The following is a 56986-nucleotide window of genomic DNA, read 5'->3' as shown; positions in this document are numbered from 1 at the left end:
TGACACCCTCGAAAGTGGCAGCTTTGACGATGCGGTTGCGCAAGGTCAGAGGGCCGAGACGTGCGGGTTCGAATATCGACGGTGTGGGCGCTGTGGTCATTTTCTGCTTCCTGCGGCGGCCTGATCATTACGATGCCAGTGGACTCGTATATATGACGATATAGCGCCTTCTCCCAATCTGTCCGACAATTCGACACGATGAATGCCACAGGATCAGGTCGCCCACGAGACCCACGCATCGACGACACAGTTCTCGAGGTCACCCGAGCGATGCTCCTCGAGGTCGGTTGGGAGCAACTCAGCCTCCGGGCGATCGCGGCACGGGCAGGGGTCAGTCGGGCCTCGATGTCGCGGCGATGGCCGTCGAAGGCACATCTTGTTCTCGGGTCGATCCTGGGCGCAACACCGGACCTGACGCCGTTCGAGGGCACCGATCGAGACGGCTGGATCCGTTGGGTGGTGGAGGGAAGTGCCCAACTCTTCTCACGGCCCGAGGTTCGCGCCGCGTCGCCGGGGCTGTTGGCAGCATTGCGCGACCATGACGACCTGCGCAACGAATTGTGGCGCGGGTTCAGTGGGCCGAGTACACAACTCTTCCTTCAGAACGCCGAAGATCCCGAATCGGCGCTGCTCGACGCCAAGGCCGTGCTGGTTTTAGCGGCCGGAGCAGCGATGTTCTCGAGTCTGATAGCGGTCGAGGACGATACGGATGCATTGCGCGGGAGAATTCTCGAACTCCTGCTACCCGCAGCCGCGCCGCGCTGACCGTCGAACTCAGCCGATGTTCTTGACCGACAACGTATTCGGATTGCCCTCGCTGCAGTCGGTGCCGACAGTCAAAGCAGTGATCTGACGCGGTTGCGATCCTGTGAAGAGCAGGACTATCGCGGGTGCGTCGTTGATGCGTACCTCGCCCGAACCGAGCAGAGGCCTGCCCTCGTCGACGCCGTTGGCGCGTAGGCAGCTGGCTAGTTTGGACGGATCTGCCAGTGGTCCAAGGTCTTTGGATCCGACGAGTGAGAGCAGTGACGCCGAATCCGGATCGTCGACAGCAGACGTCGCCGGTGTGCTCGGTTGAGCGACAACGCTTTCGGCAGGTTCGGAATCTCGGGTTCCGATCACAACGATCACGAAAGCCACCGCTACGGCTGCTGCGGCACCGAGAACCCACGCTTGTGGTCGCCGCCGGAACGGCACGACGGTTGTCTCTGCCGGCGGCTCGACGTGGCTGGACTGTAAATCGAGTGCCGAATTGATCTGCTCGGCAAGCGAATTCGGAATCCGGTCGTGAGAGGCCTCGCGTAAGTTCAGTGCTGCAAGTGATGCTGTGACGTCGTCGAGAGTTCTGACAAATGCATGGGCGGCGGGGTCGGCGTGTACCAGCGGCCACAGAGATGCACTGGTTTCGGGATCGAGAACCCCGGCGTGAAGATCTGCCAAGAGGTCCTCCGAAAACGGAGGAGACGGAACGCGGACAGACGGATCTGTCATGAACCCTCCCTCGGCAGTCGGTGTTGACGCTTACAAGATTTGCAGGACGCTTACAAGATAGGACGCGGCCGGTTCACGAATGGTTCCCGCCTTCGCGAAAGTCCTCCAACTGGGCGGCGAGGCGCTTTCGGGCGCGGGCGCAGCGACTCTTCACCGTCCCTACGGGCACTCCCAATCTCTCGGCGGCCTCGGCTACCGGATACCCCTCGACATCGACGGCGACGACGGCAGCACGCTGCTCAGGGGGCAGCGATGCCAGTGCCTGTTCGACGGTCAGGCTCATGTCCACTGTCGCCGCATAGTCGCGGTGATCTCGAGGTTCCTCCGCATTCTCGGAAGACAGAGAGAACGCGGCCCGTGATTTGTTGCGTCGGATCCGGTCAAGGCAAGCATTGACCACGATGGTGTGGAGCCAGCTTCGCACCGCCGCGTCGCCGCGGAACTTCGCCGCCTTGCGGTGCGCGGACAGCAGACCCTCCTGGAGCGCGTCTGCCGCGTCCTCGTCCGAGTAGCTCGTACGCCGGGCAACGTGCCATAGATGATCCTGATGCCGGGTCAGAAGCTCACGGAACGCATGCCGATCGCCTGCCACATGAGCAGTCAACAATTCGAAATCCGTCGTCTCGAGATTTGTGTTCTCGAAACTCCTGGATTCGAATTTTCCGGCTCCGCCCCCGGTGCCCCCCCGATAACTGTGCACGGGCGGATATTAGCCCAGTCGGTAGGTTTCAGACGGGCCAAGGGCGATCACTTTGCAGCAGTGAATGCAATCTCCGAGATGGATGTCTGGTTTTGTCCGGATTCGGTGCTGAGCTGCGTAATCCAAACCAGGACATACTGACCCGAGCCGTCCGACGAGAGCGGAATGTCGGTCACACCGTTCTTCAGTACACCGGATCCGATTTCCTTGGTCTGATCCAACGAAGTATTCGCAGAAGGGGCAGAACGGATTTCAACGACGGTTCCGGGCGAATCAGACGTGATCGCAATGTTCTTCAGGTTTGCCGCATCGGCGAGCGTCACCATCAGGCCGACGCCGTTCTTCAGGGACGGGAAGGGCTGGAAGTACGAGTCCGACGACCATGCGGTGGCTGGATTGCCGTCGATGGCGTTCTTCGCCGTCGCCGGCTGGTCCGGCGTGCCCTGGGGTGAGAACACCGTTACGGCCGAGGCGGTTACCGGCACGGTTGCCGCCGCCGGTGCGGGCGCGGGTGAATTGTTCTCGGGCGCAGTGGCTTCGGTGGTCAATCCGAAACTCTGCTCGCTGAGCGGGGTGTCGTTACTGCCGCCCGAGAGGAAGCTCGCAACCCAGACCACAAGGAGAATCAGGACGATCACGGTGAAGACGCCGAGAGCCGTCAGTGCCGCGAGCATCCGCGTCGACTTCTTCTTCTCGGCCTCGATGGCTTCCGGGTCGTTCAGTGCATGACCCGACGCTCCCTGCTCGCGGTGGCCGAGACGAAGTGCCGGAATCATTTCCGTTTTGTCGTTGACGACGGACGCCTGATCGAGAATGTGCTGCACGGTGGCAGCAGTGCGGATTCCACTCTCCGACTGCAACGCTCGAACTGCCACGGCCGATATGTCGAAAGGAACCTCCGGACGGACGACCCGAGGCTCGACGATGTTGCCGTCGGCGCCGCGGCCGGCGGGAAGCAGACCACCGACGGGACCGGCGGACGGTTCGGCGAGCGGCCAGCGCGCCGTGATGAGCGAGTACAGCATGGCGCCGAGGCCGCGGACGTCGCTGGTGGAATCGGCGTCGGCGAGCGTCGCGGGGAACGCCAGTACGGCGTCACCGTTGATGCTGATGCGAACGCGGTCAGGGTGATCGATGGACAGCGCACCGCCGGTGCGGTGAGCAGCTTCGGCGGCGGCCGCCAGGGCGCGGATGGCGCGCGCTGCACCGATCGGCGACGGCGTCGTCTCGGCCATTTCACGCAGCGAGCGGCCGGGAGTCCATTCGGCGACGACGATGCCGCCCGAGCTTCCGCGGACGACGTCGAGGACGCGAGCCAGACCAGGCGAGTTGATTCGTCCCAGGCGCAGAGTGCGGGAGAGAACTGCCTGCGGTCCGGACTGGCTGTCGTCGTCACCGCGCTGATCGGCGTCGACGAACGTCAGGGCTACTTCACGGTCGAGCTTGACGTCGAGAGCTTCCCAGAACTGCAGCCCGCGGGTTCCGCCGTGCGGGGCAAGCAGACGGTAGCGTCCGCCGGCGACAGATGCGCCGGGGATGAGCTTGGGTCCACGGGGCATCGGTCGCTGTGCCGGTCGTGATGCGGATCCGGCAGCAGATGTACGAGGCGCAGCGGGCGGTGGTGTCTGAGCGGCAGCCGTCTTCTGAGATTCGGGTGCCTTCTTGTCCGGAGCAGGCGTCTTCGGTGCGGGTGCCTTCGACACAGGTGCTGAAGGTGCCTTCGACACGGGCGCCGAAGGTGTCTTGGACACACTGACCGGAGGCACCGGCGGAGCGGCCTTCTGGACCGGCCGCTGGGCAGGCTGCTGTGGCTTCTGGCCCTGCTGTGGCTTCTGGCCCTGCTGTGGCTTCTGGCCCTGCTGTGGCTTCTGGCCCTGCTGCGGCTTCTGGCCGACAGATGCGGAGGAACTCGTGGATGCAGGTGTGCCCGACGATGCCGTTGACTTCTGTTCGGACGCTTTCACGGCAGAAGTCCCGGCACTCTTGTTGCCGGAAACGTTGTCGTCGCTCACCCTCGCTCCTTCTCCATCGATAGCCCGTCCCCGAATACGCGCGGGTTGCGATCCTGTACGCCCATGACCAGGGTACGGGAGCGCACCCGGTCGTTCTTGCTCGTTTGATTCCGTTCTGATTGCAGGAATCAGCTCGGTGACGTCGTCGTCGGTGTTGTTACGTGTGTCCGGTTCGGCGCGACCTGTCAGTGAACGAATCTTGCGAGAGACCGCAACCGTTACCGACAGAACTTCCGGAACCTTCTTGAAGTAGAGAATCGTGAAGGTGATCGCGAGCATCAGGATGCCGCCGACGGCGACGCGAACCATTGAGCCAGGTCCGCCGAAACGCTCGGTGAGTTGATCGAATCCGAGCACCCGGTCGACCGCGAGCATGGTCAGCGAACCGGCCAGCGAGGCGAGTACGACGGACCAGACTGTCTTGCCCACGTTGGCCATCTGCAGGTTTCCGAGGCTGCGGTGCAGGAGGTACCCGCCGATGACGGCGCCGGTGATGTATCCGAGACCGTTGGCCGCACCGAGCAGGATCACGACCTGATCGCTGTTGGATGCGAAGACCGGAGCGAGCGCCGAGAAAGCGATTTTCACTGCAGTGATGCCGAGAACGATCCACGTCGGCGTCCAGGCTTGTTCGCGGGCGTAGAACACTCGAAGTTGGATCAGGACGAGCGCATACGGAATCAACGTGAATGCCGACCAGCTCACGGCGGTGCCGAGACGTTCGGCCTGTTCGGGTCCGAAGCGGCCGTAACCGTAGAGCGCTTCACCGACCTGCGGACCCATGAAGGTCAGGAACATGATGATCGGAACCAGCGTGATCATGGTCAGACGCGTCGCGACCGACAGATCGTCCACGACGGCCGGGGTGTCGTCGGCCGCAGCGTTGCGGCTCAGGCGCGGCATGATCGCGGTCAGAACCGTCACTCCGAGCACGCCGTACGGGAGCTGCAGGAGCAACCAGGCCTGGCTGTAGATGGCGGGGCCGGCTTCGTCGGCATGTGAGGAAATCTTGGTCGCGAAGATCATGCCCATCTGGCTGATCAGGACGTACAAGACGATGGCGACGGCCATGCCGCCGAACTGACGCAGGCGATCGTCGAGACCCCACAGCGGCTTGAGCGAGATCTTCTCGCGGCGAAGGGCGGGGATCAGGCTGGCGGCCTGCACGATGACGCCGATGGTGATGCCGATACCGAGGGTGAGCAGTTTTGCATCGCCCATCGAGACCGGATTCAGCGAGATCTCACCCGGAGTCAGGCGATAGACCACGAGCACCACGAGGACGACGACATTGTTGAGTACGGGAGCCCAGGCTCCGGGCTTGAAGATCTGTCTGGTGTTCAGAAACGCTGTGAACAGCGCCGACAGCCCGTAGAACAGGATGGCCGGCAGAAGCAGATACGACAGCGCCGTGGTCAGGTCGGTGCTGACCTTGCCGTCTTCGGACAGGAAGACGTATTTGGTGAGTACGGGTGCTGCCAGGGTCGCGAGCAGCGCGGCCATACCGAGTAGGACGAGCGACGCGGTGAAGAGGCGTCGGACAAACGCTTCGCCGTGATCGGTGTCCTCCCGTTCGGCGCGAACCAGCACGGGAACGACGATCGCGGTCAGCACTGCGCCCAGAACCAGTTCCGCGATCATGTTCGGGATCTGGCTGGCGACGGTGAACGAACTGGCGATGGCGGGGCCGAGAACCATCAGGATCATCAACTGCTTGGCGAACCCAGTGATGCGGCTCGTCAGCGTCGCGATCGCGATGGAACCGGTTGCCGCGAGGAGTCGAGAGTTGGTCTCCTTGCGTTCCCCGACCTGAACATGAGCGTCGGTGTCGAACTCGTCCGACTTGATCGTCTGCCGATCGGCGAATTCCATCTCGGCTTCGCGGTACCGGGGGTAGTCGCGAATTACCGGGATGGTCATGGTGGGTGCGTCGTCGAAACGTGCGTCCGGGTTGACCGGCTGAATCGGGTAGCCGCGCTCCCACGGTGGCATCCGAGGATGCGAGCGGGTCGTGGCACTCTTGCGGGTGATCGCCGAGCGGCGACCCTCCTCGGGTGGATTCCCGGTCATGAGCGTTCGTACCCTTCATCTGCTGGGTCCGGCTGACCCTTGAATCGATGCCACAGCCGTCGCCCTGCCAGGAACAGCAGCAACCCTCCCGCTGTCGCCGTCACGGCGGCCAGGGGACGACCGTACGCATTCGACCGTACGGTCACGCTGGTCGGCGTACCCAATTGGCGGCCATCTGTCGTGGTCAGCGAGAAGTTGACTTCCAGCTTGCGAGAATCGTTCATTTCCGCGGGCACAGTCAACTGTCGGCTACCTCGCGGCGGCAGCTGTTTGGGACCGATGTCACTGATCTGCATCTCGGGTGGGGCTTCCACACGCAGGTCGACGTTGATGGCGATGGGCAGCTCGTTGCGCGCCACCAGCAGGAGCGGACTCTGCCCCGACGCGAGGGTGTAGACGCCGCCCGGAGACACCACACTGACGGCCCGGTACATCCCGTCGACGGCTTCGGTGACGTTGTCGGCGCGGATGGTCGCGGCCCGCTCCGCCCGATTGACCGAAGCGGAGTCGACGTTGCGGCGATCGGCCAAGGTCATCGAACGGAGTAGATCTTCGCGGAGCGGCGCCGTGAATCCCCGGGGGGTGAGCGAAGCCGCCGGATCGTCCACGAGCGATGCTTCGAGCCCGTCGATACGCGGAAGTTGGGTGGTTGCGGTCTCGACGACGGACGTTTGCGGACCGTCCTGGGTAGCCCGGTCCGGGTAGTCGAGAGTGGCGGCGTCCGTCGCGCCCGGTTGCCGGCCGAGCAGTGCGGGCAAGGCCTGAGGTGAGGCGAGCCCGGACCGGATGAGGGTCGCGAGCATCGAGAGCACCGCCGTGGCGTCGTTGCTGTCGGCGGTCCACAGTTGCGGCGGCGCGAAGATCTGATTGCGCGGCAGCGACGTCGGCGTCAGCGCGGCCCAGGCCATCGCCCCCAGCGCGTCCTGACGCCGGGCGCTGCGCGATTCGATGTCGATGGTCGGCGCGGTGTTGTCGGGGATGTACGAAGGGACCTGCGGTTCCGAGCCGGTGGCGGCCAACGCTGCTGCCGCCGAGGTGTCGAAGGCAAGCGCGTCGAGTGAGCCGGTTATCCGCGACGACAGCTGCGGAGCTGCCGAGTCGACGGAAGTGTCAGCCACCATCGCTGTGGTGGGATTCACGCTCAGCACCTCTGCGGTGGCCGAGTCGAGGACACCCGAATCCGGCCAGACGAAATCTCGCAGTGAGGTCACGCCGAGGATGTTGTCGACGATGTCCGCCGGCCGTGTGAGCGCGGTAGCCGTCAACTCGGGATTGGCCACCGAGGTGACCGCGGCGAGATCGGACTGCGCGAACGGAACCGCCGTCGTGCACATCGAGGACGCGAGCGTCTTCACCCGGCCGAGCCACTGGTTGGCGGCGTCGCTGCCGCGGCCTTCGTGCGACGGCCCGGTGGGGTCGGACGAGTTGTCGGCCACGAGGTATCCGCGAGTCATGTTCTCGACGGTGATCAGAAGGTCGGGGTCGATTGCCAGACAGAGCGCATCCGTGACGCGGCGATCGGTGTCGCTCTCGGGCTTGGTGGCGTTCTCCACCGCATCGACCAACGCGTCCAGGCGCCCGCCGTCGGAAAGTTCGGTAGCGAGTTCGTCGTCGATCAGGCGCACGGGCTCGTTGACCGCGCCCGGGATTCCGCCGACGAGTCGTGGCGCGTCGGCCAGCGGCCACATGAGCGTGACGCCGATCGGGGCGGACGTGTCGGGGGGAACGACGGCCGTGGCCGACGAACTGGGGGTTCCGGCTGTGGCGTTCGATTCGGCCGCGGCCGGCACACCGAGGACGGGGAGCAGGAAGCGTGCGTCGTCGAGTCGGGCGGCACCGCCGTACTCCGGGGTGCCGTTCACGTTGACGAGCATCGGGTAGACGCCCGGTTCGGTGATGTCGAGAGACAACCCGGTAGTGCTCCGCAGCGGCAAGGTGAGCGTGAACTGCTTGGACTGGCCGGTGTCGAGGGTGGTGGCAACGGTGTCGAATTCGCCGACCGTGTCGAAAACGGCCTGGTCGAAGTCGAGTGCGGCGCGCACGTCCGAACTGGAGTCGATCGCGGTAGCACGTTGCAACCTCACGCCGACGTCCTCGACGGGACGATCACCGACGTTCTTCACCGTGCCCTTGACCACGACGTTGCGGTCGCTGGTGGTCGTCACCGTGGTCGGTGCGGTGGAGTCGATGGTCAGCTGCAGAAATTTGGCATCGTTGGTGTTTCGCGCCGGGGCGCGCTCACTGGGCTGGCTGGACGGAGCGGCCCAGGAGACGGCCGTCGTTGCAGGCCCGAAACCGACAGCGGCCATCACCAGAGCGGCCACACCGGCCCGCCGCAGAGCCATTCTCATCCGGCGTCCGGTTCCTTCGGGTGCTGTGTTCGCAGAATCTCAGGTCGCTGCATTTCAGGTCTCGGCATCTCGGCGATCATCTGGGACGCGAGTTCTGCGAGTTTGCGCTCGTCGGCGTAAGCGAGTCGCGAGTGCAGTTCCGTCAGCGGCACCCAGGCGACTTCGGTGACCTCGATGTCCTCGTCGGAGAGTTCACCGCCGAGAAAGCGGAGGAGATAGTGGTGCACGGTCTTGTGGACGCGTCGACCTTCGGTCACGAACCAGTAGTCGATGCTGCCCAGCGGTGCCAGGACGGTTCCCTGGATACCGGTTTCTTCTTCGACCTCACGCATCGCGGTCTGCTCGGCGGTCTCACCCTGCTCGATATGGCCCTTCGGTAGCGACCAGAGCAGGCGTCCGCGCCGGTCGGTTCGGCCGATCAGTGCAGCGCAGAGGCGTTCGGGAGGTCCGCCCCAGCCGTCGACGACCAAGCCGCCCGCAGAAGTTTCACGGACGGTTCGCATCAAAGGTTTATCGGGGTTGCCGACGGCAGGTCGACGCCGCGGGTTGCGGCGACTCCTGTTTGTTCGTTCGGCACCAGACACCTCATCGATACTAGTTGGCCTTGCAGCGTTGCCCGGTAACCCGCGCAAAGCGGTCTATCGCGTTCGTATGCGCGTTCTGCTATTTGCGCACCTTAAGTAAGCTCCTTTCACGTGACTGTCCCTACCTCCGACGCTGATCGCCGCCTACGACTGCTTGCCGACGCCACTGCAACGCTCGGCACGTTGTCCGACGTGTTGAACCCGCTCGGTGAGCGTTTTGCTGCGGCCGGCCACGAGCTGTTCCTGGTGGGTGGCAGTGTTCGCGACGCGATTCTCGGCCGCTTCAGTGGCGATCTGGACTTCACGACGGACGCCAGGCCGGAGAAGGTGCAGGCCCTGCTCAAGGGCTGGGTGGACAAGCAGTGGGACACCGGCATCGAGTTCGGGACCATCAGCGCCATCAAGCACGGCCAGGAGATCGAGATCACGACCTTCCGGGCCGACGCTTACGACCGTGTCTCGCGTAACCCGATAGTCGAGTACGGCACGACGTTGGCCGACGATCTGGTGCGCCGCGATTTCACCGTCAACGCGATGGCGATGAAGATCGGCGCGGACGGTTCCTACACGTTTGTCGATCCGCTGAACGGCATGGACGCTCTGCTGGCCGGGGAACTCGATACGCCGTCGGCGCCGGAAAACTCGTTCAACGACGATCCGTTGCGGATGCTGCGCGCAGCCCGGTTCGTCTCGCAGCTTGGTTTCACGTTGAACAATCGCGTTTTCGAGGCCATCAAGGAGATGGCGTCGCAGATCGAGCGAATCACCGCCGAGCGCGTGCAGGTGGAACTGAACAAACTGATGCTGGGCATGTACCCGGTGGACGGCATCAACATGATGGTCGACTCCGGGCTGGCCGCGTACGTGCTGCCCGAGGTTCCGCAGATGAAGCTCGAGATCGACGAGCATCACCAGCACAAGGACGTCTACCAGCACTCCCTCACGGTGCTCCAGCAGGCGATCGATCTCGAAGAAGGCGATCCGGACCTCGTATTGCGTTGGGCCGCACTGCTTCACGACATCGGAAAGCCGGATACCAAGCGCAACGAGCCAGGCGGTGGCGTCAGCTTCCACCACCACGAGGTGGTCGGTGCCAAGCTGGTGCGCAAGCGCATGCGTGCCTTGAAGTTCTCGAAGCAGATGGTCGACGATGTTTCTCAGCTCGTGTTCCTGCACTTGCGTTTTCACGGCTACGGCAAGGGGCAGTGGACCGACTCGGCCGTGCGGCGGTACGTCACCGACGCGGGCGAGCTGCTCCCCCGGCTGCACAAGCTCGTCCGGGCGGACTGCACCACGCGTAACAAGCGCCGCGCCGCGCAGTTGCAGGCCACGTACGACGACATCGAAGAGCGGATCGCGCGCATCGCGGAGCAGGAAGACCTTGCTCGGGTGCGTCCGGACCTCGACGGTAACGCGATCATGGAACTGCTGAACATCCCGGCGGGCCCGCAGGTGGGCAAGGCATGGACGTTCCTCAAGGAACTGCGTCTGGATCGCGGCCCGCTCGATCGTGACGAGGCCGAAGCCGAACTGCTGAAGTGGTGGGCTACCCAGCAGGGGTAGTTTCTCGTTTCTTGCGGTTGATCAGCACCGCTGACAAGCCGGCGGCATAGACACCCGCACCGGCAATGGCCAGGCCGGCGCTCTTGCCGTCGGGTGCGATCACTGTCGACGCGGCCGCAATAGCACCGATGAACGCCACGTTGAACACGGTGTCCTGCAAGGCGAATACCTGGCCACGACGGTCGTCGTCGATGTCGATCTGCATGGCCGCGTCGCCGCTGAGTTTCACGGACTGCCCGGCGATGCCGAGCAGGAACGCAGCGATCAGCAGCGATCCCTGCGTCAGGGTGGTCACGAAGGCGAGCTGGACGAGAACCGCGCACACCAGGGCGTAGGTGATCGTCCGTGAGCGGCCGATCCGCGGGATCAGGAACGGTGTGATCAACGCCGCGATCAGCATTCCGATTGCCGTGGCGCCGACGGCGACGCCGAATCCGGCCATCCCTCCAGGCAATTGGGAGCCGTTCGAGGTGTCGCGTAGGACCAGCACCATGATGAGGGTGTTGATGCCGAAGCAGATGCGGTGCGCTCCGATTCCGATCATTGCCGTGGTGACGCCGGGCGCCTCCCAGACAGCGGTTGCACCGGTTCGCAGTCCGGCTGTTACCGAACGAACGGCGCTGGCACGGACCACTTCGTCGGCCACCGGACCAAGTGAGCGGGCGGTGAACCTGGCGGCGGCGAGGGCAGCGAGTACCGATCCCAGTGCTGCGACGGCCACGGCTGCGCCTGACGCTCGATCGCCCGCGCCGATCACACCGATGATCGCCACCGCTGCCGAAGCGCCCAGGGCGGCTACCACCGAACCAGCCGTTGTGAGAACGGAATTGGTGGCCACCAACCACGATTGTCGGACGACCTTCGGTAGGGCTGCAGATACGCCTGCCCCGACAAAGCGGCTGACTCCGATGGCAGCCAGTGCGCACGTCAACAAAAGTGTGTCGCCACCACCGGCGACCAGCAGCACCGCGGTGGTCAGGATGAAGAGCCCGCGGAGCACGCTCGCCCACAGGAGCACCAGTCGGCGGTCCCAGCGATCCAGCAGAGCGCCGGCAAAGGGCCCGATCACCGAATAGGGAAGGAGCAGTACGGCAAAGCCGGCCGCTATGGCCACCGGATCGGTTTCGCGTTCCGGGTTGAAGAGGATTGCGCCACCGAGCGCGGCCTGGAACATTCCGTCGCCGAACTGGCTGGAAAAGCGGACGAGCGCCAGCCTTCCGAGGCCTGGTGATTCACGCAGTGTGTGCAGTACGCGCTGCCAGGCCTCGCGGCGGTTCGAGGCTCGGTTCATAAGCGGTCACTGTAGTGGGTGGGTCAGGCGCCGACCTTGACGGTGGCCCGCTCGAGGATCGGCGCGACGTCGACGCCCCTCGGCAGCGTTCCGAACACGCTCCCCCAGCTGTTTCCGAGCCGACTCGCGCAGAACGCGTCGGCCACCGCAGGGTGCCCGTAGCGGAGCAGCAGCGAGGCTTGCAGCGCGAGTGCCATGTCACCGACGATCTTTCGCGCCCGATATTCGATGTCGCCGAAATCGCCGAATGCCGCTTCAAGATCTCGCACTGCCTGATCGAAGTGGCTGTCCAGTCCACTCGCTTGTTTCAGTTCGTCGAAGAACACCTGCAGCGTTTCGGGTTGTTTCGCCATCGCCCGCAGTGTGTCGAGCGCCGCGACGTTGCCGGACCCTTCCCACACCGAGAGCAGCGGAGCCTCGCGATAGAGGCGCGGCATCCGGGATTCCTCCACGTATCCGTTTCCGCCCAGACACTCGAGTGCCTCGGCAGCGTGGATCGGTCCGCGCTTGCAGACGAAGTACTTGCTCACGGCCAACGAAATGCGTCGTAGTGCGGTGGCGTGGGCATCGCCTGCGGTTGCGCGGTCGGTCAGAGCAGCCAGCCACATCGCGACCGTGGTGGACGCTTCCGATTCCACCGCCAGATCTGCCAGAACGTTGCGCATCAAAGGTTGGTCGATCAAGTTGGCGCCGAACGCACTTCGATGATTCGCGTGGTGAACTGCCTGCTGGGCGCCGACGCGCATGCCGGTGGCCGTGCCGATCGTGCAGTCCAACCGGGTCATGTTGACCATCTCGATGATGGTGCGCACGCCCCGGCCTTCTTCGCCGACCATCCATGCGAGAGCGTCGCGGTACTCGACCTCACTGCTCGCGTTGGAGTGATTTCCCAACTTGTCCTTCAGGCGCTGCAGGTACATGTTGTTGAGCGAGCCGTCCGGCAGGACCCGAGGAAGGAAGAAGCACGACAGACCGCCCGGCGCTTGGGCGAGGACGAGGAACACGTCCGACATCGGCGCGGAGGTGAACCACTTGTGACCCGTCAAGAGGTAGCTGCCGTCGGATTGTGTTACTGCCCTTGTGGTTCCGGCACGAACATCCGAACCGCCCTGCTTCTCCGTCATCGACATACCGGCGATCAATCCGGGTTTGGTGAGGGGAGCTTTCAGCGCCGAATCGTAGTGCCGCGTGGTCAGGAGGGGTTCGTACTGCGCGGCCAGATCCGTGTTGTGCCGCAGCGCGGGAATCACGGCGTACGTCATGGAGATGGGGCAGCCGTGACCGGCGTCGGTTTGACCCCACACGGCCATCTTCGCGGCGCGGACGAGGTGTGCGTGTGGATTCGGGTCAACCCACGGAGCGCCGTGCAGTCCCAATTCCACTGCGGTGCTCATGAGTTGGTGATAGGCGGGGTCGTAGCGAACCTCGTCGATGCGGTTGCCGTAGCGGTCGTGGGTTCTCAGTACGGGTGGGTGCTCCTCGGCCAGATCGCCCCACTCCTGAGCTTGTGCGCTGCCGGCGCGGATCCCGACGCGATGAACCTCCTCGAGTGCGTCCGATGCGCCTTCACGGTGTAGTGCCTCGAGGATCGGCGCGTATTCGGCTGCGTTGTAATCGATCAGGGGCGGAACCTGATTGGTGACTTCATGCGTGGGTGTCATCGAAGCTCCCTAACGATCGAAGGGTGAAGGCGAGAATGGCGTCGATCGCAGCGGGATCGGTGGTGCCGCCACGCAGTGGAAGGATCAGGGCCTCGCCGATTGCCCCGACGATGCACGCTGCCGTCAGAGTGGCGTCCTGTGGCGGTATCTCACCGGTGTCGACTGCAGAGCGAATTGCGGTGGCCAGGCAATCTCGGAACGATTCGCGAAACATGAGACGCTGTTCGTCGACGAGTGGATCCACCGGTTCCACCAGCAGTGCATAGGCGAGAACCGGTGCACGCATGGCACGTTCGGCGAAGGTGCGAACCGACGCCGATACCGCGGAGCGGTGATTGCCTGCCAGGCTTCGGGCATTATCTCCGGCGTCCCGGGCCGCGGATACCTCACGGCTGCAGACTGATTGGAACACTTCTGCGAACAATTCGCCCTTGCCGTCGAAATGTCGATATAGCGTCCCGGTGCCGACGCCGGCGTTTTTGGCCACCGCGGCGATGGAACATCCCGCATAGCCGTGGGTTGCCACTGCCGTCGTGGCGGCCTCGAGCAGTCGGGCGCGTTGGGCGTCCAATCTTTCCTGTACTGCCGGAGTGCGGCGATAGGCCATGTGAAGAAGCGAACACCCGTTCCGTTCTTGCGTCAAGGCTGACTGTTGGAGAATGACGACATGGCTACCACGGCGAAGGTCGATTTCGAAGTTCCGGTTCTGGTTCTCGGTCCGCGACCTCGTGAACCGTATGTGCACACTTACGGCAAGGTCATCGGTTTGAGTCCCGTTGTCGCTCGCTTGGCGTTGAGCTCGACCGCCGGCCCGGTCCGGATCACCGTCGACACGCTGGATGTGGACCCGGGAATTTCCGCTCTCGATGATTGGGAGACGATCGAAGAAGGCACGCTCGAGAGCGTTGTCGCCGGTCTACCGCCACTTCGATTGACAGGCGAACGGGTCCACGAGTTCGGATTTCTCGAGCGCCTACCGATTGGCCGCTACCGCATCCGAGCCTCGGTGCGCGGCAGGGACTTTGATCGAACCGACCCTGAAGCTTTCATCCAGATCTGGCCTGTCGCGGAATTCGAGCCGATTCATCTCTTCAAGTCAGGCGACAAGGTCGAAGTACGCGACGTCTACAGCGACGACAGGCACCTCACGATCCCCCCACGACCAGGAGGCGTGCAACAGAAAGCGACTGAGGGTATCCACGCTCACAGCGTGACCGAACCAACATCGGTGCGTCGGCAATGGGAACGGGTCGCCGCCTGGTTTTCCGAAAACGGATTTCCGCACGCACTGGATGCGTTCGCGCCCGGAGCCTCGCAATCAGAAATCGACCGGGCCGAGGCACTGAGCGGAATCGCATGGCCAACCGAATTGAAAGACCTATACTCGGTCCAGAACGGCTTCGCCCACGGCGCCTGGATGCAGTTCCTTCCCCAACACGACATGCTCAATCTGGACGAGCTGTTGGCCAATCACCGCAGAGCCCCGGCAGTGTACGAGCTGCCAGATGTCCCGGAGAGTGTTCCCTCATTGTCGGACCGTGCTCAGCCGGCTGGAACCCCGATCGGAAAGTTTCTTCCGGACTACATAACCTTCGCCTACCGCGACGGATACGAATTATTCTGCGACACAAGGCAAGGGGAGCTATCGGGCTGCGTGACCGAGTATGCCCGTGAGAATGCGGACACCGCCGAACCTCAGTGGACTTCGATCAGCGCGATGCTCGCGGATCTCGTAGATTCCCTTGAAACGGGTCGGCCTTTCGGCGGTGGCTGGATAGCGGAACTCGGTGACGGCGGACTTTCCTGGCGGTACGCACCCGCGTAGCGTGTGCGACCACTTCAGGCGGCAGCGGCGCGAGCCTGTTCCTCGCGCCACCAGGCGACGGTCTCTTCGGCCGCCTGATCGAGCGGCGTCGGCGAGAGTCCGAGCAGCACTTCGCTGGCGCTCGAATCCATGACGAACGGCTTGGTGAACTGGTAGTTCATCTCCGCGAGTTCACGGCTGTCGGTGTTGATCTTGCCGACGGCGTCGAGCACCCAGGCGGGCAGGACGCCCACCTTGGCGGGGGACGCCCCGGCGGCGCGGGCGAAGGCCTCGGCGATCTTGCGTTGGGTGAGCGCGGGGCCAGTGGGCGCGTGGAGGACGGAGTTCCAGAGTTCGGGGTTGTGTGCTGCCGCGATCATGGCTGCTGCGAGATCGGGAATGTAGGTGAACGAGTGTGGCTGATCTGCGGAACCGATGACTCGAATCTTCTTACCTGCCATGACCTTCGGAACCATGCGCTCACCGGCGTGGGCGGTGCGGACGCGGGGGCCGAAGAAGTCCGAGGCCACGACGCTGACGGTGGGTGTTGCCGAGGCCTCGCGAGCACGCAGCAGTGCGGTGCGCACTCCGCGCTTGCCGCCAGTGGCATTGCGCGGGTCGGATTCGGTCATCAGGGTGTCGGAGTTGTAGGCGTAGAGGCTTTCGGGAAAGACAACGACGGCGCCGATGGATGCGGCCGTGTCGAGCACAACCTTCTCGGCCGCCGGGAGTTCCCTCTCCCAATCGGCTGCGTTGTAGGCGGCGTGGATGCAGTGGTAGATCGCCGTGGCGCCCTCGCTGACCGAGCGCAGGGCCTCGGAATCCGAGACGTCGACGCGTCGACGTTCGATCAGCGGGTGTTCGGGTCCGCTGCCGGACCTGGTCAGGATGCGGACGTTGATTCCCTGCTCGGCGAGCTGTAGCGCGACGGCTGATCCGACGGGTCCTGCTCCGGTGACGATTTCGAGGTTCGACATGGTGTGCTCCTTCTCGTTTCGGATGAACTGAGAGCACTGCTCTCGTTTTCAAGAATGCACCCGCGCTCCAGTGCTGTCAAGAGCAGTGCTCTCTTTTGTTGATACTGCTCTCGGGAATGGGGCAAGATGGACTCATGGTTGGAACTCCCCGTGAGCGGGCGCGCGAACAGACCCTGCAGGACATCACCCGGATCGGGCGCGAGCATCTTGCTGCCGTCGGCGCTGCAGCCTTGTCTCTGCGGGCCGTCGCACGTGATCTGGGAGTCGTGTCATCAGCGGTGTACCGCTATGTCGCCAGTCGCGACGAACTGCTGACCTTGTTGGTGGTGGACGGGTACACGGAACTGGGCGCGGAGGTAGACGCCGCCGTGGATGCCGTTGCAGCAGAGGACTTTCGCGGGCAGTTCATTGCGCTCGGGCGCGCCGTCCGGAGCTGGGCGATCCGGGAACCGGCCCGCTACGGTTTGCTGTTCGGAAGCCCCGTCCCCGGTTACGACGCTCCGGGCGAGCAGACCACCGGCCCTGGCACCCTCGTCGTGACCCGGCTGATCGGGATCATCGACGCCGCCCATCGCGCGGGTGCACTCACGGTGCGAGAGGGCCCGGACCTGAGTGACACGCTGGCAACGGACCTCGAGGGAGTGCGGAGAGAACTGGGTACCGACCTGCCGCCGGATGCCGCGGTACGCGCAACTCTCGTCTGGGTATCGCTGTTCGGTTCGGTGAACTTCGAGGTGTTCGGGCAGTACGGAAGCGATACCTTCACCGATGCGAGTGAGATTTTCGAGCGGCATCTGGCACTCCTTGCCGATGTGGCGGGTCTGACCTGAACACGCCTGTGTCTGCGTTCCACTGCATGCAGTCGTCGGTGAGATGATGTCTTTGTGGCGCACGCAGAAGAACCCGAGGATCGAATGGCCTGGATAGAACCGGAGGTTCGTCCGGGCAGTTTGTTGGTGTCGTCGACCGATCTCACGGAACCTGCATTTCGCCGCACCGTCATCTACATGATCGAGCACAACGACGCCGGGAGCTTGGGCGTCGTCGTCAATCGGCCGAGTGAGACGGCCGTGCAGAACGTGCTGCCGCAGTGGTCGCCGCTGACCGCGCATCCTTCGGCGCTGTACATCGGTGGACCCGTCAAGCGTGACTCGGCGTTGTGCCTGGGCATTGCTCGAAACGGTGCACGGATCGACGGCGTCGCCGGCCTGCGGCGGGTGGACGGCAAAGTTGTCATGGTGGACCTTGACTCGGATCCGGCGGTCATCGCGCCCCTGGTCGAAGGGATCCGCATTTTTGCCGGTTACTCGGGTTGGACTCTGGGGCAGCTTGATTCGGAGCTCGAGCGTGAGGATTGGATGGTGATCAGCTCACTGCCGTCGGATGTGCTGACGCCGCCGCGTGTCGACGTCTGGGCACGGGTGCTACGACGCCAACCGCTCCCCGTGGCAATGCTGGCCAGCCACCCCATCGAGGTTGAACGGAACTGACCTGTCGGAGGTCGATGATATTCCTGTGTCATCGTTTTCGAGAGAGGTGGCAGCAATGATCGTTGAGCGTCAGATCCAGTGCGCAGATTGTGTTTCGGATGTCGATCACTGCCACGATTCTTTGCTGCGACATGCCGACGGATCACTCGAATGCACCGGCGTGAACTGCGTCGACTTGGCATCGGTCCGCCACGCGTTGTTCATCGATTGTGCTCAACTGCAGGGTGGTTGTGGCTGTGTCGATGCGACCCGAGACGAGTTGCTCGCTAGCTGACGCTGACCGGATCCCGATTCGCGAAGCGTTGCGCCATCGCAGCACAGACGATCAGTTGGATCTGATGGAAGATCATCAGCGGCAACACGATCAGGCCGACGGGCTGGCCGGCGAACAGCACAGCCGCCATCGGTAGGCCCGTTGCCAAGGACTTCTTCGACCCGCAGAAGATGATGACGATCTGATCGGGAAGATCGAACCCGAGCTTGCGCCCCGCGAGAGTGGTCACGCCGAGAACCAGCGCGAGAATCAGGCAGCACACGATTGTGAGGATCACGATCTGCCAGATCGTGATGGTGCTCCAGATTCCCTCCTTCATGCTTTCGCTGAAGGCGGCGAAGACAACGAGGAGGATAGATCCGCGATCGACGTACTTGGTGGGTTCTGCGTACTTCTGCAGCCATCCGATCACCAGCGGGCGGATCAGCTGACCGACGATAAACGGGATCAGCAACTGCACGACGATGTCGAGGATCGACGAGAAGTCGACTGTCGCCTGGCCGGTGGTGTTCATCAGCAGAACCACCAGCAGCGGTGTGACGAAGACGCCGATCAGGTTGGAGAACGACGCACTGACGATCGCGCCTGCGACGTTCCCCTTGGCGATCGAGGTGAACGCGATCGAAGACTGAACCGTCGACGGAACCAGGCACATGTAGAGGATGCCCGTGTAGAGCTCGTCGCTGATCAGGGTCGGCGACAGGAATCGCAGTGCTAGGCCGATCAGTGGGAACAGCACGAACGTCGCCGCGAGGACGACGGTGTGCAGTCGCCAGTGCTTGACGCCCTTCCACGCCTCCTGCGGCGAGAGTCGTGCGCCGTAGAGCAGGAACAGGAAGCCGATGGCGATCTTGGTGGCCCAGTTCAGAATGCTCTCCGCGGTACCCGATACCGGGAACACACTTCCGAGCACGCCGGCGATGATGATGCCGAGGATGAACCCGTCGATGTAGAACCTGCTGAGAAACTTCACCTGGTTAAGGATAACGGCGTGCTCGGGCGGGCTCTCGAGCCCCACGAAGGTTGAAGCCCATCACGGCCAGGCACAGCAGCGTTCCGATGATCGACAGCTCGATGATGGCCGTCTGCATTCCCTGGATCGTGATGGCGATACCCGCGATGATCGACGGGATCGCCAGTCCCGCGTAGCTGACGGTGAAGAACGCGGCCAGAACTCCGCCGTGGCTCTCGCGGGCGTGGGTTCGGGCGGCGGCGTTGACGCGCTTCATTCCGCCGGCAAAGGCCAGACCGTGTCCGGCACCGACCACGACGGTGATGACGCTCAGCAGTGCCAGGCTCGGGACGAGGTCGACCACGAGCAAACCGATCATTCCGAGGGCGAGGATTCCCAGGCCGACGGTGACGGACGTGCGCGGGTCCATGCGACTTCCGCCGAGTTGCGCGATCACCGAACAGATCATCACCAGCGCAGCCGCCCCACCGCCGAGTAGAAGGTTGTCGATGGTCAGCAGGTCGGTCATCCATGACGGGACCACCGACTGGAAGAGCCCGACTGCGCCCCACGACAGCGCGACGGCGAGCGAGCTCAGCCAGAACGTCTCTCGGATGGCGGCGGGAACATGTGGCATCTGGAAGAACCGCTTCGGGCGTGTGATGTCCCCGATCCGCGGCAGCAGCAGCAACACGATCAGTGCCGGGATGAACGCGACGAGGAAGATCAGATACGGCAACCGCAGAGGTTGCGGAAGATACTGGGCGATCGCACCGGACACGAGTGGTCCGAGTGCACCGCCCAACGCGCCCGTCACCGTCGAGACGAGCGCGGCCCGTCGGTGATCGAACTTCGGTTCCTGCTCCACCAGCGCGGCACTGCCTGCGGCACTGGCCGCGCCCACCGCGATTCCCTGAGCGACACGGCCGACGAACAACCACACCGTCGCGTCGGCGAATGCCAGAACGAGCGTGCCGACGACGCTCAGTGCGAGTGCAGTAAGGAGCACGGTGCGCCGGCCGAGGGCGTCGGACAGCGGTCCGAAGAACAGCAACGCCGGAACTAGGCCGGCGACGTAGACGCCGTAGATCAGCGTCTGGATGGTGGGCGTGAATCCGAACTCGGTCCGGTACAGCCCGTAGACGGAGGTGGGCATGTTCGCGCCCAAGAGGATCACGGTGAGGACGTAGCCCACGCCGTAGAAGTGTCGATTGGTGCGGCGTGTGCGTTCTTCGTTGGCGACAGCTGTGGCGGACGTGGGAAGCCCCTCCTGAAGACAGAGTGCGAAAATACATGGGTCGTCCTACGTATCGTAGGTGAGTGGAATGATCGCCGCGAATGCTGTGAGGATGAGTAGATGACCGTTGTTCGCAAAGAGTCCGCGTATGAGCAATCCCTCGACTGGATGCGCACGCAGATCTCAGATGGCGTCTGGACAGTGGGCAATCGTGTTCCGACCGAGCCGGAGCTGATGAGTGTTCTCGGCGTCGGCCGGAACACCGTGCGCGAAGCGATCAAGACATTGACCTCGACGGGAGTTCTCGAGATCCGTCGCGGATCAGGGACCTTCGTGCGCGCTCGGACCGACATCGGCGGACTGCTCGGCAAGCATGCGTCCGTGGACGAGATGAAATACGTCTTCGAAGTGCGTCGTGCGCTCGAGATGGAAGCAGTCCGCTTGGCGTGTGAGCGTCGCAACGACGACGACGTCCGGATACTTCGTGAGCTGGCCGCCAAGCGTGACCTCCCGGCCGAGAACTTCGTCGACGTCGATCTCGCGTTTCACATTGCCGTCGTCGATGCCGCCCACAATCCCGTGCTGAAAGATCTGTTTGCCGGAATCCTCGAAACCGTCCGCGCCACGTACGAGGTGACCGAAGGGGTGCATCCGCCGTCGCTGACGTCGGCACATCATCAGGGAGTCGCCGAAGCCATTGCCGAACGCGATGTCACCAAAGCCAGAGCGGCGGCATGCGGGTATCTCGAGAAGACTCAGGAAGCGATCGGTTCGGGCTCGGCGGCTACCGAGACCGGGCGTCGGCCAGTCGGTTGAGGGACCCGGCGATGTCTTCGGCTTTCGGCGTCGTGATCGTGAGTCGGTCGCCACTGGCGAACGTGATGACCACCGCGGGTCCGGTGCGGGTGACGACGCCGTAGTTGCGACGACCCTTGGTCTTGACTCCCCAGCCGCCGAAGTCCGCGAACGGTTTGATCTCCGCGACGTCGGCGCCGACAACTTCGTCGATGTCGTAGGTCATCGCAGCCATCCCCATGTTGATCACCCGGATCTCCCGGTCGTCGACGATCACCCGGAAGCGAACCAGGCTGACGACGAGCAGGCCGAGTGCCCCGAAGATGAACAGCGGCCAGAGTGACCGTGTCCCCAGCGCCATGACAACTCCGGGCGACAGAGTGATCGCCGTGAGGATCACCGACCCCTTGGCGCTGAATCCGACGTCGTCGGAGATAGGAAGAGGGCCGCTGCTTCGCGGCAACCCAGCCGAGGGTGTGGTCGTGGCAACCGTGCGGACGCGGTAGTCACGCAGGAACGAGGCGCCCATCCACCCCAGCACCCCGCCCACGCCAAAGCCGACACCGATAGACCACAGCGGGAGTGACGTCGTGGACGGATCGGCGACATCGAGTTGGTTGTAGAGCAATGCGAAGTTCACGCTCGTGATGAGCCCGACCACGCTCAGCCCGACGACCAACATGAATCGACGCATCATCAACATCGCGGGTGCAAGAGCGGCAATCGCGCTGAGACCCCCACCGAAAAGCAGGGTCAGAAGTGCAATCGTCCATGCGTTGGCCGACGGGGTGGAGAAGCCGTCCGGCGAGGTGGTGGTCCAGTGAGTTGCGATCTGTTCCGGGAGGCGAGGCTCCCAAATCTTTGTCAGGACGAAGCCGAAGACCGCACACAGCAGCGGAACCACTAGCCCGAATACGACCCCGGCCGGGTCGATCACGCGATGTTTCACGTGAATCAATGAGCCGGCTGGCAAGCATCCTTGAGCGCGCAGGCACCGCAGGAAGCGGTACCGCAAGCGGCAGCGTTCGCCTTGGCATCGGGGGTCTCTGCCACCGGCTCGTCTGCGGCGGGCTCGGAGTGGCCGCCGCAGTTGCAGTCGTTACCGCATCCGCTCTGCTGCGGGAGTGCGGCGGCTGCGCGCGCGCCGATGCCTCCACCGAAACCGGCAGTGAGGACGGCGACGACGACGGCGATGATCGCGACTGCGACACCGAAGACTCCGCCGATGGTCAGTGCTGCGACTCCGCCGATGACCAACATTCCGGCGGCCGCGAGCATGGTCGGACCGGCCACCTTGTTGGCGAGAGCGAACGACTCATCGCTCCGCAGGGAATCCTCGGTGCGGACACCGGCCCAGCGGTTGCGCGGGAGTTTGCCGATCAGTCCGGCGACAGCAACTCCACCGACGGCGACAGCGAGCACGAATAGCACCACAGCGACAACGATCACCCATACAGGATAGGCGCGGGTGGAGTTGATGGTATGCCCGGGTCGCACAGGCTCTACCCTGGTTATCGGTATTTCCGTCAGCCAAGTAGATAGCGACCACAGTGACCGAGTCTCCGCAGTCCCCCGATTCACCAGCCGACGCAACTCCGCAGCACCGCTACACCGCGGAGCTCGCCGGCCAGATCGAGCAGCACTGGCAGGACCGCTGGAGTGAGGACGGCACGTTCAACGCGCCCAATCCGGTCGGTCCGCTCTCCTCGCCCGACGGTGTTCCCGCCGACAAGCTCTTCGTTCAGGACATGTTCCCGTACCCCTCGGGTTCGGGCCTGCACGTCGGTCACCCGCTCGGATACATCGCTACGGACGTCTTCGCGCGCTTCCATCGCATGCAGGGCCGCAATGTCCTGCACACCCTCGGCTACGACGCCTTCGGGCTTCCGGCCGAGCAGTACGCGGTGCAGACGGGTACCCACCCGCGGACCACCACCGAGTCCAACATCGCCAACATGAAGCGCCAGCTGCGACGCCTGGGTCTGGGTCACGACGAGCGTCGTAGTCTCGCGACGACGGATGTCGACTTCTACCACTGGACGCAGTGGATCTTCCTGCAGATCCATGGCGCCTGGTACGACAAGGAAGCCGGCAAGGCGCGTCGTATCTCCGAGTTGGAAGCCGAGTTCGATTCCGGTGAGCGCGCTCTGGAAGACGGACGCGAGTGGGCTTCGTTGGACGTGGCCGCGAAGGCCAAGGTTCTGGACTCGTACCGCCTTGTCTACCAGTCGGATTCGATGGTCAACTGGTGCCCCGGTTTGGGCACCGTGCTGGCCAACGAGGAAGTCACCGCCGACGGTCGTAGTGACCGCGGAAACTTCCCCGTGTTCCGTAAGCACCTCCAGCAGTGGATGATGCGCATCACCGCGTACTCCGATCGCCTGGTCGACGATCTCGAGTACCTGGATTGGCCGGACAAGGTCAAGGCCATGCAGCGTAACTGGATCGGACGCTCCTACGGTGCCGAAGTTACCTTTGCCGCAGGCGAGTACGGCGTCGATGTGTTCACTACCCGTCCGGACACGCTGTTCGGCGCCACCTACGTGACGCTGGCTCCTGAGCACTACTTGGTGGACAAGCTCGTCGCGGATGAGTGGCCCGAAGGTGTCGACGCACGCTGGACTGGCGGTGCCACGACTCCGGCGGAAGCTGTTGCTGCATACCGTAAGTCGATTGCCGCCAAGACCGACCTGGAGCGCCAGGAAAACAAGGAGAAGACGGGCGTCTTCCTCGGTTCCTACGCGGTCAATCCGGTTAACGGACACAAGGTTCCGATCTTCATCGCCGACTACGTTCTGACGGGCTACGGCACCGGCGCGATCATGGCAGTTCCGGGACACGATCACCGTGACTGGGAGTTCGCGAACGCATTCGGTCTGGATATTCTCGAAGTTATTGCCGGTGGGGATGTTTCGGAGGCTGCGTATTCCGGTGACGGTCCGCTGGTGAACTCCGACTACCTCGACGGTCTGGACGTGGCCGAGGCCAAGGCGACCGTCATCAGCCGCCTCGAGGAGAGCGGGCAGGGCAAGGGCACCATCCAGTACAAGCTGCGCGACTGGCTCTTCGCGCGTCAGCGTTACTGGGGCGAGCCTTTCCCGATCGTCTACGACGCGGACGGCAACGCACACGCTCTGCCGGATTCGGCTCTGCCCGTGGTACTTCCCGAGGTCGAGGACTACGCACCGGTGTCCTTCGATCCGGACGACGCCAACTCCGAGCCCTCTCCCCCGCTGAACAAGGCGACCGAGTGGGTCAACGTCGAGCTCGATCTCGGCGATGGTCTGCAGACGTACCACCGCGACACCAACGTCATGCCGCAGTGGGCTGGCAGCTCGTGGTACCAGTTGCGCTACATCGACCCCACCAACCAGGACGCCTTCTGCGACCCGCAGAACGAGGCGTACTGGACGGGCCCGCGTCCGGAACTGCACGGCCCCAACGATCCCGGTGGAGTCGACCTCTACGTCGGCGGCGTCGAGCATGCGGTGCTGCACCTGCTGTACTCGCGCTTCTGGCACAAGGTTCTGTTCGACCTGGGCTACGTGTCCTCGAGCGAGCCGTACCGCCGCCTGTACAACCAGGGCTACATCCAGGCATTCGCGTACACCGATGCCCGCGGCGTCTACGTGCCCGCAGAAGAGGTCGTCGAGCGTGACGGCAAGTTCTTCTACGAGGGCGCCGAAGTCAACCGCGAGTACGGCAAGATGGGCAAGAGCCTGAAGAATGCCGTTGCGCCGGACGAGATCTGCGCCGAGTTCGGCGCAGACACCCTACGTGTGTACGAGATGTCGATGGGTCCGCTGGACACCTCGCGCCCGTGGGCGACCAAGGACGTCGTCGGTGCTGCGCGATTCCTGCAGCGAGTGTGGCGCGTCGTCATCGACGAGGAGACCGGCAAGCCCCGTGTCACCGACGAAGCACCCGGTGAAGAGACTCTGCGAGCGCTCAACAAGGCGATTTCCGGTGTCATCGAGGATTACACGGCCCTACGCGACAACACGGCGGCCGCGAAGCTGATCGAGTACAACAACCACCTCACCAAGGCGTTCCCCGGCGGTGCGCCGCGTGCCGCTGTCGAACCGTTGGTGCTGATGCTCGCTCCCCTGGCGCCGCACCTCGCGGAAGAGCTTTGGTCGCGTCTGGGTCACACGGAATCCCTTGCACACGGACCCTTCCCGGCAGTCGAGGAGAAGTGGCTCGTGGAGGACACCGTCGAGTACCCGATCCAGGTCAACGGCAAGGTCCGCAGCCGCATCAGCGTCCCGGCGGATGCCGATCGCAAGGCTGTCGAAGAGATCGCGCTGGCCGACGAGAAGATCGTCGCTCTGCTCGAGGGCAAAGCGCCGCGCAAGGTGATCGTTGTGCCGGGCAAGATGGTGAACATAGTTCTGTAGGGCCTTCGGCCCCTGTGCGCCGTTTTGGTAGCTACCGCTACCGAAACGGCGCACAGTCGTATCTGGAGCCAATCAGTCGTTGTCCTGATTATCCCGCTCCGCGGAACATTCCGTAGCGCGCGTTCGAAGCGAGGGCTGTGATGCAGGTAACACGTTACCGAGATCGGTAGCTGTCGTTCCATCGCACTTCCCGGCAAGGCCCCCGTCGACGGTATTCGACAGGGGGTCAATCGAATTCGTAGGTGTCCCGAAAGGATCTTCCAGCCATGGCGTCTCATGTCCACAGCGACGGTTCGTCTCCCAGTTTGCCCGAACCGACATCGATGCCGGAGCGGTGGACTCCGCGACTGGTGTTCTCCCTGGCGTCGATTGTTCTACTTCTCGAGATGCTCGCAGTGAGCTACATGATGATCTCCACTGCTCTCCCTGCCATCTCGGTGCACTATCAAACGACGCAGGGAGCCTGGCTGCTCACGTCGTTCCTGCTGCTGGGCGCGGTCGCGTCTCCGCTGCTCGGCAAGCTCGCCGACATGTACGGCAAAAGAAAAGTCCTGCTCTTTGCGGTCGCCGGCGCGGCGGTCGGATCGTTCATTTCGGCGATAGCGCCGAGCTATGCCGTCTTGATTCTGGGCCGGTCCCTGACTGGTCTGCTCGTTCCCTGCCTGTTCCTGAGCTACTCCCTCATACGAGATGTTTTCCCGCCGAAAACTGTTGCCTTGGCCGTCAGTATCGCGACTTCCGGTATGGGTTTGATCGCGATCCCGGCGCCGTTCCTCACCGGTTGGCTGATCGACAATCACGGTTTCCGGAGCATCTTCTGGTTCTTCGTCATCGGGTTGGTTCTCCTTGGCGGCATGATCTTCGCTTCGACGGCGGAATCAGCTGTGCGACTGCGCTCTTCGCTGGACCTGATCGGCGCGGTATTGCTCGGATCGGGCATCGCCGGAATTCTGATCGGCGTCAGCTTCGGACCGACGTGGGGCTGGAAGAACGGTTCGACACTGGCCTATCTGATCGGCGGCGTCGCACTGCTGGCGGCTTGGGTTGCCTCTGCTCGAGCCATCCGTGAGCCTTTGATCGACCTGCGCTACTTCGGTAAGCGTTCGGTGATGCTCACCGCCGTCGGTGCCGGGTTCTGCTACGGCGCATCGGGAGTCTTCACGATTTTGCTGCCGATGATGGTGATGACCCCCGCAGTTCTCGGCCTGGGATACGGATTCGGCGTCACGGCAGAAGGATTCGCGATCTTCCAGGCACCGCTTGGTGGCATGGTGGTGGTCGGTGGCTTGATTGTGGGCTTCCTCGTGGGACGCAACATCCGACCGCGTCTGCTGATGATCACCGGAATGATCCTCATGGCAGTCGGATTCACCTTGACGGCCACCATTCACGACAACAAGCCGCTGCTCATCATCTTTGCCGGAATCTTCGGTGTCGGTATGGGTATGGGCTACGCCTCCATCCCGAACCTGCTCATCGAAGCAGTGCCGCCGCAGTTGCAGGCAACCACGGCGAGCATGGTTGCGGTCTTCCAGAGCATCTTCCCCGCAGTGCTTCCCGTCATCGCCTTCACGGTCTTGAACTCGCACATCGCAATGGCGATGGAGGGCGCTGTGTTCTACACCGACGAGGGCATGCGCATCGCGTTCCTGATCGGCGCTGCTGCAGCAGTTCTCGGCGCGATCGCGGCTGTGTTCCTGCCGCGAAACATCGTTCAGATCGGTGTAGAAGACGGCGCGGCTCAGGAGACGTCCCTCCTACCGGCTCACTGATCGGAAATGCTGCGCGTGTAGATCCGGGCTGACAGGATTGGGTGTACCGACGAAAGGACTCCCATGACGTTCGCGGATCTGGCCGGCGATGAACTGTGGAGTTACCTGATGGAGCGTTCAGGACTGCCCGGCCCGCGCGCGAACCTTGGGCTCATGCTCGAGTTCGCGCGCGGCGCCGATGACGACGACATCCTGCAGGCGGCGGAGTCCGAAGACGAATACATCCGCTGCTGTGGGATCGTCGGGCTCGGATTCATCCTCGTTCGTTCGCGCGACAAAACTGTTCTGGACAGTCTGACGGAGGCAACCACCAGTGCGTCGTGGCGAGCACGTGAAGCTGCCGCGATGGCCGTTCAAGCGGTAGGTGACTCGGATCCGGAGTTGTTGCGGACGATCATCGAGAAGTGGGCACGCTCCACCCATCCATTGACGCTGCGCGCAGCCGCTGCCGGGATCTGCGAGCCGCGGTTGCTCAAGGACAAGGCCAACGCTGCGCTGGCCGTTCAGGTGTGCCGAGACGCTACCGAGTGGATCGTCTCGCAACCAGCTGATGCCCGTCGTGAAGCCGACACACGCACTCTCCGGCAGGCGCTCGGATACTGCTGGAGCGTCGCGGTCGCAGCGGATCCGAAGAATGCACTGCCGACGTTTGTCTCCCTGGAGGCGTCGGACGACACAGATGTCGTCTGGATCGTGCGGGAGAACCGGAAGAAGGCTCGCCTGCGCAAGGTGCTCGAAACCTGACCCGTGGATCAGGGCCGTAGGTTATCCTCAGAATTAGAACCTGTTCTAACTACGAGGGGTAGACCATGGCACCGTCCGCAGAGGTAATCCGCAAGACCGTCGACGCCTACATCGAGACAGTTGCCACGGGCACTGCTGCCCAGGTTGTGGCCCTGTATGCCGAGGGTGCAACAGTCGAAGATCCGGTGGGCACCGACGTGCGTACCACCCGCGAGTCCATTCTCGAGTTCTACTCCGTGATCGAGAACTTCGACCAGGAAGCTCACCTTCAGACCCTCCGCATCGCCGGAAACGAAGCGGCATTCCACTTCTCGCTGATCACCAAGCTCGGCGAGCAGACCCTGACCATCGCACCCATCGACGTCATGACCTTCGACGACGACGGCAAGATCCTGTCGATGCGCGCATTCTGGAACCAGGAAGACATGATCACCTCCTGATATGACGGTGAAGACGATTGATGTCGACGGATTCCGTTGGCAGATTGACGATTCCGGTTCTGGGACGGCTGTGGTCATGTGTCACGGCTTTCCCGGCCTCGGGTACAGCTATCGGCATCAGTCGACAGCGTTGGCGGAGGCGGGCTTTCGAGCGATTGCGCTCGACATGCCCGGTTACGGCGGCACGACCCGCCCGGAGGCCGTCGACGCCTACACCAACGACGCTGTCGCGAACCGGATGATCGGCCTACTCGACGCCCTCGGAATCGACAAGGCGGTGTTCGTCGGTCACGATTTCGGCGCTCCGGTCGCGTGGACCACCGCTCTGCGCCACCCGGATCGTGTTGCGGGGCTGGTCTCGTTGGCAGTCCCGTATGCGCCGGACAGGTTCCCGGCCAAGCCCTCGACGATCTACGCCGCCATGGCGCGCAAGCACTTTCTGCACATTCATTATTTCCAGGAACCGGGTGTCGCGGAGCGCGAACTCGACGCCCGCCCACGTGAATTCCTTCAGCGGCTCTTTCACGCTTTGTCCGGGGCTTACCGGTACCTCGACGTCTGGAAGAACCCGTCCGAAGGCAACGGCTACCTCGACGTACTTCCCGAGGCGCCTGCGCTGCCCTGGTCGTGGCTCACCGAGGACGACCTGGACGTTTATGTAAAGACCTTTACTGCAACAGGTTTCACCGGAGGGTTGAACTGGTACCGAGCGTACGACGCCAATTGGGAACGCAGCGCGGATCTGGACGGCGCGCACGTCAACGTCCCGACGCTCTTCGTCGCGGGTGCCGAAGACCCGGTCATCGCGATGAGCGGTCCCAAGGCACTGGACCGAATGAAGGACACCGTCCCCGACCTGCGGGGTGTACATCTCCTCGGCGGTGCGGGGCACTTCGTACAACAGGAACGCGCCGGCGAGGTCAATGAACTTTTGATCTCTTTCCTTCGGACTCTCTAGGCGAAATCGGGCAGAGGGTCTAGCGTTGCGCAGATGCGCACCCAGATCTTCGATCGCGGTATTCGTGTTGGTATCACCGGTGCTCTTGTTGCCGGTTCGCTTCTGGCTCTGGGCGTGTCCGGTGCCGCGGCCGCTCCACTCTGTCCGGGATCGTCGCCCGCGATACTCAGCGCTCAGATTCCGGGCGCGGCTCTCGAGGGTGTCACGGTGGACGGACAGGGCCGCCTGTACACGACGGACCTGGTGAGCGGGCAGATCTTCCGCGTCGATGCGCCTGGTCAGGCTGCAGTTCCGATCGCGACGGTTCCCGGCGGTGCGGGCGCACTCGCGTGGAGCCCGGACGGTTCACTGCTGGTGGGTACCGGAGCAAACGCAAGTGTTCTGATCGGCGATCTGACGCGGGCTGCGTCGGTCGCCCGGGTCGACGTGAACTCGGGTGCAGTGACGCCGATAGCCGGTGGTCTGAGCGCTGCAAACGGCCTCGCCGTCGCGCACGACGGAACAATCTACGCCACCAACGATTTCGGCGCGCTGATCGGAAAGGTCAGCCCAGGCGGTGCCGTCGACCCGGCGTGGGCAACCTTCCCGAGTGCAAACGGCGCTGCCCTGAGTGCCGATAATCGCTGGCTCTACGTCTCGCGCACGTTCGCAAACCCGGGTGTCAGCCGCATCTCCGTCGACAATCCGGGATACTCGGAGTCGTTGGTCGACCTCGGTGGTTTCGAAACCTTCTCTGCCCCAGATGGTTTGACCTTGGACTCGCGAGATCGCGCCATTGTCCCCACGGACATCAGTGGTGAGGTGTGGCGTATCGACGGCCCCGGCCAGTACTGCTCGCTCACCAGCGGACTGCAGGCGTCGAGCGTGTTGACCTACGGGCGCGGCAATTCCGGTTTCGCGGCCGGGCATCTCTACCGGGCCGGGTTCGACGGAAAGATCTTCGAGATTCCGGCGGGCTTCGACTCGGGCGCCCAGGCCGCAACACCGTAACGCGACACCCTGTCTCTACTTACCCACTACTGATGCCGGGACTGCCGGAATCGTCCATACTGGTCTGCATGGCGGAAACGAGTGAGATCGACGAGGCCGAAGTGGCCCTTCCCGCGATACCGCAGCCGTTGCTGACCCCGCTCACGGAAGCTGCGATCTTCCTGGTTTTCACCATCGACGAGGGTGGTGAGCAGGCAGTTCACGACGTTCTGGCGGATATTTCCGGGCTGCAGCGCTCAATCGGATTCCGGGTTCCTGCAGGTGGCTTGGCCGCCGTCGTCGGCATCGGTTCGGATGCGTGGGACCGGCTTTTCGACGGCCCACGTCCCGCGGAATTGCATCCCTTTGTCGAGTTGACCGGTGACAAACACCACGCCCCGCGCACGCCGGGTGATCTGTTGTTTCACATCCGGGCCCGTCAGATGGACCTGTGCTTCGAGTTCGCCACGGTCGTGACCAACAGGTTGGCCGGGGCCGCGTCGGTGATCGACGAGGTCCACGGGTTCAAGTATTTCGAGCAACGCGACCTCATGGGTTTTGTCGACGGTACCGAGAACCCGTCCGGGCAGGCCGCTTACGTCGCGGTCACCGTCGGTGACGAGGATCCGGATTTCGCAGGCAGCAGTTACGTCATCGTCCAGAAGTACCTCCACGACATGTCGGAGTGGAACTCCCTGCCCGTCGAGGAGCAGGAGAACGTCATCGGACGCTCCAAGCTCGAAGATCTCGAGATGGACGACGACACCAAGCCGGCCAACTCCCACACCGCACTCACCGTCATCGAAGACGAATCCGGTGAGCAGATCCAGATTCTGCGCGACAACATGCCGTTCGGCCACGTCGGCTCCGCTGAGATGGGTACCTATTTCATCGGTTACTCGGCGTCGCCGACGGTCACCGAGCAGATGCTCACCAACATGTTCATCGGGAATCCCGTCGGCAATTACGACCGCATTCTCGATTTCTCCACCGCCGTCACCGGAATCAATTTCTTCGTTCCGACGGCGGACTTTCTCGACGATCCCCCGGACTTGCCGACCAGGCTCGTTCCCGAAGCGACGTTCACAGCGCCCATCTCTGACGGTTCTCTCGGAATCGGCAGCCTCAAAAGGAGTGCCCAGCAATGACAAACCTGCACCGCGACCTAGCACCCATTTCGGCAGCAGCCTGGGCCGAGATCGAAGAAGAGGCGAGCCGTACCTTCAAGCGTCACGTCGCCGGTCGTCGTGTCGTGGATGTGGAGGGACCGTCGGGTGACGATCTCGCGGCCATCCCACTCGGGCATCAGGTGCCGATCAATCCCTTGGCCGACGGCGTCATCGCACATGCTCGTCAGTCCCAGCCGATCATCGAACTGCGGGTCCCTTTCACCGTCAGCCGTCAGGCCATCGACGACGTCGAGCGCGGCGCCAAGGACTCCGACTGGCAGCCCGTCAAGGACGCAGCCAAGCAGATCGCTTTCGCCGAGGACCGCGCCATCTTCGAGGGATACCCCGCAGCCAGCATCACCGGCGTGCGGGCCAGCGGTTCCAACCCGGAACTCAAGCTCCCCATCGACGCCAAGGACTACCCGGAGGCCATCAGCCAGGCGATCACGTCGCTGCGACTGGCCGGTGTCAACGGACCGTACTCACTGCTCCTGAATGCAGATGCGTTCACCGCGATCAACGAGACCTCCGATCACGGCTACCCCATCCGCGAGCACCTGCGACGCGTCCTCGACGGCGAGATCATCTGGGCCCCGGCCATCGACGGCGCTTTCCTGCTGTCGACGCGTGGCGGTGACTACGAATTGCACCTCGGCCAGGACCTGTCCATCGGCTATCTCTCGCACGATGCGAACTCCGTCGAGCTGTACTTCCAGGAATCGATGACGTTCCTCATGTACACCAGCGAAGCTGTTGTCTCACTTGCGTGAGACCTTTCGAAACCTCTGATACCAGGGTGGGCGAGGCAGTTCGCCGATGTCCTGGAGATGGGCGACAAAGGCCTGGGCATCCGCATGCGAAGACGACTTCGGCCGTCCGTCCGCCCACGCTGTGAACAACTGAAGATAACGATCGCCGAGAGTGTGGCGCACGACCGGAAGGTGGTGCGCCACTTCTCCTGCGCGCTTTCGGAGCAGTGCCGCCGAGACAACGGCGGCATCGTCTTTGTCGAAGCCTTCGGGTAGTTCGCCGCCCGCCACCAGAGCCCGAATCAGCGCCTCTTGACGCTCACCGAGCGTGCTCATGTGCGTGACCAATCGGTGCCCGCGGTGATGCGATCCAGACCAGCTGCGTCGGCGATGGCGTCGAGCTCGTCGAGCAATTCCAGTGCCGGCGGATAGTTTCCGTCGCGCTCGAGCATGATCGCGGGATGGTGACCGGCAGCGGTGAACTGCGCAAGGAGTTCCAGCACGGCTTCGGGCACCGGGTCGGTGTGCGTGTCGTGGTATTTTCCGTCGCCGAGACTGCCACCGGCGATGTGGCAGTAGGCGATTCGTTCGAGTGGCAGCCGGCTCAGCTCGGTCCACGGATCACGCCCGCGATTGAGAGCGTTGGCGTAGACGTTCGCGATGTCGAGAACCAGCAGGGCTCCGGTGCGCTCGACGATCTCCGCGAGAAACTCCCCTTCGGTCAACTCGTCGTCCGGCCAGTCGAACAGAGCGGCAACGTTTTCGACGGCAAACGGCACCGGTAGACCGTCCTGAGTCCGGGTGATGTTGCGTACCAAGGCGTCGACGGCTTCGTAGGTGCGGGGCAGTGGGAGCAGGTGCCCGGCCTCGATGCCGCCCGCCCGCACGAATGCGATGTGCTCGCTCGCCAAGGGGGCGTCCAGTAGCTGGGCTGTATGCGCAAGGTGATCGACCCGAGCCTGATCTACCGCCTCGGCCCCACCAAGCGATAGCGAGATGCCGTGCGGGATCACCGGAACTCCCAACGAGCCGAGGTGCTGAGGTATCTCGTTCCCGATGGATTCGGCAATGACTTCGCAGAATGCCAGGCCGTCGAGTTGCGCGATGATTCCGGAGACCTCGGGGCGCCAACCGATTCCCAGGCCGTGCAGGGTCATTCGAGTCACCTCCCGTGTGCAACTGCTAACGGCGACTATAGACGGATCAGGCGGGCAGCCAGTTGGGTCCCGGTCCGTTGCCTTCTTCGAAGATCAACCACGTTTTGGTCGAGAGAACCCCGTCGAGTCCCTGCAGTTGTTCCAGAACGGTGTGGCGTAGTTCCTGGTTGTCCGGGGCACGGACCAGCACCAGAACGTCGAAGTCGCCGCCGAGGAGGGAGAAGTGCTCGACAAACGGCAGGGCCTTCAAGGACGCCGCCAGACCCCGCCACGAGTGCTGCCTGATCGAGAGTGCCACGTACGCCGAGGAGCCGAGTCCGGCTTTCTCGTGGGCGATCCGCGTCGTGAATCCGGTGATGATTCCGGCGTCCTCGAGCCTTTCGATGCGGACGTAGGCGTGAGCGCGGGATATGTGCGCCTTCTCGGCCAGTGCACGCATGGAGATGCGGCTGTCTGCGACCAGTTCGGCGATGATGCGACGGTCGATCGCATCGAGAGCGTGCGGTTCGGTGGCCATCTGTCCATTCCTGGTTCGGTAGTCGAGTCGGTTGATGGACATATTGCTGCCCGAATCCTCATGTTAGGCCGTTTGTCTTGAATCCTCGACGCTTGCTGCCATTACGTCGCCGAAGTGCGAATACTGATGGACACAACGTCTTCTGGAGGTAGAAGTGACACTTGTCGAACCCTTGGGGGAACTGCGGTATCAGAAGTTCCTGCCGGCCGATTCCGCGGTGCAGTACCTCGACCCTGCCGGAGAACTGACGCGCAGCGAGGCCCGCTACGCAAAACCGAGCGACGATCGCCTGATCGCGATGTATCGAAAGATGTTCCTGGGCAGGCGTTTCGACCAGCAGGCGACGGCACTGACCAAACAGGGGCGCCTGGCCGTGTATCCGTCCTCGCGAGGGCAGGAGGCATGTCAGATCGCGGCAGCGATGAGTCTGGAACCGCGTGACTGGCTCGTCCCCACCTACCGGGATTCGATGGCGTTGGCCGCCAGAGGTGTCGATCCGGTGCAGATTCTGAGCATGCTCGCCGGCGACTGGCACTGCGGATACGACCCGGCCGCACTTCGCAGTGCGCCGCAGTGCACCCCGCTGGCGACGCAATTGCTGCACGCAGCGGGAGTGGCCTACGGGGAGTCCCGCCGGGGCTTGAACACCGTCGCGCTGGCGCTCTGCGGTGACGGCGCCACCAGTGAGGGCGATTTCCACGAAGCACTGAACTTTGCCGCCGTCTTCAAGGCACCGGTGATCTTTCTGGTGCAGAACAACGGATTTGCGATCAGCGTGCCACTGTCGCGCCAAAGCGCAGCACCGACGTTGGCGCACAAGGGCGTCGGCTACGGGATCGGCAGCGAGCAGGTCGACGGCAACGATCCCGTCGCGATGATGGCCGTCATGGACGAGGCAGCGCGCTTCGTCCGCAGTGGAAATGGACCGGTCATCGTCGAGGCACACACTTATCGCATCGACGCACATACCAATGCCGACGACGCCACCCGCTACCGCGACAGCGCGGAGGTCGAAGCCTGGCTCGGGCGAGACCCCTTGCCGCGACTCGAAAAGTATCTGCGCGCACACGATCTGATCGACGACGCATTCGTAGAATCGCTGTCTGCAGAGGCCGAGGCAGAGGCCGCCACGCTGCGCGCCGGCATGAATGTCGACCGCCCGCACGATCCGCTCGATCTGTTCCGGTACGTCTTCGCCGAGCAGACACCGCAGCTGCGTGAGCAACAAGCGCAACTCGAGACCGAACTTGCCGCCGAAGCCGCTGACACAGGGGGAAACTGACAATGCCCATGCTCACGATGGCTCAGGCTCTCAACACCGCACTACGGGACTCTCTGGCCGCGGACGACAACGTTGTCGTCTTCGGTGAGGACGTCGGCACGCTCGGTGGCGTCTTCCGCGTCACCGACGGCCTCACCCGCGACTTCGGCGACGACCGATGCTTCGACACTCCACTCGCCGAGTCCGGCATCATCGGATTCGCAATCGGTATGGCAATGGCCGGTTTTCGTCCGGTCGTGGAAATGCAGTTCGACGCGTTTGCCTACCCGGCATTCGAGCAGATCGCCTCCCACGTCGCGAAGATCCGCAACCGCACCAAGGGTGCGCTGTCGATCCCGATCGTCATCCGCGTTCCTTTTGCCGGCGGTATCGGCGGGGTAGAGCATCACTGTGATTCCAGCGAGGGTTACTACGCGCACACACCCGGACTGAAGGTTGTGGCGCCGTCCACGGTGGAAGATGCGTACTCGCTGCTACGTTCGGCAATCGAGGACCCCGACCCCGTGATCTTCCTCGAGCCCAAGAAGCTGTACTTCGCGCGAGCAGATGTCGAACTGACCGCACGTGAGCCGATCGGGCGCGCCGTCGTCCGTCGCCCCGGTCGTGACGCGACGCTCATTGCCTACGGTCCGTCCGTGGACGTTGCACTGAAGTCCGCCGATGCCGCCGCGGCCGAGGGCCGCGACATCGAGGTGATCGACATCCGCTCGATAGTGCCGTTCGACGACGAGACCGTCACCGCATCGGTGCGAAAGACCGGACGCTGCATCGTCATCCAGGAAGCGCAAGGTTTTGCCGGTGTGGGTGCGGAAATTGCTGCCCGAGTGCAGGAGCGGTGCTTCCACCATCTCCACGCCCCGGTACTCCGCGTCAGCGGATTCGACATCCCCTACCCCGCGCCCAAGCTCGAGCGTCACCACCTGCCCAGCGTCGACCGAGTCCTCGATACCGTCGACCGCCTGCAGTGGAACGACTCTCCCGACACCCGTTGGGCGGTGACGGCGTGACCAATCAGGTATTCATGCTCCCTGACCTGGGTGAAGGTCTGGCCGAGGCGGACATCGCGGAGTGGCATGTCAAGGTCGGCGACGTGGTCACCATCGATCAGATCGTCGTCGAGGTCGAGACTGCGAAAGCTGCTGTGGACGTGCCCATCCCGTTCGCCGGAACCGTGATCGAACTCCATGGCAAAGACGGCGACACCCTGAAGGTGGGTACGCCGCTGATCACTGTGAGTGGCAGCGAGAGTGCGGACGTGGTCGTCTCGGCCAATCACGAGCGCTACCGCGAGGAGGAACGCGCCGGTTCGGGCAACGTCCTGATTGGGTACGGCACGAGCGAGGATGCACCTCTGCGCCGCCGCAGAGCTGCTCCGTCGGTACGTGTGATCTCGCCGATCGTTCGTAAACTGGCCTCTGGCAACAGTATCGACCTGGCTACGATTTCCGGATCGGGCGCTGGCGGAGTCATCACGCGCGCCGACGTCGAGGCCGGGGCAAACTTCGGCCCGGAAACGGAAACGTCACACGCGAGCGACCAAAGAATCCCGATCAAGGGACTACGCAAGGTGGTTGCCGACAAGCTGTCCACCAGCCGCCGCGAGATCCCGGACGCAACAACCTGGGTCGACGTCGACGCCACCGAACTGTTGGCGGCGCGTGCCGAGATCAACAAAGCACTGCCCGATTCCGACAAGATCAGCCTGATGGCGCTGCTGGCTCGGCTGACCACCGCGGCGTTGGCGCAGTACCCCGAACTGAACTCGTCGGTCGACACTGCTCGAGGCGAGATCGTCCGACACCCCCACATTAACCTCGGAATCGCTGCACAGACGCCGAAGGGATTGATGGTCCCGGTTATTCGCAATGCTGATTCTTTGAGTACCGTCGCACTCGCACAAGCACTTCGGACGTCCACCGAACTCGCTCGCGACGGCAAACTCGAACCCGCCCGCCTGACCGGCGGTACCTTCACACTCAACAACTACGGAGTATTCGGCGTCGACGGATCGACTCCGATCATCAACCATCCCGAGGCGGCGATCCTCGGCATCGGACGCATCATCGACAAGCCGTGGGTGGTGAACGGCGAGTTGACCGTCCGTAAGGTTGCACAGATCTCGTTGAGCTTCGACCACCGCGTCTGTGACGGGGGCGAAGCCGGCGGATTCCTGAGGCTCTTCGGTGACTACATCGAGAACCCGATCCGCGTCCTGGGAAGGCTCTGATGACAACTGCAGAACAGCACAGTGATGTCGCGATCCTCGGTGGAGGATCGGGCGGCTACGCCTGTGCCATCCGCGCCGCCCAACTCGGGTTGTCGGTCACGCTGATCGAGGCAGACAAGGTCGGCGGAACGTGCCTGCACCGCGGATGCATCCCGACCAAGGCACTGCTGCATTCCGCCGAGGTTGCCGACTCTGCACGCACCAGTGAGCAATTTGGTGTCCGGGCAACATTTGACGGCATCGACGTCGCGCAGGTGCACGACTACAAGAACGGGACAGTCGAGCGGCTGTACGGCGGCTTGAAAGGATTGCTTGCGCAACACAAGATCACCATCGTCAACGGATCCGGGACGTATGTCGGTGGGCGAAGTATCGACGTCGACGGAACCCGCTACACCGGAACGTCACTCGTTCTGGCTACCGGCTCGTATCCGCGGCGGCTCCCCGGCATCGAACTTGGCCGACGGATCCTCACCAGTGACCAGGCACTCGAACTCGACCAGGTGCCCACCAGCGCAACAGTGCTGGGCGGCGGTGTCATCGGCGTCGAGTTCGCAAGCCTCTGGCGCTCCTTCGGTGCCGAAGTGACCATCGTCGAGGCACTCCCCCGACTGATCGCCGCTGAGGATCTGTGGTCGTCGAAGCAACTCGAACGGGCCTATCGCAAACGCGGAATCGTCTGCAAGACAGGCACAAAGATGGTTTCCGCGAAAGAAGCAGCTGATTCGGTCCGCATCGAACTAGGCGACGGAACAATACTCGATACCGACGTATTGCTGGTCGCCGTCGGCCGCGGACCCCGCACGAGCGGTATCGGTTTCGCAGAAAACGGAATCAGTCTCGAGAATGAATTTGTCGTCGCCGACGAACGACTCCGTACGGCCGTGGACGGTGTGTACGCGGTCGGGGACATCGTGCCCGGTCTTGCATTGGCGCACCGCGGCTTCCAGCAGGGAATCTTTGTGGCCGAACAGATTGCCGGCAAGGATCCGATACCGGTCGCCGAACATCTGATTCCTCGCGTGACGTACTCACATCCGGAAGTTGCATCAGTCGGACTCGGCGAAGAGGCGGCGCGCACGCAGTACGGCGACATCTGCACCGTCGTCTACGACCTGGCGGGTAACGGCAAGAGTCAGATCCTGCGGACTACCGGAGGAATCAAGGTGATTCGCAGCGGAACGAAAGGCCCTGTCGTCGGGGTCCACTTGGTAGGAGATCGCGTCGGCGAACTGATCGGTGAGGCGCAGTTGGCCGTTGCCTGGGAGGCACTTCCCGACGAAGTGGGGCGATTCATCCACGCACACCCCAGCCAGAACGAAGCGTTGGGCGAGGCCATGCTCGCACTCGCGGGAACACCACTGCACGCGCACAACTGACCCCGAGACTGGAAGAGGATTTGTTATGAGTATCGACGACGAACTGCGCTGGGACGGTGAACTGACCGTCACACGCCATGATCGGGAGACCGGCACGACTTTCGTGATTCGAATCGACTCCACTCGCCTGGGACCGGCGTCGGGTGGCACGCGGGCCGCTCACTATCCCTCCATCGGTCACGCTTTGGCGGACGCCGGGAAGCTCGCCGGCGCAATGACTTTGAAGATGGCGGTCTCCGATCTACCGATGGGAGGCGGGAAGTCGGTGATAGCACTACCTGCACCGCGCAATCAGATCGCCCCCGCAACCTGGTCCCGTATCCTCGACATCCACGCCGAGAACATCGACAAGCTCGAAGGAAACTACTGGACCGGTCCTGACGTCAACACCAACTCTGCCGACATGGATCAGCTCAGCCGCACCACCAAATACGTCTTCGGGCGTTCGGTCGGCAACGGTGGGGCCGGTTCCAGTGCGCACGCCACCGCTCTGGGCGTGTTCGAAGCGATGAAGGCCACGGCGCGCCGCCGAGGACTCGGAACACTCGACGGCCGAACGGTACTCGTGCAGGGACTCGGCGCCGTCGGCGGCGATGTTGCCCGCCTCGCGGCGCAGGCTGGGGCACGTCTGCTCGTTGCCGATACGGACCCGCAGCGCCTCGAGGCGGCGTCGCTCGTGGGGCACACGGTCGTTCCTGCGGGCGAGGTACTCCGAACTCCGTGTGACCTCTTTGCTCCCTGCGCGATGGGAGGCATTATCGATTCCGCTGCTGCTGCGTCGATTCCGGCTCTCGCAGTGGCCGGCGCAGCGAACAACATCTTGGCCGATGCGGCTGCCGGCGAGGTTCTGCGAAGCCGCGGGGTTCTCTGTGCCCCTGATTTTGTGGCCAATGCGGGCGGAGCCTTTCACCTCGTGGGGCGAGAAGTCCTGGGGTGGAACGAAGACGACGTCGTGGAGCGAACCCGAGGGATCGGCCGGACGTTGGACGAGGTGTATTCATTGAGCGAGGAACGTGGCATCACTACCGAGGACGCCGCGCTCCTGCTCGCGCGTGCGCGGCTATCCCCCACACCCACCGCCGCCGCAACTGCTACCGCTGCCGCCACCGCCGTCCGAGCCGGATGAGCCGGAAGAGGAGCCGCAACTGTAGTAGCTCGAACTGGCACCGCCCGGGCTGTACGCAGCGCCCGCAGCCACGGCCCCCGCGAGCGCCGGATCGATCAGAACCAGAGCGCCCGAACCGAAGAGCGCTGCCGAGAGTCCGGCGAGTGACGGACCGTAACTGGTGTACGAAGGTCGCAGTTTCGGCGAGAGGTAGGAATTTTCGTGCTTGAGACGTCGAAGCTCGCTGTCGCCCAACGCCGTACGGCGACGTTTGATTCGTAGAAGCGGAATCATCAGTGCGAGAACGATGATGGTCAGGAGCAGAAACCCGACCGGCTTGCCACCGGCGATCCCGGCGATGAGTCGGACGATGCCGAGTGCAATTACCGCCACGATCGGAACGGTCCGAAGGGCAGCAGTCAGACCTTCCTGCGGGCGCTGCAGGTAACCCTCGTCGATCAGCGTCGTACGTAGTTGTGCGAGTGCGATGTTCAGTCGCCCCATCAGACGCACTTGCCGCAGCGGGACTTTTCCGTTGCCGAGCCGCTTGTGCACCGTGCGGGTGAACCAGTCGAGACGACTCTTGTCCTCGGCAGTGAGCGCCAGCTTGGTCTTGCCTTCGGTGCTGATCAGCTCGGCGCTGCGCAGAATAGCCATCGACGCCAGCACCGCTTGGTAGTCACTGGTCAAAGCGCCGATCTCGGGAGGAGTGAGAGGTCGACGAACGGCGTCGACGACCACGGGTGACCGGCGCGCAGACATTCGGCTGTAGAGCGAGAGCCCGGTCGCGACGGCGGCTGCCACCAGGTACCACTGAAGGAAGGTCTGGCTGGAAATTCCCCACGTATCCGTATGATTATGCATTGCACACCACCTCTCGATGAACTCCTGTGAACAGATCCAGTCTCTTTGTCCGACAACTGATGTCAGTATCGGGCCAGTCCGGTGGAAAGCGATATCCGGATGGTCATCGTCACCATTCCGTTACCGGCGAACTGGGGATTTACCGGCCGGTAGGTCGGAGCACGATCTCCGTGGGGTGTGCGTCGGATGGCGTTTCGACGGCAGTGCGTACGGCTCGGGCCACGGTGGAGGCCTTCAGGAAGCGCTCCGGGTCGTACTCGTCGCCTTCACCGGCGACGATGTCGCGCTGCATGTCGGTGTCGATCCGGCCGGGATGAATCGACGTGATCCGCAGTGACGGCTCTTCGAGACGCAGGGCGTCGCCGAAAGCGCGCAGAGCGAACTTGCTGGCCGCATAGGAGCCCCAGCCGGCGTTGGCGCGAAGCCCGGCACCCGAATTGATCAGCACGACGTGACCTCCGGCTGCACGAAGCGCGGGCAGGAGTACACGCGTGAGCTCGGCAACGGCGATGACGTTTGCCTCGAGGGTGCGTCGCCACTGATCGACCGAGGATTCCTCGATGGTTCCGATGTCGGCCACGCCGGCGTTGTGTACCAGCACGTCGAGCGTCGTGATGGAGGAGGCGGCGACTGCGACGGCGTCGTAGTCCGTGAGGTCGAGGGGCAGAGGCGTCGATCCGGGCAGTTCGGCGCAGATCGGCTCGAGGGCCTGCGGGGATCGTGCACCGAGCAGCAGGTCGTGTGTCGGCGCCAGTTCGCGTGCGATGGCAGCTCCGAGGCCGCGACTGGAACCGGTGATCAAGGCAGTAGGACGCATGGTCCGAGCCTATCGAGTGAGGAATGTTCGGTGAGACGAACTTGTGTATTTGTTTACCCGCATATTAGAGTTTGAACATGACGACTCGCGACGCGAAGAATTTCCGCCGCCTGGGAATTGCTGCCCTCGCCGCCCTGATTCTTTCCAGCTGTTCGGCAGTGAATTCCGCTTCCGACGACGACCGCCCGGTAGTGCTGACCACGTTCACCGTGCTCTCGGACATTGCCCAGAACGTCGCGGGCGATCAGCTGCGCGTCGAGTCGATCACCAAGGCAGGAGCGGAAATTCACGGCTACGAGCCGACACCCGGGGACATTCGCCGCGCCAACGAGGCGGACCTTATCCTCGACAACGGCATGAACCTCGAGGCTTGGTTCGCCAAGTTCGTCAACGGACTGGATGTGCCACACGTCGTGGTCAGCGATGGCGTCGAAGGCATCCCGATCGCCGGTGATGCCTATGCGGGCAAGCCCAATCCGCATGCGTGGATGTCTCCACTGAATACGCAGATCTACGTCGACAACATGGTGACGGCGTTCAGTGACCTCGATCCGGACAATGCTGCGGCATTTGCGGAGAACGGCGCGAAGTACAAGGCGGAACTGCAAGCGGTGCAAGACGGCCTGGTCAGTGGCCTGGCGGCGTTGCCCGCAGGTCAGCGAGCACTTGTCAGCTGCGAGGGTGCGTTCTCCTATCTGGCCAGGGACGCGGGACTCAGTGAGGCGTACATCTGGCCGGTCAACGCCGAGCAGCAGGCGACGCCGCAGCAGATCATCGCCGCGATCGACTTCGTCCGGGCCAATTCCGTTCCCGCCGTCTTCTGTGAGTCGACGGTCTCGGATGCGCCCATGCAGCAAGTCGTCGGGGCGACCGGCGCGAAGTTCGGGGGAACGCTGTACGTCGATTCGCTGTCCGAAGCCGACGGTCCCGTGCCCACCTACCTGGACATGATTCGCCACGATACCGACGTCATCCTCGGCGGCCTCACCGGCGGTAAATCATGACGGAACAAGCCATTCGCGTCGAAAACGTCAGCGTTCACTACGGCGAGGTCCACGCACTGGACCACGTCGATCTGACGTTGAACTCGGGAAGCGTCTGCGGACTGATCGGTATGAACGGTTCGGGAAAGTCGACCCTGTTCAAGGTGATCATGGGAATGATCAAGCCGGACAACGGCTCTGTGAGAATCGCCGGTCTCGACGCAACCGCTGCGCGCAAGAGCGGCCGCGTCGGATACGTGCCGCAGAGTGAAGACGTCGACTGGACCTTCCCGATCAGTGTCCGTGACGTCGTGATGATGGGCAGGTACGGCCATCTCGGGTTCTTGCGACGTCCGCGGCGTGCAGATCGCGAGGCGGTGGCCGAGGCCCTCGAGCGGGTAGAGCTCACCGAATTCGCGGATCGTCAGATCGGTCAGCTCTCGGGTGGTCAGAAGAAGCGCGCCTTCGTCGCACGCGGTATCGCACAGGACGCGTCGATACTCTTGCTGGACGAGCCGTTTGCCGGCGTCGACAAGCGTTCCGAGGCAACGATTTCGACGCTGCTACGAGAGTTGGCCTCCGACGGTCGATCGATATTGGTCTCGACCCATGACCTCCACGCGGTGCCGAAACTTTGCGACGAGGCAGTTCTGCTCATGCGCAAGGTCCTGGTGCATTCCGACCCGGACACCGTGCTTCAACCGGAAAACCTCGCCTTGGCTTTCGGTCTCGACGTGATGGACAGGACCTGATCGATGAACATCGTAGAACTGCTCCTCGATCCTCTCCAGTACGGATTCATGGTGCGCGCGTTGGCCGTTGCGGTTGTGGCGGCGGTGGTCTGCGCGGTGCTCAGTTGCTGGTTGGTGCTCATCGGGTGGTCGCTGATGGGTGATGCCGTCTCGCACGCCGTACTGCCCGGTGTCGTCCTGGCTTACGTCGTCGGCGCTCCATTTGCCATCGGTGCCTTGATCTTCGGGTTGATCGCCGTCGCCCTGATCGGGCTGATCCGTAACACCAGTCGCGTCAAGGAAGACGCCGCGATCGGAATCGTCTTCACGACTCTCTTTGCGTTCGGCTTGGTTCTCATCTCGGTGACCCCCAGCCAAACCGATCTCAATCACATCATCTTCGGCAACCTGCTGGGTGTGAGCTCGTCAGATCTTCTGCAGGTCGCGATACTCGGCGCGTTGGCGCTGGGCATTCTGTTGATCAAGCGGCGCGATCTGACGTTGTTCGCCTTCGACCCGGTCCATGCCAATGCGATAGGTCTCTCCCCCAAACGCCTCGGCGCCCTACTCCTCGGAGTTCTCGCGCTCACGTCGGTAGTGGCGCTGCAAGCTGTCGGAGTTGTGCTGGTGGTGGCGATGCTGATCATCCCCGGGGCGACGGCCTACCTTCTCACCGACAAGTTCTCACGGATGCTGGTGATAGCTCCCGTCGTCTCCGCAGTCTGCGCGATTACCGGTATCTACGTCAGCTACTACCTCGACACGGCTTCCGGTGGCATGGTCGTGATGACGCAGGGCATCGTGTTCGCCCTGGTGTACCTGTTCAGCCCGTCGCAAGGGGTCATCGCGAAATGGACCTCGCAGCGCCGTAGAGCCAGGGCGGAATACAGCGCCGTGGCGTAGCGGGCGGTCCTGATCGTTCGTCCAGTTAACAATCCGCTACCAAATCGGGTAGGTTTGTACGGGCATTCGTCACCACGAACATTCCGGCCGCAACGATGCCGGCTGCAAGATAATCGGTGGTGACGCCTTGAACACCGATGGGTTCTTCGATGACGCAGTTCCGAGCACGACGCACGTGGCTGGTTCTCGGCGTCGTTGTCGCGGTCATCGCCCTCGCCGGATCCGGGCTGCTCAGCCCACGAGCTTCGGTTCTGGTGGACGATATCGCCCAGCTCGTCGGCGGAGCCACCGCGACTGCGGTCTGTTGGTGGACATCGCGGCGCCATCACGGCGTCGAGCGTCGTTGGCGAACTCTGATGGCTCTCGGTATGGCCGGCTGGACTCTCGGGATGTTCTTCTGGGCGTTCTACCGCTCGGTTCTGCACGTTTCCCTTCCGTCGCCGTCGATCGCGGACATCGGTTTCTTCATGTTCCCGGTGTTTGCCGTGCCGGCTCTTCTGTCGTTGGTGCGCCAGTCACCCCGACGTGAGGCGATCGGTCCGATCCACCTCTGGATGGTGCTCACGCTCGACGGTCTGGTCGTGGTCGGTGGATTGTTCATCCTCACGTGGACGACTGCCCTCGGCGCCGTCGTGCACACCGGTCCGACTGGCTCTCTCGGGTTTCTCGTCGCGGTGATGTATCCGATCACCGACTTCGTTCTGATCGCGATGGTCTTGCTGATGGTCATCGGACCGAAGGCCGTCGCCGAGATCCGTGAACCGCTGACGTTCCTCGGGTGCGGGTTGGTGATGCTCTCCCTTTCGGACAGCCTGTACGCGTACTTGGTGGCGATCGGCGCCGAGAGTATGCCGACCATCGCCGACGCGGGGTTCATCGCCGGCCCGCCGTTGATCGCGCTCGCGGCGTTGACCGAACGAGCTGAGCCACGGTCGCGCACAGCTCAACAACATTGGCGAAGTGATCGAACTCAATTGCTGCTGCCGTACCTGTTGATCGCGGTCATCGCGACGATAGTGACGGTTCAGGCACTCATCGTCGGCAACCTCGATGCCGTGGTCGTGATACTCGGCGTCGTTGTGCTGGTTCTCGCGCTGGTGCGCCAAATTCTCACTCTCCTCGAGAACGACGCGCTCCTCCAACAGATATCCGCTGCCCAGGACGAGCTCCGGTACCGAGCACATCACGACCCACTCACCGAGCTCGCCAACCGGGCCGCGTTCGACGAGCACTTCGCAAGTGCCATCGACGACTACCGCCACACGAAGTCCGAACGGGTGCTGATGCTTGTCGACCTGGACGATTTCAAGCAGGTCAACGATCAGTACGGGCATCCAGCCGGTGATCGTTTACTGGTTGCCCTCACAGCACGTCTGCGCGAAGCGGTTCCCGAGAGTGCGTTTGTCGCTCGATTCGGGGGCGACGAGTTCACAGTGCTCCTGCAGGGCTCAATCGACGAAGCGGTCGTCGTAGCTCGAAGGATCGTCGACGCTCTCAGTAGTGATGGGATTGCAGGCGACATTTCGGTATCGGTAGGCGCGAGCGTCGGTGTCGCGTCGTTCGGGGCCGCGCAGTTCGGGGCCGGGGACGAACCACTCAGTGCGCACACTCTTCTTCGCCAGGCCGATGCGGCGATGTACGACGCGAAGAGAAGTGGAAAGGGCGCTGTCGTTGTCTACCGCGATCGCCGTCTATCGCGACCGCCGCAAAGACTAGCGCCGTAGGAGTGCGAAAATCGTTGCCGGTGAACCCGATCCGGCCTTGTTGATCGCGCCACCGACAAGGATGCTCGCCCCGGTAGTTGGTAGGGCAGCAAGATTGTTCAGATTCTCCAGGCTGATTCGATGCTTGTCGTACAGGAGCGTCGAGACGGGGTAGGTCTCGTCGTTTCCGAGATCGGGACCGAACGTGTCGGTTCCCAATGCTCCGCGGGTGCCCAGACGTCCGGTGTCTATCAGCCACTGCGCCGCGTCCACCGAGAAGCCGGGCTGGTGGGTGACCCCCTCGGCGTCGGCGTTGGCATATTCTTCGCTACCCCAGCGCGATTCCCATCCGGTCCAGAGAACTACGGCCGCTCCATCGGGGATCTTGCCGTTGCGCGTCTCCCACTCCTGAATGTCCGCGACGGTGAGCGCATAGTCCGAATCGGCGGCAGCCTTGTCTCGGATGTCGATCTTCACCGCGGGCAGGAAGAGGTCGGCCGGATCGAGTTGGTCGGCTGTGAGTCCACCTTCCTGGAAGTGCGCCGGCGCGCCCCAATGTGTGCCCGTGTGTTCGCCCTCCTTGACGTACTGGAGGTAGTAGCCGTCATCTGCGATGGTTGCCGCTGTGTCGAGAGTGAACTCGGGATCGCCGGGAAACACCGGCGTCGTCGCGGGGTCGTTCACGTGCGAGAGCGAAACGACTGACAACAGCTCGTCCGGCGTTGCCGCGTCTTGGCTGCTTCCGGAACTGCTACCCATGTCGATCACCTGAGGTCCCGCTACCAGCGCCAGACCTGTGGCTGCGCGCTGAAGTAACTGCCGTCGTTTCATCGATCCCCCACCATTTTGTCCGAATTGAGAGTGTTGCAATCACTTTCGCTCCTTGAACACTAGGACAGAACCTTAGGCTGCTGCGGACCATGACGACCACTCCACATCGCGGACAGCTATCACCTGTCCGTGCGGTCGGTGATCTACGTACTGCGGATACTTTGCGGCCAAAGCATCGATCGCGCTCTCGGACTCCTCGGTGCCGGGGTCTAGAACCTCCGCATGTCCGTCGACGCGGACCCACCAGAGCGCGGACCAGTCGTCGTCGTAATGATCGACCAGAAGGCTTGCTCGCCCCGTCTCGGTGATGTTCCGGAGCCTGCGAAGCGCGGTGGTGGTTTTCGGTTTGTGGTCGACGCAGGAATAGACAGTTTCGCCGACCAGGGCGAATACCAGCGGCACGATGTGCGGAACGCCGGCCGCATCTGCCGTTGCCAGGTGAGCCACCCGCGCGGCTTCAAATCGTGCTCTCGGATCGTCCATAACCACAGCGTAAGTGGATCAAGGGTTGCCGCAAGCCGCTGCTGACGGAACAGTGGTCTCATGGAACCGGATGAAGCGCTTCGGGAGATCGCCTACTGGCTCGAACGATCACGCGCCGAAACGCACCGCGTCAAGGCCTATCGCCGAGCCGCGGAGGTCTTCGCAGGATTGTCCGACGAGCAGAAAGAGTCTCGCCGGAAAGCCGACAGTTGGAAGGCTCTCACCGGCATCGGCCCCAAAACTGCGATGATCATCGCCCAGTCGTACGACGGCGTCCCCGAATATCTCGCAGAATTGCGCGAGCAGGCCGAGCCCATCGGAGACGGCCCGTTGCGCCAAGCCCTGCGCGGCGATCTCCACACACACTCCGACTGGTCCGACGGCGGAAGCCCCATCGAAGAGATGATGCGACGCGCAGCAGCACTTGGCCACGATTACTGCGCTCTCACCGACCATTCGCCTCGCCTCACTGTTGCCAACGGGCTGTCCGCGGAGCGTCTACGTTCTCAACTCGACGTCATAGCCGGGTTGAATGCCGAACTGGCGCCCTTCCGTATCCTCACGGGAATCGAGGTGGACATCCTCGAAGACGGTTCACTGGATCAGGATCCAGATCTACTCGACGAACTCGACATCGTGGTGGCGAGCGTGCACTCCAAGCTGCGGTCCGAGAGCGAAGCGATGACCCGCAGAATGCTTGCTGCAGTGCGAAACCCGCGTGTCGATATTCTCGGACACTGCACCGGACGTCTCGTCGAGGGTGCTCGCGGAACCCGTCCAGAGTCGCAGTTCGATGCGGAGAAAGTGTTCGAGGCTTGCCGAGAATCAGGCACCGCCGTCGAGATCAACTCCCGACCGGAGCGTCGTGACCCGCCATCGCGTTTGATCGAGTTGGCCCGCGATCTGGATTGTCTTTTCTCCATCGACACCGACGCCCATGCTCCTGGTCAGCTGGCTTGGCAGGGCTACGGCTGTGACCGGGCCGAAAAGTGCGGCGTCGAAGCGGATCGGGTGATCAATACCTGGACCGCCGAAAACCTTTTGGAGTGGGCGGGCAATTGAGCACACGCATGTGAGTGCGCTCGAAGCACGCCGGAATGGGTCACCGAGGCGTTTGCTCGGTGACCTCCGGGTTCAGAGTCGTGTGGTGGAGCGGCGGGGTTTCTGGTCGGGGTCGATGCCGGGTGGTGGGATGAACCAGGGCAGGTGATCGGTGCCTATCCGGATTTCCCATTTGCCGGTGAATCCGGGTTTTCGGTGCATCAGGGTGTGGTGGGATCGGCAGAGTAGGACCAGGTTGTCCATGACGGTTGGTCCTCCTTTGGCCCAGTGTTTGATGTGGTGTGCGTCGGTCCAGGCGGGGACGCAGTCGCATCCGGGGAAGGCGCACCCTTTGTCTCGGGCGATCAGTGCGGTGCGTTGTGCCGCGGTGACAAGCCTTTTCAGTGGGCTGGCGTCGAGTGGGGCGCCGTTCTCGTCGAGGAGGACGGTCGAGAGCATGCAGTCGCAGGCGATCATGCGGGTGCGGCCGACGCTCAGTGGCCCCATCCAGGGCATATGCCCGACATCGAGATCTTGCCTGTCGAGATCTGGCATGCCAAGGTCCAGGGTGTCGAGGTCGTCACCGTCGGACGGGTCGGGTGTCGAGGCATCGCCTGTTGAGTGGCCTGTGGTGGAGGCGCATTCACGGTGGTATGCCAGGTCTTTGGCGTTGATGTGCACGTTCAGGTGTGGGCGTTGGCCGCCGTCGATGCCGGTGGCCGCGTTGTCGAGGTAGCGCCGGATGAGTTCTGCCATGGCGTCGGCGTTGCGTGTGGCGGCGGATCGTTTGTCGGGTGTGCCGTCCTCGGCGGGGGTGGGCATGGAGAGGTTGGAGAGGGCGGAGAGAAGCATTTCGCCGGTTGCGCCGTCGAAATCGCCTCGGACGGCGACTCTTCCGTTGAGGGTGGGGGAGATGCGGAGTTCGTTGCGGTCGGTGTCTTCGCTTGGTGGTGGGTCGTCGGATTCGAACATGTGCTCGAGGACGCTGATGGCGTAGCGCAGTTTGACGGTGGTTGCTTCGGTTCCGGATGCTGCGGCGAGGAGTGTGTCGCGGCAGTGCGGTAGTGCGGCTTCGGGCATTGCTTTGGGTGGGGATTCGCAGAATGCCACGATCAGTGCTGCGTGTTCGAAAGTGAGGTCACCGGTGTCGAATTGGTTCTCGATCTCGGGAAATGATCGTAGGGCTTTTCCCAGGGCTGCGATTCTTCTGCCGGCGGGGATTTGCAGCATGGTGTGGTGTGCGAGCCATTCTCCGGTGCCGCGGTAGCAGAGCACTTGTTCGTCTGGGTTCAACGTCAAGGTGTCGAGGGCGGCTACTCGAATGGCTTCCAGGCGAAGGATTTCCGCTGATGCAGCGATGGCGATCTCGCGGACGTCGGTGGGGTGTAGCCGCCACAATCGTGCGCGCACTCCCACGGCGGAGCTGTTGACCACGTCGGCGACAGCATCATTGCCAGTGCCAGCGTCGTCGGTGATGTTGATCGTCATGAGAACCCCCCGTTCCATCTCCCATCATACTCGAACAAACTTTCGAGTCAAGGAATTGTTTCGGAAGGCGAAGACGATCGCATGGACGTGATTCTGTTGTTCGAGAGCAGATTCCGTCGCTAGAGCATCAGTGCCGGATCTGTGGTCAGTTCGATGTTCAGCCATGGTTCGTAGGGAAGGTCGGCGAGGCTGGCGGCGAACGAGCGTCGTACCGCGTCTTCACCGTCGATGTCCCAGCTGTGCGGCGCGACCATGAACGTCGCTTCGATATACAGCTTGCGACCGACTTTGCTCATCGTGAGAGTCGGTTCTTCCAAACCGAATTCGGCGCGGACGACGGTGATGGCTTCGCGGACTCGGGTCTGAACCTGTTCTCCGGGAGCGCCTTCGAGGAGTTCGATCAGTGCGGTTCGCAGAAGTGCGTACGGTTGTGGGACCAACATCGCGCAGCCGAGGAGGACCAAGACAGAGTCGACGTATCGGTCGGCGTCGGAGAAATCGGTGCGGCCCAGGATCATTGCGACGACAGCGCCGACGGCAACCAGCGCGCTGAAGGCAGCCGATGCTCCCCACTGCCTGGCTTCGGCGACCAGCAGATCCGACGTGCGGTCGACTTGGCCGACGTAGTGCCAGATGACGATCGACACCACTGCGCTGACAGCGCCGTATGCCACCAACGATCCCGCGGTGACGTCGGCCCCGCCCGCGAGGATGACACGAACTGCCTCGACTGCGGCGTAGGCGAGCGTCGCCAGTAATGCCATGCCCTGGACGGCGATGACTACGGGAATCAACGCCTCTTTGCCGAAGGGGAAGCGTGCGGTGGGGCCCGAGTCGGCTATCCGCGAGACCCGCAGCGACAGCGCCGTGAGCACCATTCCGATGAGGGCGTACACACCGTCGAGCAGGATCACCTGGGACTGCGAGATCCAGCCCCAGAATGCGGCGAGTACAGCCAACGCCGTCGCGACCACGAGCGAGTACCGCAGGGCCTTGCGTTCGCGGGTAGCGCTGTCTTCCTTGGTGCCCATGAATTCCAAACCGCCTGTCCGTTTCGATATTCCTTCACGTAGGAATACCAGCAACGACGCGCGGGCACGGCATCAGAGCACCAATTGCGCTGCCAGATCGAGAAAGTCCTCGGCGTTGATGTCGAACTCGTCGGAAAACGCCACATCGGGATTGCCCTCGGCTCCGAATTCGAGGGGTCGGGCGATGAAGGCGGTGCGGAATCCGAGAGCTTTGGCCGCCCGGATGTCGTATTTGTGGCTGGCAACCATCATGATCTCGGCCGGGTCGTAGCCGAGGTATCGAGCAGCCAGGTGGTAGATCTTCGGATCGGGTTTGAACACGCCGGCCATCTCGGCGGTGAAGACGGCATGCCAGGGCAGATTTCCGTGCCGGGAGATGCTGACTGCGGCATTCACGTCAGCGTTGGACAAAGCAGCGATTGTGTACTGCTGGCGCAGGGTTGTCAGGCCGGCGACAGTGTCGGGCCACGGGTCCAGGAATTTCCAGGCGGTGGTGAGTTCTTCCTGTTCGGCATCGGAAAGTTCGATGTTCTCGCGGGCCAACAGCTTGCGCAGAGCCTCGCGGTACACCGAATGTACTGTCACCCATTCGCCCGTGGAGTCGTCGGCCTCGGAGGTGTTCGCGAAGTATTCAGCGCGCCAGAGATTGACGAATCGCGACCAGTCGACGTCGGCGTCGGTGATTCGACGGGCCTCTCGGCACAGTGTGCTGTGAAAATCGGTCGCTGTGCCCTGGACGTCGAACAGCAGTGCTTTGATCTTCTCGCGCACTAGGCCTCCACTCCGAGATCACCTGACGGACTTCCTTCATTATTGCGGCTGCCGCGCCCGATTCGTGCTCGGTGAGCGCAAAGGCTCGACGCGTCGCAAAATAGACATCTATGGCCGACCGCGGATTCACCCCGACTCAGCTCGCCGCCCGAGCTGCCTACCTGCTGCGCGGAAACGACTTGGGCACGATGACCAGCGCCGCCCCGAAGCTGTATCCCCACATGTGGAGCTGGGACGCGGCGTTCGTCGCGGTAGGTTTGGCGCCGCTCAGCGTCGAGCGGGCGGTGGTAGAGCTCGATACTTTGCTCTCTGCTCAGTGGAAGAACGGGATGATTCCGCACATCGTGTTCGCGAACGGTGTCGACGGCTACTTCCCCGGCCCGACGCGGTGGGACGTCAACGCCTTGGCTGCGCACGCGCCTCTGGGTACCGCCACGTCGGGAATCACCCAACCCCCCGTCCACGCGATTGCGGTGCAGCGGATTCTCGATCATTCGCGTCGGCACGGACGTACGACGCGTGCGGTCGCGGAAGAGTTCCTCGACCGGCGCTGGAGCGATCTGGTTCGGTGGCACCGGTGGTTGGCGGAGGCCCGCGATCTCGACGGCAACGGCCGTATCGCGCTCTATCACGGGTGGGAATCGGGGATGGACAACTCTCCGCGGTGGGATCTGGCGTACGCGAATGTTGTTGCGGGACAAGTGCCTGCGTATCAGCGTGCTGATCTCGCTGTGGTGACGGACCTGTCTCAGCGTCCCACGGATCACGAATACGACCGCTACCTTTGGCTTCTCGAAGAGATGAAGGCCGTGCGGTACGAGGACTCTCAGCTCGCCACAGCCATGAGTTTTGCCGTCGAGGACGTGTTTGTCAGTGCAGTCTTCTCGATGGCATGCGACGTCTTGGCAACTATCGGTGAGGAGCATTCGCGGCCGAACTCCGACGTCCGTGATCTGCGCGGTTGGGCAGATCGATTCCGGCAGGGCGTGATTGCCACCACCGATGAACGGTCCGGTGCAGCAAAGGATTTCGACCTGCGCACCGGACGGTGGGTTCATACCGAGACCATCGCGATGTTTGCGCCGTTGCTCTGCGGTGGTTTGAGCCGCGATGCCGAGCGCGCTTTGTTGCGCACTTTCGAGGGGCCCAAATTCTGTGGTCACCCGGACATGCGGTTTGCTGTCCCGCCGTCCACGTCTCCGGTTTCCGGTGATTTTCGCCCGCGCGAGTATTGGCGTGGCCCGGTGTGGCCGGTCATCACGTGGTTGTTCTCGTGGGCGTTCGCGCGCAGGGGTTGGGCCGAGCGATCGCACGTCTTGCGTTCTGAGGGGTTGAGACAGGCCAGCGACGGCACATTTGCCGAGTACTACGAGCCTTTCACCGGAGAACCGTTGGGGAGCATGCAACAGTCGTGGACCGCGGCGGCCGTTCTCGACTGGCTCGGTTGAGTGAACATTCCCTGAATTAGCGGACAAAACGGACCAATCAACCTTACTCTCGGGAAATGGCCGAGCGACGGATCGTCAGGACACTGGGCAAGTTCACTCCGATCGCGATGGCTGCTGCCATCGCGATCACGGCACCTGGCCTCGCCGCTGCCGACGCTCCCCGCGGCCCGGACGTCTCTTCGTGGCAGCACGTGGACGGAACCGGAATCGACTGGTTCCAGGTCAAGGCGTCAGGGCACGAGTTCGCGATGGTCAAGGCCACCGAGTCGCTCAACTACGTCAATCCGTACTTCATCCAGGATTGCCTGGTCATGCGTGCTGCCGGCGTCTCACGCGGGGCGTACCACTATGCGGATGTTCGACAATCCCCCGAAGCTCAGGCCGCCTTCTACTCGGCGATCGTCTTGGGTATCAACGGACCTGGTGACCTGCCGCCCGTTCTGGATCTCGAGGATGCAAAGGGACTGCCCGCCGGACAGGTCATCGACTGGACTCATCGCTACCTGAATACAGTCCAGGCACTTACCGGGCGGCAGCCCATCATTTACACGTACCCCAACTTCTGGCGCACTCAGATGGCCAACACCACCGAGTTCAACCACTACCCGCTGTGGATCGCTGACTACAACGGGCAGAATGCCCCGGGGCCGCTACCCGGTGGTTGGTCCAACTGGACTTTCTGGCAGTACACCAGCACCGGACGCATCCCCGGTATCAATGGGAATACCGACATCAACGTCTACAGCGGAGCCCAGGGCGATTTCGATCGCTACGCCAACAGTGTGGGGTTCGGTAGCAGCTAGATTCTGCTGCTAGGCCTCGCTTTGCCCGTTTCGGGCCCTTCTGCCCTCGAAGTATCCATCTCGGCGCATGTGGAAGGGCCCTTTTTGGCGTCTTTACGACGCTTGGTTGGTTAGTCCGGTTGTTGCTCTCCGGTTACGAGAATTCTGCCGAAGGGTAGCCGGGTTGCTGAACATCCGACCAGCTGAGCGTGATTAAAAAGTAACTGCGTCGGAAAACGAGCAAAACTTCCTCGCGGGAAAAAGCCGAAAAAGGACTTGAGGTTCGGTCCGAATCGAGGGTGGCCGTCCGGTTTCTATCAAATTCGGCGCGTTGCTACTCAAATATCGGGACTTCATCGCGCTTCGCTACCAGCCGCCGTGGCTGGGCTCGATCGGAGTCAGTTCATTTGATTTCGGGGGCTCGCGCGGTCGCCGGGGCCCTATTCGGTTCCGTTCGTCTGCTCCTTGTTTAAGTCGACGCGATGCGCCAAACAGGCGTTATAGATATTGGTCATTTGTCCAGATTTAACTTCCGCTCGCGGTTGTCGATCGTCCGGTCTGTTCAGCCAAGAACGTCGAAACCAACGTAAGCGTCACAGTGGTGTGCCAAATCGGCCGAATTGTCCGTCTGAACAACTCCGCTCGACGCAGCTTGTCCGATCTACGAACGAAAACGTCAAACGGTCCGCTTTGTCTCGCTTTCGATGGGCAAGCTCCCGGTTATCTGTTATCTTGATGCAGATAACTGGAAGGTTGCTCTCGATTTGCATGGATTTCGAGGGCCAAGGTCCTGTTCAGGGCGGCTCTTCCAACACACAGGTGTTTCCGAAGAGGAGCTCGAATGACAGGACCGGCAGCAGCGTCCGGTGCGAGGTTGATCAGCCGAATGCAGGCACATCGACCCGAACCAACCGATCAATCGGGAGTTCGCGCCAGCGCTCTCGCATCTCAGTCCACTGAACATCGATCAGGCACATCCTGGGGAGTAAGAAATGCCTAACGACTTACCGCCGACTAGGTCGGTCATCTTCACCGCAGGGCTACCGCCCTGGGTGCGAGCGTGGACGGTGGTATGGACCGCCATCGCGATGATTCTCGGTATCTCCGGCGCGACGGCGGTCGTTGCGTCCGCACAACCGGCTACCACGCTCGGCGGTCCCGTACAGGCTCAGGCACCGGCTCGCGCCGCTGTTCTTCCTGACGAACAGCCGGCAAAGGGCTGCGCGTTCAGCGCCCCTGGTACCGGTCCGTTCTCGCAGAACATCTGCTGGATCGATATGTCGACGCTCAATGCGACCACGGCTGCTTCTGCGGCCGGGCAGTCGATGGAAATCCAGCTCACCGACGGCTACAAGATCAGCTTCAAGGCTTTCCTCACCGACTCGGTAGCGGGTAAGACTCACCAGGGAATCGAAACTAGAGCTTTCCCCACGCTGAGCTATGCGGCGTTGGGAACTTCCGCGTACACGGGTGTGCCGACGACGATCAAGCCGGCGATCTACCAGACCTCAGCCACCGCTGGTCAGTCCGGTGGAACCGTGTCGCTGAGGAACATCGTGATGACGGGGCCGAATGGGCCCGTGAACAACTACGGTCTCGTAGCAGCCGACGCTGAGTCGACAGACGCGAATGTGAACCGTACGAACGACCGTGAATTCCTCACTTTCAGTTCGGACAAGTCTCTACGTCAGATTGCACGTACCGTCGGTGCCGATGCTCCTGGCTACCCCGGAATTCAGGCCTGCGACGGTGGGCTGACAGCTATGCCCGCCACCACTGTGCGATGCGATTCGTGGAACTACGTCAATGGCCAAGAACGCTCGCCCGGAACGCTGGTCGTCGCATCGACTGCTCCGACAAGTTTCGCAGCCACTTTCGGAAATACCGTTCAGGACACCTCGCGTCAGGGTCTGGCGTTCGGTGTGCTGCTGTCGAAGGTCAAGATCGACAAGGACCTCACGCGCGTGACCCCCGGTGACGATTTCACTATCGGCATGAGCACCGGACACCACGCTGATGCGGGCGCCGCTGCAGCTACCGAGATCAAGAGCACCACAACCGGCGCTACTGATACGACGGCGTCGACTGGCTGGCGGACGCTCCTCGCAGATACGACACCTACTCCTGTCACGTTCTGGGAGAAGCCCACTACCTCGGCGACCAAGACCGCGAACTACGCGACGTCATGGGATTGCCAGGTGAATGGCGTGACCCAGTCACTCAGGGTCGGTGACGTTGCGCAGGCAGCACTTACACCGGGTGACAACGTGTACTGCAAGGTCAAGAACACCCCGGTTCTCGTGAAGAAGTCGTCGTCACCACCTACCGGTGAGACGGTCAATATCGGTCAAACAATCACCTACACTCTGAATTTCGAGAATCCCGGAACTGCTCCGGCGACGATCGACTACACGGACTACCTCGCTGACGTCATCGACGACGGAACTGTCGCGCTCGGGGCCGCAACCGGCGGACTCACCGCCGCATTGAATGGCACCGACAAGATCAAGGTCGGCGGCACGTTGCCGGCTGGCGGCAAGGGGACAGTCACATACACCGTCACTGTCAAAGATGGCGGCAACAAAGTCCTGAACAACTATCTGGTTCCGGGGACTACAACTCCTCCCACAACATGTGATCCTGCAACAAATCTCTGCACGACACATCCCATGCCTGGTTTCACGCTGACCAAGACGGCGGATCCGGCTTCCGGTTCGACGGTTCAGGCCGGCGACACCATTACGTACACCGTTACCGGCGCAAACACCGGTAAGACGGCCCTGACTCCCGCGACGATCACTGATGATCTGAGCGCTGTTCTCAATAATGCTGCTGTCGTTCCTGGTTCGCTGAAGGCGACCGTCGACGGTGCTCCTGTTGCTGCTCCGAAATTGTCGGGCAGCACTTTGTCGTGGTCCGCGAATCTTCAGGCAGGCAAGTCTGTTGTTCTCACCTATCAGGTGAAGGTCAACGCCGGTGTTGCCGCGGGCACG

51 protein-coding genes (1 of these 51 cut by a window edge) are annotated in these 56986 nt (G+C 62.8%); 27 read left to right on the top strand and 24 right to left on the bottom strand.

Translation table 11 applies throughout. From position 1 onward, the window contains the following. On the bottom strand, positions 1–100 hold the beginning of the coding sequence (nox, locus tag ACFQ6Y_RS13195; RefSeq protein WP_378633043.1) for a 4,4'-dithiodibutanoate disulfide reductase. 1112 nt of this gene lie to the left of the window's left edge; the window shows 100 of its 1212 coding nt (coding positions 1–100); the start codon lies at positions 98–100; its stop codon lies off the left edge, out of view. 98 nt (positions 101–198) lie between these two features. On the opposite strand from nox, the gene ACFQ6Y_RS13190 reads away from it, so the two are divergent. After that, complete coding sequence (locus ACFQ6Y_RS13190; RefSeq protein WP_378633038.1) at positions 199–765, top strand: helix-turn-helix domain-containing protein; 567 nt, start codon at positions 199–201, stop codon at positions 763–765. 9 nt (positions 766–774) lie between these two features. Here ACFQ6Y_RS13190 and ACFQ6Y_RS13185 read toward each other — a convergent pair whose 3' ends face one another. From ACFQ6Y_RS13185 to ACFQ6Y_RS13165, 5 genes are all read right to left on the bottom strand, one after another. Then, a complete protein-coding gene (locus ACFQ6Y_RS13185) occupies positions 775–1491 on the bottom strand; it encodes a hypothetical protein (protein ID WP_378633033.1) in 717 nt (238 codons plus the stop codon). Positions 1492–1564: 73 nt separating this feature from the next. Beyond that, on the bottom strand, positions 1565–2191 hold the full coding sequence (gene sigM / locus ACFQ6Y_RS13180; protein ID WP_378445246.1) for an RNA polymerase sigma factor SigM: 627 nt from the start codon (positions 2189–2191) through the stop codon (positions 1565–1567). A 47-nt stretch (positions 2192–2238) separates the two neighbouring features. After that, on the bottom strand, positions 2239–6273 hold the full coding sequence (locus ACFQ6Y_RS13175) for a lipid II flippase MurJ (RefSeq protein WP_378633029.1): 4035 nt from the start codon (positions 6271–6273) through the stop codon (positions 2239–2241). Next, positions 6270–8624: a DUF6049 family protein gene (locus ACFQ6Y_RS13170; RefSeq protein WP_378633025.1), complete on the bottom strand. Its 2355-nt coding sequence runs from the start codon at positions 8622–8624 to the stop codon at positions 6270–6272. The genes ACFQ6Y_RS13175 and ACFQ6Y_RS13170 overlap by 4 nt, the downstream gene beginning before the upstream one ends. Then, the gene (locus tag ACFQ6Y_RS13165) at positions 8621–9208 is read right to left on the bottom strand and encodes an NUDIX hydrolase (protein WP_378633022.1); all 588 of its coding nucleotides are present in this window, start codon (positions 9206–9208) and stop codon (positions 8621–8623) included. Before ACFQ6Y_RS13165 ends, ACFQ6Y_RS13170 begins: the two co-directional genes overlap by 4 nt. A gap of 111 nt (positions 9209–9319) precedes the next feature. Here ACFQ6Y_RS13165 and ACFQ6Y_RS13160 point away from each other — a divergent pair, with 111 nt between their 5' ends. Then, a complete protein-coding gene (locus tag ACFQ6Y_RS13160) occupies positions 9320–10771 on the top strand; it encodes a CCA tRNA nucleotidyltransferase (protein ID WP_378541199.1) in 1452 nt (483 codons plus the stop codon). On the opposite strand, the gene ACFQ6Y_RS13155 is transcribed toward ACFQ6Y_RS13160, so the two are convergent. Genes ACFQ6Y_RS13155 through ACFQ6Y_RS13145 form a run of 3 tightly spaced genes read right to left on the bottom strand, consistent with a single transcriptional unit; the run spans position 10755 to position 14330 of the window. Further along, complete coding sequence (locus ACFQ6Y_RS13155; RefSeq protein ID WP_378633019.1) at positions 10755–12062, bottom strand: MFS transporter; 1308 nt, start codon at positions 12060–12062, stop codon at positions 10755–10757. The genes ACFQ6Y_RS13160 and ACFQ6Y_RS13155 overlap by 17 nt on opposite strands. 23 nt (positions 12063–12085) lie before the next feature. Continuing rightward, on the bottom strand, positions 12086–13723 hold the full coding sequence (locus tag ACFQ6Y_RS13150; RefSeq protein ID WP_378633016.1) for an acyl-CoA dehydrogenase family protein: 1638 nt from the start codon (positions 13721–13723) through the stop codon (positions 12086–12088). Next, complete coding sequence (locus tag ACFQ6Y_RS13145) at positions 13707–14330, bottom strand: TetR/AcrR family transcriptional regulator (RefSeq protein WP_378633011.1); 624 nt, start codon at positions 14328–14330, stop codon at positions 13707–13709. Before ACFQ6Y_RS13145 ends, ACFQ6Y_RS13150 begins: the two co-directional genes overlap by 17 nt. Before the next feature lie 60 nt (positions 14331–14390). On the opposite strand from ACFQ6Y_RS13145, the gene ACFQ6Y_RS13140 reads away from it, so the two are divergent. After that, on the top strand, positions 14391–15548 hold the full coding sequence (locus ACFQ6Y_RS13140; protein WP_378633006.1) for an SMI1/KNR4 family protein: 1158 nt from the start codon (positions 14391–14393) through the stop codon (positions 15546–15548). Positions 15549–15562: 14 nt separating this feature from the next. On the opposite strand, the gene ACFQ6Y_RS13135 is transcribed toward ACFQ6Y_RS13140, so the two are convergent. Further along, complete coding sequence (locus ACFQ6Y_RS13135) at positions 15563–16504, bottom strand: NAD-dependent epimerase/dehydratase family protein (protein WP_378633001.1); 942 nt, start codon at positions 16502–16504, stop codon at positions 15563–15565. A 134-nt stretch (positions 16505–16638) separates the two neighbouring features. Here ACFQ6Y_RS13135 and ACFQ6Y_RS13130 point away from each other — a divergent pair, with 134 nt between their 5' ends. Continuing rightward, positions 16639–17334 (top strand): TetR/AcrR family transcriptional regulator, encoded by a 696-nt coding sequence (locus tag ACFQ6Y_RS13130; RefSeq protein WP_378632998.1) that lies wholly within the window; start codon positions 16639–16641, stop codon positions 17332–17334. Between the two features lie 54 nt (positions 17335–17388). Then, a complete protein-coding gene (locus tag ACFQ6Y_RS13125) occupies positions 17389–17994 on the top strand; it encodes a YqgE/AlgH family protein (RefSeq protein WP_054831849.1) in 606 nt (201 codons plus the stop codon). A gap of 266 nt (positions 17995–18260) precedes the next feature. Here ACFQ6Y_RS13125 and ACFQ6Y_RS13120 read toward each other — a convergent pair whose 3' ends face one another. Together ACFQ6Y_RS13120 and ACFQ6Y_RS13115 are read right to left on the bottom strand one after the other, a co-directional pair. Beyond that, a complete protein-coding gene (locus ACFQ6Y_RS13120; RefSeq protein ID WP_003942582.1) occupies positions 18261–19241 on the bottom strand; it encodes a bile acid:sodium symporter family protein in 981 nt (326 codons plus the stop codon). A gap of 4 nt (positions 19242–19245) precedes the next feature. Next, a complete protein-coding gene (locus ACFQ6Y_RS13115) occupies positions 19246–20415 on the bottom strand; it encodes an MFS transporter (RefSeq protein WP_378632990.1) in 1170 nt (389 codons plus the stop codon). 162 nt (positions 20416–20577) lie between these two features. Here ACFQ6Y_RS13115 and ACFQ6Y_RS13110 point away from each other — a divergent pair, with 162 nt between their 5' ends. Then, a complete protein-coding gene (locus ACFQ6Y_RS13110) occupies positions 20578–21273 on the top strand; it encodes a FadR/GntR family transcriptional regulator (RefSeq protein WP_378632985.1) in 696 nt (231 codons plus the stop codon). Here ACFQ6Y_RS13110 and ACFQ6Y_RS13105 read toward each other — a convergent pair. Together ACFQ6Y_RS13105 and ACFQ6Y_RS13100 are read right to left on the bottom strand one after the other, a co-directional pair. Continuing rightward, positions 21242–22201 carry a DUF1648 domain-containing protein gene (locus ACFQ6Y_RS13105; RefSeq protein ID WP_378632980.1) on the bottom strand — a complete coding sequence of 320 codons (960 nt, stop codon included), beginning with the start codon at positions 22199–22201 and terminating at the stop codon, positions 21242–21244. The genes ACFQ6Y_RS13110 and ACFQ6Y_RS13105 overlap by 32 nt on opposite strands. Before the next feature lie 5 nt (positions 22202–22206). After that, positions 22207–22701: an SdpI family protein gene (locus ACFQ6Y_RS13100; protein WP_378632977.1), complete on the bottom strand. Its 495-nt coding sequence runs from the start codon at positions 22699–22701 to the stop codon at positions 22207–22209. Between the two features lie 101 nt (positions 22702–22802). Here ACFQ6Y_RS13100 and leuS point away from each other — a divergent pair, with 101 nt between their 5' ends. From leuS to ACFQ6Y_RS13060, 8 genes are all read left to right on the top strand, one after another. Then, on the top strand, positions 22803–25649 hold the full coding sequence (gene leuS, locus ACFQ6Y_RS13095) for a leucine--tRNA ligase (RefSeq protein ID WP_378632973.1): 2847 nt from the start codon (positions 22803–22805) through the stop codon (positions 25647–25649). Positions 25650–25972: 323 nt separating this feature from the next. After that, a complete protein-coding gene (locus ACFQ6Y_RS13090) occupies positions 25973–27421 on the top strand; it encodes an MFS transporter (protein ID WP_378634337.1) in 1449 nt (482 codons plus the stop codon). A 63-nt stretch (positions 27422–27484) separates the two neighbouring features. Beyond that, complete coding sequence (locus ACFQ6Y_RS13085; protein WP_378632969.1) at positions 27485–28165, top strand: hypothetical protein; 681 nt, start codon at positions 27485–27487, stop codon at positions 28163–28165. 65 nt (positions 28166–28230) lie between these two features. Then, positions 28231–28605, top strand: coding sequence for a nuclear transport factor 2 family protein (locus ACFQ6Y_RS13080; RefSeq protein WP_276117230.1), 375 nt, complete (start codon positions 28231–28233; stop codon positions 28603–28605). A 1-nt stretch (position 28606) separates the two neighbouring features. Then, positions 28607–29563, top strand: coding sequence for an alpha/beta fold hydrolase (locus ACFQ6Y_RS13075; protein ID WP_378632966.1), 957 nt, complete (start codon positions 28607–28609; stop codon positions 29561–29563). A 33-nt stretch (positions 29564–29596) separates the two neighbouring features. Next, the gene (locus tag ACFQ6Y_RS13070; protein WP_378632963.1) at positions 29597–30553 is read left to right on the top strand and encodes an SMP-30/gluconolactonase/LRE family protein; all 957 of its coding nucleotides are present in this window, start codon (positions 29597–29599) and stop codon (positions 30551–30553) included. 68 nt (positions 30554–30621) lie between these two features. Further along, positions 30622–31680 (top strand): Dyp-type peroxidase, encoded by a 1059-nt coding sequence (locus ACFQ6Y_RS13065; protein ID WP_042447536.1) that lies wholly within the window; start codon positions 30622–30624, stop codon positions 31678–31680. After that, positions 31677–32471: a family 1 encapsulin nanocompartment shell protein gene (locus ACFQ6Y_RS13060; protein WP_003942478.1), complete on the top strand. Its 795-nt coding sequence runs from the start codon at positions 31677–31679 to the stop codon at positions 32469–32471. The genes ACFQ6Y_RS13065 and ACFQ6Y_RS13060 overlap by 4 nt, the downstream gene beginning before the upstream one ends. Here the strand turns inward: ACFQ6Y_RS13060 and ACFQ6Y_RS13055 are convergent. Genes ACFQ6Y_RS13055 through ACFQ6Y_RS13045 form a run of 3 tightly spaced genes read right to left on the bottom strand, consistent with a single transcriptional unit; the run spans position 32460 to position 34124 of the window. Beyond that, a complete protein-coding gene (locus tag ACFQ6Y_RS13055) occupies positions 32460–32786 on the bottom strand; it encodes a hypothetical protein (RefSeq protein ID WP_373938476.1) in 327 nt (108 codons plus the stop codon). The genes ACFQ6Y_RS13060 and ACFQ6Y_RS13055 overlap by 12 nt on opposite strands. Then, positions 32783–33607 (bottom strand): DUF692 domain-containing protein, encoded by an 825-nt coding sequence (locus tag ACFQ6Y_RS13050; protein ID WP_378632960.1) that lies wholly within the window; start codon positions 33605–33607, stop codon positions 32783–32785. The genes ACFQ6Y_RS13055 and ACFQ6Y_RS13050 overlap by 4 nt, the downstream gene beginning before the upstream one ends. 46 nt (positions 33608–33653) lie before the next feature. Continuing rightward, a complete protein-coding gene (locus ACFQ6Y_RS13045) occupies positions 33654–34124 on the bottom strand; it encodes an Lrp/AsnC family transcriptional regulator (RefSeq protein ID WP_230816236.1) in 471 nt (156 codons plus the stop codon). A 154-nt stretch (positions 34125–34278) separates the two neighbouring features. Between ACFQ6Y_RS13045 and pdhA the strand changes: the two genes are divergently transcribed. From pdhA to ACFQ6Y_RS13020, 5 genes are read left to right on the top strand one after another with little or no spacing between them, the layout of a single operon-like run. Then, positions 34279–35406: a pyruvate dehydrogenase (acetyl-transferring) E1 component subunit alpha gene (gene pdhA / locus ACFQ6Y_RS13040; protein WP_378632957.1), complete on the top strand. Its 1128-nt coding sequence runs from the start codon at positions 34279–34281 to the stop codon at positions 35404–35406. Positions 35407–35408: 2 nt separating this feature from the next. Next, entirely contained in the window at positions 35409–36413 is a 1005-nt protein-coding gene (locus ACFQ6Y_RS13035) for an alpha-ketoacid dehydrogenase subunit beta (protein ID WP_378541243.1), read from the top strand. Next, a complete protein-coding gene (locus ACFQ6Y_RS13030) occupies positions 36410–37633 on the top strand; it encodes a dihydrolipoamide acetyltransferase family protein (protein ID WP_378632955.1) in 1224 nt (407 codons plus the stop codon). Before ACFQ6Y_RS13035 ends, ACFQ6Y_RS13030 begins: the two co-directional genes overlap by 4 nt. After that, positions 37633–39012 carry a dihydrolipoyl dehydrogenase gene (gene lpdA / locus ACFQ6Y_RS13025; protein WP_378632952.1) on the top strand — a complete coding sequence of 460 codons (1380 nt, stop codon included), beginning with the start codon at positions 37633–37635 and terminating at the stop codon, positions 39010–39012. The genes ACFQ6Y_RS13030 and lpdA overlap by 1 nt, the downstream gene beginning before the upstream one ends. Before the next feature lie 25 nt (positions 39013–39037). After that, entirely contained in the window at positions 39038–40138 is a 1101-nt protein-coding gene (locus tag ACFQ6Y_RS13020) for a Glu/Leu/Phe/Val dehydrogenase dimerization domain-containing protein (RefSeq protein ID WP_378632950.1), read from the top strand. Here the strand turns inward: ACFQ6Y_RS13020 and ACFQ6Y_RS13015 are convergent. Both ACFQ6Y_RS13015 and ACFQ6Y_RS13010 read right to left on the bottom strand, forming a co-directional pair. Beyond that, positions 40073–40981: a TIGR04222 domain-containing membrane protein gene (locus tag ACFQ6Y_RS13015; protein ID WP_378632947.1), complete on the bottom strand. Its 909-nt coding sequence runs from the start codon at positions 40979–40981 to the stop codon at positions 40073–40075. The two genes, ACFQ6Y_RS13020 and ACFQ6Y_RS13015, sit on opposite strands and share 66 nt — an antisense overlap. 139 nt (positions 40982–41120) lie before the next feature. Further along, positions 41121–41798: an SDR family oxidoreductase gene (locus ACFQ6Y_RS13010; RefSeq protein WP_378632944.1), complete on the bottom strand. Its 678-nt coding sequence runs from the start codon at positions 41796–41798 to the stop codon at positions 41121–41123. Positions 41799–41875: 77 nt separating this feature from the next. Between ACFQ6Y_RS13010 and ACFQ6Y_RS13005 the strand changes: the two genes are divergently transcribed. From ACFQ6Y_RS13005 to ACFQ6Y_RS12990, 4 genes are all read left to right on the top strand, one after another. Then, positions 41876–42802 carry a metal ABC transporter substrate-binding protein gene (locus ACFQ6Y_RS13005; protein ID WP_378632941.1) on the top strand — a complete coding sequence of 309 codons (927 nt, stop codon included), beginning with the start codon at positions 41876–41878 and terminating at the stop codon, positions 42800–42802. Further along, complete coding sequence (locus ACFQ6Y_RS13000) at positions 42799–43533, top strand: metal ABC transporter ATP-binding protein (protein WP_378632938.1); 735 nt, start codon at positions 42799–42801, stop codon at positions 43531–43533. The genes ACFQ6Y_RS13005 and ACFQ6Y_RS13000 overlap by 4 nt, the downstream gene beginning before the upstream one ends. A 3-nt stretch (positions 43534–43536) precedes the next feature. Further along, positions 43537–44415, top strand: coding sequence for a metal ABC transporter permease (locus ACFQ6Y_RS12995; protein ID WP_378632935.1), 879 nt, complete (start codon positions 43537–43539; stop codon positions 44413–44415). Between the two features lie 149 nt (positions 44416–44564). Then, entirely contained in the window at positions 44565–46139 is a 1575-nt protein-coding gene (locus tag ACFQ6Y_RS12990) for a diguanylate cyclase (RefSeq protein WP_378632933.1), read from the top strand. Here the strand turns inward: ACFQ6Y_RS12990 and ACFQ6Y_RS12985 are convergent. Both ACFQ6Y_RS12985 and ACFQ6Y_RS12980 read right to left on the bottom strand, forming a co-directional pair. Next, the gene (locus ACFQ6Y_RS12985) at positions 46128–46877 is read right to left on the bottom strand and encodes a cyclase family protein (protein WP_378634333.1); all 750 of its coding nucleotides are present in this window, start codon (positions 46875–46877) and stop codon (positions 46128–46130) included. The two genes, ACFQ6Y_RS12990 and ACFQ6Y_RS12985, sit on opposite strands and share 12 nt — an antisense overlap. Positions 46878–47021: 144 nt before the next feature. Beyond that, on the bottom strand, positions 47022–47432 hold the full coding sequence (locus tag ACFQ6Y_RS12980) for a TIGR03668 family PPOX class F420-dependent oxidoreductase (RefSeq protein WP_378541263.1): 411 nt from the start codon (positions 47430–47432) through the stop codon (positions 47022–47024). Positions 47433–47492: 60 nt separating this feature from the next. Here ACFQ6Y_RS12980 and ACFQ6Y_RS12975 point away from each other — a divergent pair, with 60 nt between their 5' ends. After that, entirely contained in the window at positions 47493–48494 is a 1002-nt protein-coding gene (locus ACFQ6Y_RS12975; protein ID WP_378445162.1) for a PHP domain-containing protein, read from the top strand. Positions 48495–48566: 72 nt separating this feature from the next. Here ACFQ6Y_RS12975 and ACFQ6Y_RS12970 read toward each other — a convergent pair whose 3' ends face one another. From ACFQ6Y_RS12970 to ACFQ6Y_RS12960, 3 genes are all read right to left on the bottom strand, one after another. Continuing rightward, positions 48567–49961, bottom strand: coding sequence for a DUF222 domain-containing protein (locus ACFQ6Y_RS12970; RefSeq protein ID WP_378632928.1), 1395 nt, complete (start codon positions 49959–49961; stop codon positions 48567–48569). 119 nt (positions 49962–50080) lie between these two features. Further along, positions 50081–50992 (bottom strand): cation transporter, encoded by a 912-nt coding sequence (locus ACFQ6Y_RS12965; protein WP_378632924.1) that lies wholly within the window; start codon positions 50990–50992, stop codon positions 50081–50083. Positions 50993–51064: 72 nt separating this feature from the next. Continuing rightward, positions 51065–51763: a haloacid dehalogenase type II gene (locus ACFQ6Y_RS12960; protein WP_378632919.1), complete on the bottom strand. Its 699-nt coding sequence runs from the start codon at positions 51761–51763 to the stop codon at positions 51065–51067. Between the two features lie 110 nt (positions 51764–51873). On the opposite strand from ACFQ6Y_RS12960, the gene ACFQ6Y_RS12955 reads away from it, so the two are divergent. The 3 genes from ACFQ6Y_RS12955 to ACFQ6Y_RS12945 form a co-directional block, all read left to right on the top strand. Next, positions 51874–53211: an amylo-alpha-1,6-glucosidase gene (locus ACFQ6Y_RS12955; RefSeq protein WP_095973755.1), complete on the top strand. Its 1338-nt coding sequence runs from the start codon at positions 51874–51876 to the stop codon at positions 53209–53211. 56 nt (positions 53212–53267) lie between these two features. Next, positions 53268–54014, top strand: coding sequence for a glycoside hydrolase family 25 protein (locus tag ACFQ6Y_RS12950; RefSeq protein WP_378539838.1), 747 nt, complete (start codon positions 53268–53270; stop codon positions 54012–54014). A gap of 971 nt (positions 54015–54985) precedes the next feature. Then, a partial coding sequence (locus ACFQ6Y_RS12945) for an isopeptide-forming domain-containing fimbrial protein (RefSeq protein ID WP_378632915.1) occupies positions 54986–56986 on the top strand: 2001 nt, incomplete at its 3' end.

Source organism: Rhodococcus sp. NPDC056516, from assembly GCF_042794655.1.
Lineage (GTDB): Bacteria > Actinomycetota > Actinomycetes > Mycobacteriales > Mycobacteriaceae > Rhodococcus_F.
Note: the sequence above shows the minus strand (reverse complement) of the source record. Positions and strands in the feature narration are given on the sequence as shown.

What these genes read in the sequence shown, in the direction of transcription:
- ACFQ6Y_RS13190 (WP_378633038.1), top strand. Translation starts at nt 199, where the DNA reads ATGAATGCCACAGGATCAGGTCGCCCACGAGACCCACGCATCGACGAC.
- ACFQ6Y_RS13185 (WP_378633033.1), bottom strand. Translation starts at nt 1,491, where the DNA reads ATGACAGATCCGTCTGTCCGCGTTCCGTCTCCTCCGTTTTCGGAGGAC.
- ACFQ6Y_RS13175 (WP_378633029.1), bottom strand. Translation starts at nt 6,273, where the DNA reads ATGACCGGGAATCCACCCGAGGAGGGTCGCCGCTCGGCGATCACCCGC.
- ACFQ6Y_RS13170 (WP_378633025.1), bottom strand. Translation starts at nt 8,624, where the DNA reads ATGAGAATGGCTCTGCGGCGGGCCGGTGTGGCCGCTCTGGTGATGGCC.
- ACFQ6Y_RS13155 (WP_378633019.1), bottom strand. Translation starts at nt 12,062, where the DNA reads ATGAACCGAGCCTCGAACCGCCGCGAGGCCTGGCAGCGCGTACTGCAC.
- ACFQ6Y_RS13150 (WP_378633016.1), bottom strand. Translation starts at nt 13,723, where the DNA reads ATGACACCCACGCATGAAGTCACCAATCAGGTTCCGCCCCTGATCGAT.
- ACFQ6Y_RS13145 (WP_378633011.1), bottom strand. Translation starts at nt 14,330, where the DNA reads ATGGCCTATCGCCGCACTCCGGCAGTACAGGAAAGATTGGACGCCCAA.
- ACFQ6Y_RS13140 (WP_378633006.1), top strand. Translation starts at nt 14,391, where the DNA reads ATGGCTACCACGGCGAAGGTCGATTTCGAAGTTCCGGTTCTGGTTCTC.
- ACFQ6Y_RS13135 (WP_378633001.1), bottom strand. Translation starts at nt 16,504, where the DNA reads ATGTCGAACCTCGAAATCGTCACCGGAGCAGGACCCGTCGGATCAGCC.
- ACFQ6Y_RS13130 (WP_378632998.1), top strand. Translation starts at nt 16,639, where the DNA reads ATGGTTGGAACTCCCCGTGAGCGGGCGCGCGAACAGACCCTGCAGGAC.
- ACFQ6Y_RS13110 (WP_378632985.1), top strand. Translation starts at nt 20,578, where the DNA reads ATGACCGTTGTTCGCAAAGAGTCCGCGTATGAGCAATCCCTCGACTGG.
- ACFQ6Y_RS13090 (WP_378634337.1), top strand. Translation starts at nt 25,973, where the DNA reads ATGCCGGAGCGGTGGACTCCGCGACTGGTGTTCTCCCTGGCGTCGATT.
- ACFQ6Y_RS13085 (WP_378632969.1), top strand. Translation starts at nt 27,485, where the DNA reads ATGACGTTCGCGGATCTGGCCGGCGATGAACTGTGGAGTTACCTGATG.
- ACFQ6Y_RS13080 (WP_276117230.1), top strand. Translation starts at nt 28,231, where the DNA reads ATGGCACCGTCCGCAGAGGTAATCCGCAAGACCGTCGACGCCTACATC.
- ACFQ6Y_RS13075 (WP_378632966.1), top strand. Translation starts at nt 28,607, where the DNA reads ATGACGGTGAAGACGATTGATGTCGACGGATTCCGTTGGCAGATTGAC.
- ACFQ6Y_RS13070 (WP_378632963.1), top strand. Translation starts at nt 29,597, where the DNA reads ATGCGCACCCAGATCTTCGATCGCGGTATTCGTGTTGGTATCACCGGT.
- ACFQ6Y_RS13065 (WP_042447536.1), top strand. Translation starts at nt 30,622, where the DNA reads ATGGCGGAAACGAGTGAGATCGACGAGGCCGAAGTGGCCCTTCCCGCG.
- ACFQ6Y_RS13060 (WP_003942478.1), top strand. Translation starts at nt 31,677, where the DNA reads ATGACAAACCTGCACCGCGACCTAGCACCCATTTCGGCAGCAGCCTGG.
- ACFQ6Y_RS13055 (WP_373938476.1), bottom strand. Translation starts at nt 32,786, where the DNA reads ATGAGCACGCTCGGTGAGCGTCAAGAGGCGCTGATTCGGGCTCTGGTG.
- ACFQ6Y_RS13050 (WP_378632960.1), bottom strand. Translation starts at nt 33,607, where the DNA reads ATGACCCTGCACGGCCTGGGAATCGGTTGGCGCCCCGAGGTCTCCGGA.
- ACFQ6Y_RS13045 (WP_230816236.1), bottom strand. Translation starts at nt 34,124, where the DNA reads ATGGCCACCGAACCGCACGCTCTCGATGCGATCGACCGTCGCATCATC.
- ACFQ6Y_RS13035 (WP_378541243.1), top strand. Translation starts at nt 35,409, where the DNA reads ATGCCCATGCTCACGATGGCTCAGGCTCTCAACACCGCACTACGGGAC.
- lpdA (WP_378632952.1), top strand. Translation starts at nt 37,633, where the DNA reads ATGACAACTGCAGAACAGCACAGTGATGTCGCGATCCTCGGTGGAGGA.
- ACFQ6Y_RS13020 (WP_378632950.1), top strand. Translation starts at nt 39,038, where the DNA reads ATGAGTATCGACGACGAACTGCGCTGGGACGGTGAACTGACCGTCACA.
- ACFQ6Y_RS13015 (WP_378632947.1), bottom strand. Translation starts at nt 40,981, where the DNA reads ATGCATAATCATACGGATACGTGGGGAATTTCCAGCCAGACCTTCCTT.
- ACFQ6Y_RS13010 (WP_378632944.1), bottom strand. Translation starts at nt 41,798, where the DNA reads ATGCGTCCTACTGCCTTGATCACCGGTTCCAGTCGCGGCCTCGGAGCT.
- ACFQ6Y_RS13005 (WP_378632941.1), top strand. Translation starts at nt 41,876, where the DNA reads ATGACGACTCGCGACGCGAAGAATTTCCGCCGCCTGGGAATTGCTGCC.
- ACFQ6Y_RS13000 (WP_378632938.1), top strand. Translation starts at nt 42,799, where the DNA reads ATGACGGAACAAGCCATTCGCGTCGAAAACGTCAGCGTTCACTACGGC.
- ACFQ6Y_RS12995 (WP_378632935.1), top strand. Translation starts at nt 43,537, where the DNA reads ATGAACATCGTAGAACTGCTCCTCGATCCTCTCCAGTACGGATTCATG.
- ACFQ6Y_RS12990 (WP_378632933.1), top strand. Translation starts at nt 44,565, where the DNA reads ATGACGCAGTTCCGAGCACGACGCACGTGGCTGGTTCTCGGCGTCGTT.
- ACFQ6Y_RS12985 (WP_378634333.1), bottom strand. Translation starts at nt 46,877, where the DNA reads ATGGGTAGCAGTTCCGGAAGCAGCCAAGACGCGGCAACGCCGGACGAG.
- ACFQ6Y_RS12980 (WP_378541263.1), bottom strand. Translation starts at nt 47,432, where the DNA reads ATGGACGATCCGAGAGCACGATTTGAAGCCGCGCGGGTGGCTCACCTG.
- ACFQ6Y_RS12975 (WP_378445162.1), top strand. Translation starts at nt 47,493, where the DNA reads ATGGAACCGGATGAAGCGCTTCGGGAGATCGCCTACTGGCTCGAACGA.
- ACFQ6Y_RS12970 (WP_378632928.1), bottom strand. Translation starts at nt 49,961, where the DNA reads ATGACGATCAACATCACCGACGACGCTGGCACTGGCAATGATGCTGTC.
- ACFQ6Y_RS12965 (WP_378632924.1), bottom strand. Translation starts at nt 50,992, where the DNA reads ATGGGCACCAAGGAAGACAGCGCTACCCGCGAACGCAAGGCCCTGCGG.
- ACFQ6Y_RS12955 (WP_095973755.1), top strand. Translation starts at nt 51,874, where the DNA reads ATGGCCGACCGCGGATTCACCCCGACTCAGCTCGCCGCCCGAGCTGCC.
- ACFQ6Y_RS12950 (WP_378539838.1), top strand. Translation starts at nt 53,268, where the DNA reads ATGGCCGAGCGACGGATCGTCAGGACACTGGGCAAGTTCACTCCGATC.